Annotated in this window: 29 protein-coding genes; 15 read left to right on the top strand and 14 right to left on the bottom strand. The window is 35.5% G+C overall.

The annotated features are described in order from the left end of the window. Positions 1-215: 215 nt before the first annotated feature. From NK356_RS24180 to NK356_RS17850, 5 genes are all read right to left on the bottom strand, one after another. Positions 216-350: a hypothetical protein gene (locus tag NK356_RS24180; protein WP_262484685.1), complete on the bottom strand. Its 135-nt coding sequence runs from the start codon at positions 348-350 to the stop codon at positions 216-218. A gap of 233 nt (positions 351-583) precedes the next feature. Continuing rightward, positions 584-721 carry a hypothetical protein gene (locus tag NK356_RS17865; RefSeq protein WP_185103689.1) on the bottom strand — a complete coding sequence of 46 codons (138 nt, stop codon included), beginning with the start codon at positions 719-721 and terminating at the stop codon, positions 584-586. A gap of 157 nt (positions 722-878) precedes the next feature. Further along, positions 879-1,601: a hypothetical protein gene (locus tag NK356_RS17860; RefSeq protein WP_253317630.1), complete on the bottom strand. Its 723-nt coding sequence runs from the start codon at positions 1,599-1,601 to the stop codon at positions 879-881. A 55-nt stretch (positions 1,602-1,656) separates the two neighbouring features. Further along, positions 1,657-4,044 carry a M1 family metallopeptidase gene (locus NK356_RS17855; RefSeq protein WP_034696130.1) on the bottom strand — a complete coding sequence of 796 codons (2,388 nt, stop codon included), beginning with the start codon at positions 4,042-4,044 and terminating at the stop codon, positions 1,657-1,659. Between the two features lie 67 nt (positions 4,045-4,111). After that, positions 4,112-4,690, bottom strand: coding sequence for a HupE/UreJ family protein (locus NK356_RS17850; protein WP_034696129.1), 579 nt, complete (start codon positions 4,688-4,690; stop codon positions 4,112-4,114). 151 nt (positions 4,691-4,841) lie between these two features. Here NK356_RS17850 and NK356_RS17845 point away from each other — a divergent pair, with 151 nt between their 5' ends. The 3 genes from NK356_RS17845 (at position 4,842) to NK356_RS17835 (ending at position 10,933) form a co-directional block, all read left to right on the top strand. Beyond that, the gene (locus tag NK356_RS17845) at positions 4,842-8,057 is read left to right on the top strand and encodes a S8/S53 family peptidase (protein ID WP_253317629.1); all 3,216 of its coding nucleotides are present in this window, start codon (positions 4,842-4,844) and stop codon (positions 8,055-8,057) included. Positions 8,058-8,137: 80 nt separating this feature from the next. Further along, positions 8,138-8,653, top strand: a complete 516-nt coding sequence (locus NK356_RS17840; RefSeq protein WP_253317628.1) for a DUF6702 family protein — start codon at positions 8,138-8,140, stop codon at positions 8,651-8,653. Between the two features lie 594 nt (positions 8,654-9,247). Then, positions 9,248-10,933 (top strand): hypothetical protein, encoded by a 1,686-nt coding sequence (locus NK356_RS17835; protein WP_253317627.1) that lies wholly within the window; start codon positions 9,248-9,250, stop codon positions 10,931-10,933. Positions 10,934-11,067: 134 nt separating this feature from the next. On the opposite strand, the gene NK356_RS17830 is transcribed toward NK356_RS17835, so the two are convergent. Beyond that, entirely contained in the window at positions 11,068-11,661 is a 594-nt protein-coding gene (locus tag NK356_RS17830; protein ID WP_034696126.1) for an ACP phosphodiesterase, read from the bottom strand. 318 nt (positions 11,662-11,979) lie between these two features. Beyond that, the gene (gene radA, locus NK356_RS17825) at positions 11,980-13,329 is read right to left on the bottom strand and encodes a DNA repair protein RadA (protein ID WP_034696125.1); all 1,350 of its coding nucleotides are present in this window, start codon (positions 13,327-13,329) and stop codon (positions 11,980-11,982) included. Positions 13,330-13,468: 139 nt separating this feature from the next. On the opposite strand from radA, the gene NK356_RS17820 reads away from it, so the two are divergent. Continuing rightward, a complete protein-coding gene (locus NK356_RS17820) occupies positions 13,469-14,038 on the top strand; it encodes a YceI family protein (RefSeq protein WP_253317626.1) in 570 nt (189 codons plus the stop codon). A 347-nt stretch (positions 14,039-14,385) separates the two neighbouring features. On the opposite strand, the gene NK356_RS17815 is transcribed toward NK356_RS17820, so the two are convergent. The 6 genes from NK356_RS17815 to NK356_RS17790 all read right to left on the bottom strand — a co-directional run bounded on the left by NK356_RS17815 (position 14,386) and on the right by NK356_RS17790 (position 20,950). After that, positions 14,386-16,086: a bifunctional alpha/beta hydrolase/class I SAM-dependent methyltransferase gene (locus tag NK356_RS17815; protein WP_034696124.1), complete on the bottom strand. Its 1,701-nt coding sequence runs from the start codon at positions 16,084-16,086 to the stop codon at positions 14,386-14,388. Positions 16,087-16,089: 3 nt separating this feature from the next. Beyond that, on the bottom strand, positions 16,090-17,460 hold the full coding sequence (locus NK356_RS17810) for a phosphatase PAP2 family protein (RefSeq protein ID WP_253317625.1): 1,371 nt from the start codon (positions 17,458-17,460) through the stop codon (positions 16,090-16,092). Beyond that, positions 17,373-18,128 carry an SDR family oxidoreductase gene (locus tag NK356_RS17805; RefSeq protein ID WP_253317624.1) on the bottom strand — a complete coding sequence of 252 codons (756 nt, stop codon included), beginning with the start codon at positions 18,126-18,128 and terminating at the stop codon, positions 17,373-17,375. Before NK356_RS17805 ends, NK356_RS17810 begins: the two co-directional genes overlap by 88 nt. A 381-nt stretch (positions 18,129-18,509) precedes the next feature. Then, positions 18,510-19,550 carry a patatin-like phospholipase family protein gene (locus tag NK356_RS17800; protein WP_253317623.1) on the bottom strand — a complete coding sequence of 347 codons (1,041 nt, stop codon included), beginning with the start codon at positions 19,548-19,550 and terminating at the stop codon, positions 18,510-18,512. Between the two features lie 7 nt (positions 19,551-19,557). Continuing rightward, positions 19,558-20,358, bottom strand: a complete 801-nt coding sequence (locus tag NK356_RS17795) for a phosphatidate cytidylyltransferase (protein ID WP_253317622.1) — start codon at positions 20,356-20,358, stop codon at positions 19,558-19,560. Beyond that, complete coding sequence (locus tag NK356_RS17790; RefSeq protein ID WP_253317621.1) at positions 20,348-20,950, bottom strand: CDP-alcohol phosphatidyltransferase family protein; 603 nt, start codon at positions 20,948-20,950, stop codon at positions 20,348-20,350. The genes NK356_RS17795 and NK356_RS17790 overlap by 11 nt, the downstream gene beginning before the upstream one ends. Before the next feature lie 153 nt (positions 20,951-21,103). Between NK356_RS17790 and NK356_RS17785 the strand changes: the two genes are divergently transcribed. Next, positions 21,104-22,711: a CTP synthase gene (locus NK356_RS17785; protein ID WP_034696118.1), complete on the top strand. Its 1,608-nt coding sequence runs from the start codon at positions 21,104-21,106 to the stop codon at positions 22,709-22,711. 178 nt (positions 22,712-22,889) lie between these two features. Beyond that, positions 22,890-24,689, top strand: a complete 1,800-nt coding sequence (yidC, locus tag NK356_RS17780; protein WP_034696117.1) for a membrane protein insertase YidC — start codon at positions 22,890-22,892, stop codon at positions 24,687-24,689. Positions 24,690-24,819: 130 nt separating this feature from the next. Here the strand turns inward: yidC and NK356_RS17775 are convergent, their stop codons facing one another. Continuing rightward, entirely contained in the window at positions 24,820-25,404 is a 585-nt protein-coding gene (locus NK356_RS17775; RefSeq protein ID WP_034696116.1) for a ribonuclease HII, read from the bottom strand. 551 nt (positions 25,405-25,955) lie between these two features. Here NK356_RS17775 and NK356_RS17770 point away from each other — a divergent pair. From NK356_RS17770 to argS, 9 genes are all read left to right on the top strand, one after another. Beyond that, positions 25,956-28,961, top strand: coding sequence for a SusC/RagA family TonB-linked outer membrane protein (locus NK356_RS17770; RefSeq protein ID WP_253317620.1), 3,006 nt, complete (start codon positions 25,956-25,958; stop codon positions 28,959-28,961). A gap of 24 nt (positions 28,962-28,985) precedes the next feature. Next, positions 28,986-30,602 carry a SusD/RagB family nutrient-binding outer membrane lipoprotein gene (locus NK356_RS17765; protein WP_081906455.1) on the top strand — a complete coding sequence of 539 codons (1,617 nt, stop codon included), beginning with the start codon at positions 28,986-28,988 and terminating at the stop codon, positions 30,600-30,602. A gap of 405 nt (positions 30,603-31,007) precedes the next feature. Beyond that, positions 31,008-33,968, top strand: coding sequence for a SusC/RagA family TonB-linked outer membrane protein (locus NK356_RS17760; protein ID WP_253317619.1), 2,961 nt, complete (start codon positions 31,008-31,010; stop codon positions 33,966-33,968). Positions 33,969-33,972: 4 nt separating this feature from the next. Continuing rightward, positions 33,973-35,433, top strand: a complete 1,461-nt coding sequence (locus tag NK356_RS17755; RefSeq protein WP_034696113.1) for a SusD/RagB family nutrient-binding outer membrane lipoprotein — start codon at positions 33,973-33,975, stop codon at positions 35,431-35,433. A 59-nt stretch (positions 35,434-35,492) separates the two neighbouring features. Further along, positions 35,493-35,942: a lipocalin family protein gene (locus NK356_RS17750; protein ID WP_253317618.1), complete on the top strand. Its 450-nt coding sequence runs from the start codon at positions 35,493-35,495 to the stop codon at positions 35,940-35,942. A gap of 334 nt (positions 35,943-36,276) precedes the next feature. Continuing rightward, positions 36,277-39,270 (top strand): SusC/RagA family TonB-linked outer membrane protein, encoded by a 2,994-nt coding sequence (locus tag NK356_RS17745; RefSeq protein WP_253317617.1) that lies wholly within the window; start codon positions 36,277-36,279, stop codon positions 39,268-39,270. A gap of 7 nt (positions 39,271-39,277) precedes the next feature. Then, positions 39,278-40,831 carry a SusD/RagB family nutrient-binding outer membrane lipoprotein gene (locus tag NK356_RS17740; RefSeq protein ID WP_034696110.1) on the top strand — a complete coding sequence of 518 codons (1,554 nt, stop codon included), beginning with the start codon at positions 39,278-39,280 and terminating at the stop codon, positions 40,829-40,831. A gap of 83 nt (positions 40,832-40,914) precedes the next feature. Beyond that, positions 40,915-41,367, top strand: a complete 453-nt coding sequence (locus NK356_RS17735; protein WP_081906453.1) for a lipocalin family protein — start codon at positions 40,915-40,917, stop codon at positions 41,365-41,367. A gap of 124 nt (positions 41,368-41,491) precedes the next feature. Next, entirely contained in the window at positions 41,492-43,252 is a 1,761-nt protein-coding gene (gene argS, locus NK356_RS17730) for an arginine--tRNA ligase (protein ID WP_253317616.1), read from the top strand. Positions 43,253-43,335: the final 83 nt, after the last annotated feature.

Below are 43,335 nucleotides of genomic sequence, written 5' to 3'. Positions count from 1 at the left end.
GCGATGAGCTTCCTTTGGGGAGAACCTATAAAAAGAATGTAAAAGAACATTTAAGTTAAAAAGAGGTTGTTCCAAAGTGTCATTCTGAACGAAATAAAATGGAGTGAAGAATCTTATATGGTTATAAGTAAGATTCTTCCTTCGTCAGAATAACAAAAGTCAAATTATTTAACCTTTGGGACAGCCTCTTTTTTAATTGTTATCTAAGGATTGAACTATGGGCAATATTGTCCCGGTCCGATCCAAAGGATGCATTGTCCTTTGTAATTGTACTCACAGCAAAAGCGTCCTGCTGCTCCGCCATTGATAGATTTCTGAGCATCTCTGCTTAATAATTTAGCGTTTTTCATAGTTAATAATATTTTGTTTGTACGTTCCTGAGCATTTAAAGTCAATCAGGATTTTGACATTTGGTGTAAAAGAAGTGAATCAAAGATATTATTTTTCTTTATTGTGTGATATATTTTGTGGAGAATTTTTACAATAAAATTTTGATTATCAGATTATAAAGAATATGTGTAGTGGAAAAACAATTAAAGCCGGAAATTTCCGGCTTTATCAAAATTGTTATCAGATGACAGAACTAAGGACAGTTTTGCCCCGGCCCGATCCATAAAGTACATTTTCCGTTGTCGTCGCGTTCGCAGCATACAAGTCTGGCAGCAAGCCCGCCATGAATAGTTTTCTGAGCATCTCTGCTTAGTAGTTTTGCATTTTTCATAGTTAAAAATATTTTGATGGGTACGTCCTGAACATTTAAAGTCAATCAGGTTTTTGACATTTGGTGTTTATGGTGATTCAAATATAAAACTTTTTAAGTCAGGTTGTTATGTTTTTTGTAGACGAAAATGAGATATTGGTATCTGGATTTAAGTAATTTATGGAGCTGTTTCTAAATACATTTTTCTTCCTGCCATTTCTATATCCTGCTTTACAATTTTCCTTGTTACTGAATCAATATAATAGGTTACTGTGGTTGCTTTGTTGCTGATGTCATCATTGGTTTTTACTGTCCAAACCGGTTTTCCTTTATATTCTGTCTTTTGAGTATCCAGAATGTAAGCTTTCATTATCCCTTTTTTTTCAGATTTTGGATTGTAATCGAAAATAGAAATCTCAGCAGTGTAATTTTCTTTCAACGGAAGATATCTGATCAGCTGGGCATAGCTGCTGCTGTCAAAATAATGATCTGCAGGAATTTCAACCATATCTTTTTTCTGAGATTTCTTATCAAGATAATATCCGGTGACCTTATTTTTTTCAGACTTGAGAACCAAGTCTCTCATTGAATTGTAAGAAGAGTGGTAGACTGGGGTGAAATTGGCTGTTTTGACAAGAGTAGAATCCGTCCATTTAGCATCCGGAGCCTGTTTCATTTTTACCGTTGTTCTGATCAAAAGATCTGCTTTATTCAGTTTTTTGACTTCAGTAATAATGCTTCCTATTTCTATCTTTGTTCCCGCATTTTCAGCAAACCATACAGCTTCAGAAGTTTCATCCTGGATAAGTTTTGAGTTGATCCCGGAATTTTCAGGAGTAAGTAGCTTCTGGGAAAAAAAATTAGCACTACTTAGTATTAAAAGGAAAAGAATAGTTCTCATGATCTTTTTAATAATAAGTAGTGCTGTATTTGTAAAAGTTACAACCTTTTGATTTTTAACTCTTTCCTGCGGCTTGCATTGGGTTGACTTTTCCGGTTGAGCCTCCTCTTACAGAACCTCCTCCTTGTTTTTGTTTGAAAAGTTGGAATTTTGAAGTTTCACTTCCTGCTCCTGCATTACTCCAGAAATTATTGCTTGTATCAATATCAGCAGTTTCTCTCATTGGATCCAGCTGAATAGATTTTACTTTCTTATCAAAATAATAGGTCTTGGAAACTTTTTGTTCGTTCAGTCTCCAGATCTGTGCTGCAGATTTGTCATATACTTTTGATCCGTCTTCAAAAGTGAACTCAAGAATGATTGGCATTACCAGACCGCCTTTGTTCACAAAATCTATCTGATATCCTGTTATATTTTTGAATTTCTCTTTGTCCTTGGCATCTAAAGGAAGACCTGCTTCTGTTTTGATGGTGTATTGCTTATTATTATCAATCTTTTCCTGGCCTCTGTCATATCTGTAATAGAAATCCTGAAGATCTTTATCACCATCTACATAGAACTTGATATTCTTATCTTCTCTGTTTCTGATTTTTGAAAGGTCTTCAAAGCTATTTACCAACGGTTTTTCAACCTGATATTTTACTTCAGCAGCAGCTCTTGGATCACTCTCAAGATTAGGAACAGCAACCGTTACTTTATCAATAGCAATATCTACAGGATCTGTACCGTAGAACCAGCCTCTCCAGAACCAGTCAAGGTCTTCACCGCTGGCATCTTCCATTGTACGGAATAAATCTGCAGGTTCAGGATGCTTGAATGCCCATCTTTTGGCATATGTTTTAAATGCTTTGTCGAAAAGCTCTCTTCCCATGATTGTTTCACGAAGAATATTCAGTCCTGTAGCAGGTTTTGAATAAGCGTTCGGACCATACTGAACAATATTTTCAGAGTTACTCATGATAGGTTCCAGCTGATCTTTCGGGAGTTTCATATAATCTACGATTGTCCATGCCGGTCCTCTTTTGGATGGGAATTTATTATCCCATTTTTCTTCTGTAAGATATTCTGTAAAGGTATTCAACCCTTCATCCATCCATGCCCATTGTCTTTCATCAGAATTGATGATCATAGGGAAGAAGTTGTGGCCAACCTCGTGGATGATTACTCCGATCATTCCATTTTTTGTCCCTTCAGAATAGGTTCCGTCTTTCTCGGTTCTTCCGAAATTGAAACAAATCATCGGATATTCCATTCCGTTTGCTGCTTCTACAGACTGTGCCACAGGATATGGATAAGGAATGGTAAATTCCGAATAGGTTTTGATGGTATGGGCTACCGCTTTTGTAGAAAACTTTCTGTAAAGACCGTAAGACTCTTTTGGATAGAAACTCATAGCCATTACTTTATTGTTGTTTTCAGGAATCGTTACACGCATTCCGTCCCAGACAAACTTTCTGGAAGAAGTCCATGCAAAATCACGGACATCTTTCGCTTCGAAAACCCATGTTTTTCTTTGTTTTGAATGATTTTTCTCGGCTTTTTTAGCTTCGTCCAACGTTACAATTTCGATAGGCTCAGCTGCATTTTCTGCTTTTCTGTATCTTGATAACTGATCAGATGTCAATACCTGATCGTAATTTTTACATTCTCCTGTTCCGCCAACAATATGATCGGCAGGTACATTCATGGAAACCTTAAAGTCTCCGAAAACCAAAGCAAATTCACCTCTTCCGGTAAACTGATGATTCTGCCAACCCTGGAAGTCACTATAGACGCACATTCTTGGGTACCATTGCGCCATTGTATACAGATCATTGCCATCTTCAGGGAAGTTTTCAAAACCTCCACGGCCTCCCATTTTAATTCTGTCGGAGATATTATAGTTCCAGTCTACTTTGAAAACGAATTTCTCACCCTTTTTTAAAACTTTGGGAAGATCAATACGCATCATCGTTTTGTTGACTGTATACTTCAATGGATTACCTGAAGCATCTGTTACTTTTTCCAGACTTACGCCATAACCGTTATCTTTTACAGGAAGCTCTGTAGCTTTAAGCTGTTGATCGGTTGTTGAAGAACGAAGTACAGATGAAGTGTCATATCCTGCATTTCTGATGCTTGAGTGTTCGTTTTCATCAAGCTGCAGCCAGATATAGTCCAGCTCATCGGGCGAATTATTGTAGTAAGTCACCGTTTCTGAACCTTTCAGATTTCTTTTATCTTCATCCAGATAAGCGGTGATGTTATAATCGGCTCTGTTCTGCCAGTATCCGTGACCGGGAGCTCCTGAAGCCGTTCTGTAGATGTTGGGTGTTGGTAGAATAGTTCCTAGCTGCTCAAACTTGTTACCATGATTGCTGCCCGGGTTATTCTGAATATTTTGTGCGGTGAAACCTGTATATGCAAATACAGAAAGTGAAAGTATAACAACTTTTAGTTTCATAACCGAAATGATTTTTTAATGATCAAAGATAGTAATTACCTGTTGAATTGATGAGAATATTTAACTTTTAAAAAGGAATTCTTTCCAAAGTCATTTTTAAGGATAAAGCAAATACTCCGGAAGAAACAAAGAGTATCCAGTCTTTTTTATTCACTTTGAAAAGATTGAGTGAAAGAAACAGGATGATTAAAATTGCTGCAACAATGACAATCTGACCAAGTTCCAAACCAATATTAAACCCAAGGAGAGGTAAAGCAATACTTTGGCTTTTAGCAATCATTACTCTTGCTGTGTTGGCGAATCCCATTCCATGAACCAAACCGAAGATCAATGCAAGATAATAGTTGGCCCGCATCAAAGTCTGTTTCTGATTTTTCATGATAATATTATCCAGTGAAGTAAGAACAATGGTTAAAGGAATTAAAAACTCCACCCAGTCAGAAGGAACTCTGAAAACATCCAGAATGCTTAAAGCTAATGTAATAGAATGTCCGATTGTAAATGCAGTAACAAGAATCAGTATTTTTTTCCAGTCACTGTAAGAGTAGACAGCAATCAAAGCCAAAACAAAAAGCTGATGATCCAGGGCATCCAGAGAAATAATATGTTCCCATCCAAGGTTTAAATAAAAAAGAAAATCCTGCATTTTGATTAAAAAATTTTATATTTTGAATATATTGTTAAAATATTATTAATTTTATTATTTGATTTAATTTTTACGCTTAATCTTTATTAATATTTTATATTATTTATGTTTTAAATAAAAATTGTATAATTGTATTGCTTAAAAATGAAATATGGATATCAAAAAATTATTTTTTACAAATGTAAACATTTCACATGGAGGAGCGAAGCTTCTTAGAAATGCTACAGCAGCCTTTTTGGGATTGTACTCCTACGCTTTTTACGGACAGGTACAGAAACTGGATTCCCGGTTTGATATTTTATTGAAAAATAAAGAAAGTATTGCTAAGGGAAGAGCTGTAAAAGAACTGGAACGTCCTGATATGAAACTTGACCAGCACCTGGTAGTGACTTCAAAAGGAGCACAAACCATGTATTCATGTATTGTTTACACGAAGGAGCCTGAAAAACTAAAAGCAGACGGATTTATTGTACAAAGCCAGTTTCCCACTTTTTCCACAGCTTTAGCTTCTATTGAAGATATTGAAAGACTGACTCAGCTTCCGTATGTAACTTCTGTAATGGGACCGCAGTTTGATGAACTTCATAACGATGTGAGCCGTGCTCAGTCCGGAGCAAGTCTTTTGCAGGATGGTGTTTTCAATAACACAGCTTATAATGGAACAGGAGTTTTAGTAGGAATTTATGACACTGGAATAGACTGGAAACACCCGGATTTCAGAAAAGCTGATGATCAGACCAAAAGCAGAATTGTTTCTATTTGGGATCAGACATTAACTGCCCAAGCGGGAGAAGTTACCCCGACAGGGTTTTCTACTGGGGTGGAATATACAAAAGCACAGATTGATGATGAACTGGATGGCACACCCACTGGTTTTGTTCGTGAAAATGATACCAATGGTCATGGAACCCATGTTTCAGGTACTGCTGCTGGAAATGGCTCTGCTTTTACGGATAAAAGACATAAAGGATTCTCGTCTGATGCGGATATTGTTTTTGTAAAAGGAGGAAACGGATCTTTTCCTACAACAAATACCATTAATGCTTTGACCTACTTCAAAAATGTGGCGACAGCACTTAATAAACCTATTGTTGTCAATATGAGTATCGGAGGTCAGAGCAGTGCCCATGATGGAACTTCAAGCCATGAAGTAGCAGTTAATAATTTTACCACTTCAGCAGCGGGAAGAGTAGTTGTTATTTCAGCAGGTAATGATTACGGAGATAATCTTCACAGAAAAGTTGATATTGCCGCTAATGCTTCCCAGACTTATAATTTTACGGTAGCAAGCAATACTTCTGCAGCTACAGTATTTTCATTTATAATGTATGCCAATGATAATACTCCTGTTACGGCAAAGCTAACTACTCCCGATGGACAGCAGTATACTCAGAACATAAGTACAACTACAGCTCATAATATTTTGGGAGGTGGGCTTACAGCAACAATGTATAACTATTGGAGCAATGATAATAATAAAAGGTATGTTCAGCTGGTAATTACCAGAACTTCAGGAACCACCAATGTTCAGGGAAATTATACATTGGAAATTACCAATAACGGAACACAGCAAATCTCAACCCATGGCTGGCTGTATAGCCAGGGAGTACAAACCACGTTGCAAAACGGGGATAATGAATATATTGTAGGAAGCCCGGGGAATGCTTCTAATGCTATTACAGTAGCATCATATATGGGAAGACCAAGCTGGTATAGTACGGGAGCTTATTCTACCACAACCCCACAGGAATCTATCTCTTCATTCAGTTCACAGGGACCAAGAGTGGATGGGGTTCAAAAGCCGGATATCGCAGGTTCAGGCCAGAATGTGATTTCATCAAGATCCAGCAATTCTGCTCCGGCAGCAACAGATATTATTTCAGGCACCAATTATTACGTGAAAAACCAGGGAACAAGTATGTCTTCACCGGGAGTAGCTGGAGCAGTAGGGTTATTACTGCAGGCTAATCCTTCATTGACGGCAGCACAGGTGAAAGCCCGCCTTACAGCTAATGCAAGAATGGATGGTGCCACTGGTGTCGTTCCGAATATGAGATGGGGATATGGTAAATTGGATATCTATAAAGCTGTTACTGATGAAATAGGATGTGTAAAATCCAATTTTGAAACAGTAAGTTACGATGAGCCATACATTGTAGCCAATACAGAATTTAATTATTATTTTGATAATATGGCTCTTGCGGTAAGATATACGCCTACATTAACAGGGAAACTGGGAGGGTTCTCTTTTGTATCAGGGTCTTCAATTCCTTCAGATATCCCGGTGGATATTCAGATCAGAAAGGTGGATGCCAACGGAAATCCCGGAGATATTATTGCTACTAAAACCATTACTTCATGGCTTAATAATATTCAGAGATATACCTGGAATTATATCAATCTTTCAGATTTGAATGTACAGATGGTAACCGGAAAAGAATTTTATATTGTTGTTAATGGATTAGGGGGAAGAATTGCCATGAAAGCAGAGAATGCTGTACTGAATAGCAGATCTAAAACTTCTACTGATGGTACTACATGGACTTCCAGAACATTTGATCTTAAAATGAGAGCGGTAATCTATGAAAACGTTGCTGAAGTAAAGAATTTAGCAACTTCCAACCAAACAAAAGCGAATACGGTAACAAATGGTTATAACTATTTTACAAATGCGTGCCAGCTTATCTCAAGAATAGAAAAAGAAATGGGCAGTACTGTAACAGGAAATGTTACCTCAAAGGTATGGGTAGATAATGCACAGCCAAATTATGTTGCAAGAAGATATGAAATCAATTCAGATGCAAATACTACTACAGCTACCGGAAAAGTAACTTTATATTTCAAGCAGAGTGATTTCGATGCTTATAATCTGACCAATGGAGTGAAATTACCTACTTCACCTAACGATGTAGCCAATAAAGCGAATCTTCTTATTGAAAAATATACAGGAACAAGCACTACGGGTACAGTTGCTTCTTTTGGAGGAGCTGCCACGGTTATTACACCAGATGTTGCAGATATTATCTGGAATGGCACCTACCAATATTGGGAAGTCAGTTTCCAGACAACAGGTTTTGGGGGGTATTTTGTTAAAACAGGAACAACACTAGGAACAGCTGATGTAAAGATGAATTCAGAAGTGAATATCACTCCGAATCCTGCCAAAGATTTTGTTAACGTAGTATTGGGAAGACATTCTAAAGGAACGGTAACCATTTATGATGTTTCAGGAAAATTGATTAAAACAGTAAATGTGAATACTAATTCAGGTAAAATTGATATTTCCGAACTGATAAAAGGAACGTATCTGTTCACCATAATGCTCGAGGATAATACAAAAATTACAAAAAAAGTAATTAAGCAATAAATCTTCATCGATCAAATTCAATGAAAAGCAGCAGTTTCTATAACTGCTGCTTTTTTTATATTTGCTGTAAAATAAGATTCATGTCAGGTAAGTTTTTTTGGAGTTTTCTTTTATTATTAACAATAACTTTTCAGAGTTTTACAAAGAGTGAAGCTTTTCACCCATATCACGTAGGCTCTGTAGAAATTAATTATAATTCAAAATCCAGAAGATTTGAAGTGACAGGTAGATTTTTCCTGGATGATATGGAAAATGGTTTAGGAAAAAAATATGGAGGCGCTTTTCATTTTAATGATGAAAAATACAAAGCAAAATTGAACGATGCTCTGCAAAAATATTGTGCAGAATATTTTAAACTAAAAGCTGATAACAAATTTTTGAAGATAAACTATATCGGTTATGAAGAAGACCAGGAATCTGTAAATATTTTTATGGAATCAGAACCTGTAGCAGCCCCGAAAAAAGTGGAAACAGCCGTAAGTTTTCTGTATAATCTTTTTGATGATCAGATCAACATTGTCCATATTATTGTAAACGGACAAAGAAATAGTGAAAAACTTACCTATCCTAACCGCTATATGTTTAAAACCTTTTAATCATTTATATTTTATAATAAAACTTATGAAGCAGTAACTAAAGTTGCTGCTTTTTTTACGTAAAATAAAGTTGAAATAAGTCACTATATAACGACTAATATTTTTTGACTGATGATTTGATAAAATGTTAAATTTTAATTATTAACATATTTTTTAATTATATTTTCAATTATTTTGTTATTTTCATGAAATATTTATTCTTATTGTTTAAATTTTGATATTTTATTTAATATATTGATGTGTTTATTTTAATATTATTTTAATAATTTATTTATATTTTTTTTGAATTATAACAATTAAATCAATTATATTATGAAGTGAAATAAATTTATTATCTAGTGCTTTTTACCAACAACAATTTTATATAGTCAGAATTAATCTGATTATACTCACCACAACTTTGCTATGATTTCATATTTTTTTTATAAGATGAAACCTTTAAAATAGTACACGTTCTTCCAAAGAAAATGAATAAGTAGCCCAATTATTAAATAACTTAATATGAAAAGAAAGAACATTACACTGACACTACTTACAATCAGTAGTTTTGCTTTTGCTTAGGTAGGGATTAATATAGCTAATCCAACTGCAACGTTGGATATTACTGCAAAAAACCCAACGGGAACTTCTAATGCTGTAGACGGCCTTTTAGTAGCACGAGTAGACAGATTGAGAGCCCAAAGCATGACAGCAATTCCAACTTCTACAATGATCTATGTGAATAGTGTGGGAAATGGCTCACAAGGAGGAAATGCTGTAAATATTGATACTGTAGGGTATTATTATTATAATGGATCAGTATGGGTTAAGCTTCATAATCCAGGTAATGCCATTGATACTAATATTTATAATACCAATGGAACACTAACCGGAAACAGAACGGTAGCTCAGGGAAGCAATACATTGGCCTTTACTGCAAATGCCACAAATGCTTTTTCTGTTAATGGGAACAACTTTTCAGTAGATGCTCTTAACAGAAGAGTGGGAATAGGAACAGCAGCACCCACCAGTTTTTTATCCGTCTTAAATCCTATAGCAGGAAATGTTACAGATATTCTGTCCGCTGGAATTGATAACTGTGGAGCTCCATGTGGTCAGGCGACTCCAAGAAATATTACCTTATACAATAATAATGTCACTAATACCTTATTTGGAGGAATTGAATTTATTCCCTCCACAAGTTCTTCTGGTATTACGGGAGCATCTATTATAGGAACAGACAGAGATGCTACAAATAATTATGCAGGATTACAGGTTTTCACCAGAAATGCTACAGATTATGCTGCAAGAATGACGATAAAATCTTCAGGAAATGTGGGGATTGGAACAGTTGTTCCCGCTACAAAATTAGATGTTCAGTCTGCAGGAACCCCTGCCGTTCCGGTAGCAGCTATAAAAATTGTAGATGGAAATCAATCGAACGGATATGTCCTTACTTCTGATGCTGCAGGAGTAGGAACCTGGAAAGCAATTCCTGCAACAAGTTCTGTAAATATTTATAATTCAGATGGAACTTTAACCGGAAACCGTGCTGTAACACAAGGAAGTAATACGCTTGCTTTTACGGGAACAGCTGTAAATGCTTTTTCTGTAGATGGTACTACTTTATCAGTAGATGCTGCGAATGATAGAGTAGGATTAGGAACTGCAGCACCTACCAACAGACTACATGTTAATGGAACAGATCCTTTACGTTTACAGGGAACTACGGCCGGAAATACAACGACAGACCCACTGATGGTATTGGATGCTAACGGTGTTGTGAAAACCATTGGAACACTTGGAGCATTATCCATTCCAAACCCGGCGCTTTTCAGACTGGATACAGCGCAGAGTGATTTTCTTAATGGTGTAGCTGCAGGAAGCTCATCAACTGTTCCTATGACTGTTGTAAAAAATTCAATCTCCGGAATGAGTTATAATGCAGGAACCAGTACCATTACATTTCCTGCGGGAACTTATCAGATTACTTTTGTATATGAGGCACTTCATAACAATGATAACGGAACTACAGTAGAAGCTGACAAATGTAGAAACAGCTCGTATATTGTGGATTTTCCTACCGGAGCAGCCGGAACTCAGAGAATCCATAGTACAGCCTATCATAATTCAGGTATTTTATCCAACCATGGTGGGACTATTACTTATGCCACTACCGTTCCTGCGGGAAGAACCTGGCCTATTCGACTGGGAAGAGGGCAATCTGGAAACTGTTCAGGTACCGGGATGACTCTGGCGGCAACTTCAACTCAGCTTTTAGTATTCAGAATTGGAGATTAATATTATTAAAAAAACTTTAATAGAAAAGTGTTCCCAAAAGCTTTTCTACAAAGTATTCAGGCATAAAAAATTCTAATAACACAAATTTATAGAACACTTATCTTTTATTATAAGGTAAGTGTTTTTATTTTAAACTAATTATCCAGTTGTAAAAGAGCATTAATTCCCTTTACATGGGTTAAAAGATCAGGAAAAAAATCATCGTAACACTGCTGAAGATGGTCTTTGTTTTTCAAAAAAGCTTCAAAAACAGGAATATCCTTATCAAGGTACTTCGCTTTATTCAAAACATTCTGAATGCTGAATTTAATTCCCCAGTCTTCACGGTAATTATAAAGCCAGTCATCATGCTCCATTTTCACAAGCATCTTTTTGAAATTTTCAGGAAGCCATTGTTCATAGGCATTTAAAACACGATAAACTTTAAGGGAATGGGCTTTCCATTCCGGAAGAGAATTCAGAGAAAGATCCTTGGCTACAAAATGATCCATAGAGACATCTACAAACGCACCTGCATACAGCCTTACCAAAGGAGCGAATACCTTTTTGGCTTCATGAATGGCAGGATGAGAATCGGTGTAAGTATCAATAGCTCTGTGCAGAGTAATTCCGTCCTGAATATCTTTCGGGAAAGTAAAACGATCTCTGTTACGGATAAAGTCCTCGAGAAACTGCCCCACGATCTGACCGTCGGTAAAAGAAAGAAAAGAATGCGCCAGATAATTCATAAATTAAAGGTATGAATTAAATGTGAATGTTTGATAAGAGAGTGAATAATGAATAGTGAATAGTCAATCCGCTTTGCTTGTGAATTTTTATCCGCATTCTGATTGATGATTGACTTGTTCAGCAAATTGCCCATTCACAATGCTATCAATTGTCAATCCGCTTTGCTTATGAATTTTTATCCACGCCCAATTGACAATTGACTTGCGAAGCAAAATTGACCATTCATAATTTTACCATTAGTGAATCCACTTCGCTTGTGAATTTTTATCCACATTCTGATTGACTATTGACTTGTGCAGCAAAATTGACGATTCACATTAAAAAAGTCTCTCATGAAAATCTTCAATCTTACTCACTTCTTCAATCTTGATTCCAAATTTTCTTTTCGGGATTTTATTAAGATTGGAAACAAATATTTTCTCATAACCTAATTTTTCAGCCTCAGTAATTCGCTGTTCAATCTGGGCTACCGGACGAATTTCACCACTTAATCCGATTTCTCCGGCAAAGCAGTAATGTTCAGAAATCGCAATATCTTCATTAGAGGAAAGAACAGAAGCAATGACCGCTAAATCCAGTGCCGGATCGTCTGTTTTTATTCCTCCGGTAATATTCAGGAAAACGTCTTTTGCTCCCAATTGGAAACCTGCTCTTTTTTCCAGTACAGCCAAAAGCATATTCAGTCTTTTGGAGTCAAAACCGGTACAGCTTCTTTGAGGAGTTCCATAAACAGCTGTACTCACCAATGCCTGAATCTCCAGAAGCATAGGTCGGTTTCCTTCCAGAGTTACGGCAACGGAGTTTCCGGAAAGTTCTTCAAATTTTTTGGTGATCAGAATTTCAGAAGGGTTTTTAATCTCTTTCAATCCCTGAGAAATCATTTCATAGATTCCAATTTCTGAAGTAGAACCAAAACGATTTTTATTAGCCCTTAATAATCTGAAAAGGTGATTTCGGTCTCCATCAAAATTCAGAACAACATCCACCATATGCTCCAGAACTTTTGGTCCGGCAATTTGTCCGTCTTTGGTAATGTGTCCTACAAGGAAGACAGGAGTGTTATTTTCTTTGGCATATTTGATAATTTCATTAGAACATTCTCTGATTTGAGAAACAGTTCCCGGAGAACTTTCTATCAGTTGAGACTGCAGGGTCTGAATAGAATCAATGATCACGAAATCAGGTTCCAGTTTTTTTGCCTCATGAAGAATTTTTTCCAATGAAGTTTCAGTGAAAAGAAAACAGTTCGGATTTTGAATGTCTGTAAGTCTGTCCGCTCTCATTTTAATCTGAGAAGCACTTTCTTCCCCAGAAACATAGAAAACTTTTTTCTTCATTTTCAAAGCAAGCTGAAGCAAAAGGGTAGATTTTCCGATTCCCGGTTCGCCGCCAATCAAAGTTACAGAACCCAAAACAATTCCTCCTCCCAAAACACGGTTAAGTTCTTCAGAAGGTGTTTTTATTCTCGGCTCTTCGCTGGTTTCCACTTCAACAATATTGATGACATGTTGTTTGGTTTTTGAAAAAGGAGGAGTTTTATGAGACGGTTTCTCTACAACCTCTTCTACTAAAGTGTTCCATTCTCCACAGTTTTTACATTGTCCCAGCCATTGAGGATACTGGGTTCCGCAGTTTTGACAGAAATATGCTGTTTTCAGTTTTGCCATACTGCGAAGTTATAAAAAAGCATTTTTCTTTCAGAATCTAAATGAATTTAATATTAAAAACTAATCCATGTACGGTAGAAATATCTTTCATATCTTAGCTTCATTCAATTAAAATATATTAATGTAAAATATCATTACAATGAAAAAAGTATTTTTATCTTTCGTATTTACGCTTTTAAGTATTGTTGCTTTTGGACAGGGAACCTGGCAGGTAGACCAGATGCATTCATCGGTTAACTTTAATATCAAGCACATGGGGATTAGTTTTGTACAGGGAAGGTTTGATAAATTTGACGGAAAAGCAGCTACCAGTGGTGCTAATCTGGATAATGCAGATTTAAACTTTTCTATCAGTGTTCCTACTATTAATACCGGAGTAGACATGAGAGACAGACATCTTATCAGTGAAGAGTTTTTCGATGTTGCCAAATATCCTACTATTGAATTTAAGAGCTCTTCCGTTACAAAAGATAAAAACAACAACTATATTGTAAAAGGAAAACTAACCATGAAAGGAGTAGAGAAAGAAATCAGTGCTCCGGTTACATTGGGTGGGATTACAAAGAATAAAGACGGAAAAGAGATCATGGGAATTCAGACAAAATTTACAGTAAACCGTCTGGATTATGGAATCAAATATGATCCGTCAGGGGCTGGTATCGCGAAAGATGTTGAAGTAACAGCTTACTTTGAGCTTGTAAAACAATAATATTTCAAAATATAAAATATAAAAAGGTTTTCCACTTCAATGGAAAACCTTTTTTATGTGAAAACTATTTACACCTTACAAATCACAAAAGCTCACAAAAACTTTCAGTTGAATAGGCTTAAAAGAATTCCGTAGAAAAGTTCACAGAAGATGAAAATCAAAGATTTTCAAAAAGCTTAGGTGTGCTTATTATGCCTAACGGTTGTCTCTAAAAAAACTTAAGTGTTTAAATCTTTTGTGGCTGTTGTGGTTAAAAATAATCAATGTCAAAGTTTGATCCAATTTAGGAATAAAACAGATAAAAAATCTGCTTTATCAGCAAAACCTGCGAGAGCACTAAAATATTTTTAATTCGAAACATTCACCTTTCCTGAAGAAACTGTAAAAATTCCAAAATCATCAATCAGCATATTTTCTTTCCGAATAGTATTAAAAGCCATAACTCTGTCCAGCTCCTTTTGGGAACGCCTTCTCATGATCCAGTCTTTATGCTGGTGATTATTCAGAACATAGGCAATCATTTTTAATTGAGGATGCCATGGCTGCCCTGTATAAACAATGTAAGCGTTCTTTTCTGAAACAGAATTTATCCCCTGAATGGCTTTACTCGCCATTTCATTATCCCCGAAAAGCTCCAGAATTCCTGAAACAATGGTAATATTAGGTTCGAAATTCAGTTTTTGATAGGTTTGTGAATCAAAACAGTCAAGGTTTGTAAAGCGGATGTTCTGATAATTCTTTTCTTTAATGACCTTTTCTCCTATTTCAATATTAGACTTTACAAATTCGTTGATCACGATTTCAGCATCAGGATACTTTTCTTTGATATCAAATAAATAATTTCCTGTTCCGCCCGCAATATCGAGTATTTTAACAGATCTGCCCTGTTGTTTAAGAGCCTGTATATTTTTTTCTAAAAGTTGTAATAAATGTTGTTTTCTGATGCGGATTCCCTTCCAGCCAATAGCGTTGAGGTAATTCTTATCCATCATTTTTCCAAAACCCAATTTCCCTTTCGGCTGATTCTGGTAAACATAATCCAGTGAAGCCCCGGAATCGAAGCCGTATTTCAGTCCAATGGCCATTCCGTTGCTTATTTTCCCAATCTTTGACAGAGATAATTTCTGTATTTTAAAATTCAGGTTATTTCCCACATTATTTTGCAGATCTTCATATTCTTTTACAGAAAATTGGTCAGGAGAAAGAGAGGCTTGTTTTATAGGCCTGTTGAAGCATTTTTCCGCAAAATCTACAATTTTATCATAGACTTTTTCCTTTCCGGTATCGAATAAAATACCATGGAAAAAATCAGGAAGAACTTCATAATGTTTCAAATCTGTATCCAGCTTTTCATGGAATGCTTTCTGTTCCTTATTGAAAACCACATGATCTTTTTCTGCAGCGAGAATTAAAGTTGGGGTATCTAAAGCTTCAGCATCTTCTACCAGACGTTTTCCGGCTTTTGCCAGATCAATGAGCAGTTCAGCATCAATAGATCTTGAGATCAGTGGATCTGTATCATATGCTTTTTGCTGTTCAGGGTCATGAGTAAGCATTTTGGATTTCACATAGCTTTTAATAATGAGCCCTTTCTTAAGTTTTGTTCCTAATGTAATCATCTCATTAGCAAGAGGAACGATGAGGTTGATTTTAAAAGCAGGAGCCAGAAGTGCCATCCCTGCGATAGAAGGCGCAAAATCATGAGCCCAGGCAGAAGCAACCACACCGCCAATACTGTTGGCAACCACAAACATGTCTGAAGTTTTCACATCATACTGAGTGCTAACAAATTTTGAGAAAGCATCAAGATCTCTTACATAATCCATAAAAACAGATGAGGTTTGAGTTTTTGTATGACCGTGTCCTCTAAGGTCAAATGCAAAGATGTTATATTTTGAAAACTGGGGAGATTGTGCAATATCATTCAATCTTTCCGAATGCTCATGCCCGCGGTGGATCATGATGATACTTTTCTGATGAGGCTGGTAGTTCCATTCACGATAAAAAATTTCACTGTTGTCAAAACTTTTAAAATGTCCACTGTTCATAGATTAAATTTTTTTCAGAAAATCCTCCAGATAAGTAGGTATGACAGCATGCTTATTGTGGGTTTTCATAATGGTTATTGCTTCTGTAAGAGGTAAAGATAAAATATTTTTGATTACTAAAATCCCTATAACTGAACTTCTGGTGAATCCCATAGTGCAGTGGATCAGAATCTTTCCATCTGAAGGCAGATGTCTGTAATGTACTGTAATTTCAGAAACCAGTTTTTTTGTTTCCTTTGTATCAAATGTTCCAATGTCCAAAAAGGGAAAAGAATGATAAGTCGTTTTATCCTTAATGAGAGAGAGTTCTTCCATCTCCGCTGATACATCATAAGCAAGTGTTGTTTTATCGGGTTTAAAATCTTTCAGACTTTTATGATCTGGTCTGGATGAAATATATAATCTGGGAACAACTTCTACAGGAGTTTTGTTTTTCCGGAAAAACTGCCAAAATATCCGATACAATAACAGATAAGGGAAATAGAAAATCTTTTTAAACCATGGAATGTTTCCTGCTTTGTTTTTTAAAAAAGAAATATCATTTTTCTGATAATGATACCCGATCAAAAGAATCATAAAACCAGGCCAAAGCATAATCAGTCCTGCTTTCCCCAAGAATTGATTAATAAGAATTGCCATTAAAATAATAATCCATCCCGATAAAAAATAAATATTGGCTACATGAAAATTTCTGTACAGAAAATCATTTTTTCTATACGGAAATATCACAAAACAAAGATGGGCAAGAATACTTCCGGTGATGATATCAATGAAATGATGTTGATAAGTTGTTAAAGTAGAAATGCCCAATAGAATAAGCCAAAGCATTAAGAATGTTCTTCCACTTTTTACATTTCTGAAAACTGACCAGAAAATAAATGCATAGGCAATATGTAGCGACGGAGCTTGGTTAAAAGGAGAATCAAACACTTTTAAAAACTGAAAAGAATATCCCAAAACAGAACTGTCGACCTCAGGTTTGGACAGAGAGAATTTTAAAGGGAATAATAAAAAGCAAATTCCGGAAACAATGGTAATAAAGAGCATCCGCTGTGTCAAAACTTTAAGCTGCTCCTTATTCTGACAGAAGAAAAATACCAGACAGAAAAAAATTCCGCTTGTCATATAAGAAATAATACTCCATGAAATAAATGGAATATAATTTTCAAAATCAAAAACAAAAGACGGAACTTCAGGTAGCTTTGAAACATACCATGCAGCGAAATTATAGACCATCATAAATACAATGGCACAAAGCGTCAGGGCGTACAGCTTTTGTTGTATGGTCAGTCGTTTTTCATCCATTGGGCTTTTCTGAACATGATGATATTTAACAATGAAGAAGGAAGCAGAGATAAAGATTTCATCATCCATTTCATTTTTACAGGAAAAATAATGAGCTTCCTCTGTTTTTCAATCGCTTCCGAGATGACGGAGACTGCTGTTTCTACATCGGTAAGAAATGGTTTTTTGCTTAGATCATTCTGATTGAGTTGTCTTAATTTCTCAGTATCAATATATCCCGGCGCAATGGTAGTAACGGAAATTCCAAAAGGTTTCAATGCTCTTCGGTAAGCATCCGCAATCTGAATTACTGAACGTTTGGTTTTTGTATACAAACTGGAGTTTTGATATTCCAATATACCGGAAACAGATGCAATTACAGCAATACTTCCTTTTTTCTGGTTCTTCATTACCTTTCTGGCCACCTCGAAACAGTTTACCGTTCCCAGAATATTGGTTTGAAGCATTTCTTCAGCTTCTTCATATGAAATTCTTCCTGCTACATCTTCTGCGTAGCTACCGGCACAGTTAATGAAAATATCAAGTGTACTTTTATCCACAAGAAAAGACTGTAATGTGGATAATATAGCGTTTGAATCACAAACATCTGTCTGGAAAGCTTTTAAATCTTTAAAATTATTCTCTGGTATTTTAGTAAGATCTCTTCCGCAGATTCCTACACAATATCCTTTAGAAAGATAATGTCTGGCCAGTGCATAGCCAATACCTGAAGTTCCGCCTGCGATAAAAACGTTCATAAGTGTTTGGTGGTTTTCATTTTTTGTAAAAATAGATTTTAAAAGTGAAAATAAGGTGAATGTTTTTAACGATTGAAACATTAAGATTTTTTTTAGATGTTTAGAATATGAAGATGAGCTTTGCTTTAAGCTTAAAAATCAGGATGATTCATCTTAACTATACTTTATTTCTTAAACTTTCTTAATGGTTTTAATATTATTTATAAAACTAAGATATTCAATAGGCACGGGCTTTAGCCCGTTAAAATAAAAATAAAACATTTCCATTGGCTTTAGCCGAAACTTAAAAAGTGGTCTTAGAACCACCCCGTCAAAAATTCTTTGAATTTTCGCCATCCCTCTGCGGGAGGGGAATTTGCACGTCCTCAATTGGAGTATTTGTCATCTCTTTTTAATACTCTTCATCGTTTGATCAAACCCATACTGCCATTGTATTTCCATGTCTTTCACAAATTGCTGATAGTTTTTCGGGAATGAAAAACAGACCTCAAATTTTCTCCAGTCAATTCCTTTTTTCAAGTAATGTCCTTCCAGTTCTTGTTTTATATTCGTCGTATCAATCTGCAAGCCGGATAAAAGTTGGTTGGTTTCTGCAAGTCTTTCATTTCCGCTGAATCCAAGGACGGAACGCACAAGTGCTTCTTCCACAGCGTTGTAAAATTGTTTCTTTTCAGTAATAATTTCCTGTGCAAGATGTTGACTTATTTCTGCAGGTACAAGATCTATAGCGCCACCTGCAAAGTGTTTTCCCTGAAGAAATGCCGGTTCTACATAAAACATATCGGAAATAGAAACTCTGGTACTTTCAAGCAGGGAAAAGTTTGTGACAATTTTGAGAAATTCTTCAATAGCACTGTTTTTCAAACTTTCAGAGCTGCTGGTAATTTGTTCAGAATTAATCTTCTTTGCTGTTTCAGGATCTGTGAAGATTGTTTTTTGATATAATTTTCTTTCATTTCTTTTTTGTCCACATTCTTCGGGTGTAAAAAGAAGTTCAGAACCAATAATGATCGTGGGGATTTCTTTTGAAAACTGAACGTTTTTAATGGATGGAAAACATAGGGATAGGTCTTGAGGCATTTCAACAAGGTATCTGTTGAAAACATCTTCAATAAACGGTGCTTTTCTTTTATCAAATATCTTCTTCAGTGAAAAAAGTCCTATTTGCGAAAGCTTTTTCTGCTTTGTCAGTACAGTACCTGAAACAAACTGAAAATATTCTTCTGACTGCAGGTATTCTTTTCGGGAAAGATGATCGGGGAATGCATTGATGATGGTAGCAGTAAATGAACCACCACAGGAAGCAATCAGAAGATCCGGCTTGAGATCGAGCTCTTCCAGAGCCGCAAAAATCCCGAGATAAATCATCAGTCTCGTTCCACCTCCTGAAAAAATAACTGCTCTTTTAAATTTTTCATCCATTGCTTTACTATTTGATCAGAAGAGGAAATAACCAGAAGAATAGGGGAGCATTGAACACCAAGCTGTCCATTCTGTCGAGAAGGCCACCATGCCCAGGAAGAAGGTTTCCAGTATCTTTTACCCCGGTTTTCCTTTTTATATAAGACATAAAAATATCTCCCAAAAATCCTGAAATTCCAAGAACGATTCCTAAAATACTGTTAGTCAGAATACCAGTTTCAAGCAGAAAATATCCTAAAATATTACTCAAAATAACAGTAAGAAAGACACCTCCGATAAGGCCCTCCAAAGTTTTATTGGGACTTATTTGAGGTGTTATTTTATGTTTTCCGAAAAATTTTCCCATCAGATACTGAAATACATCGTTCAGTTCTGTCACAACAACAATAAATATAATGGCAGTCAATCCATCAGATCTTTCCCTTATCCACAACAAATGGGGGAAAGCGAAAAGACAGATCAATAAAGCAACTGAAATTCCGTACAATTGCTTTTTGGGAGCTCCCGACAAGATAAAACGACAGAAAATAAGTATTGATATAAGAAAACTATACAAAAGATAGGTTTCAATATTTAAAAAGTATAGGAAGAAAAACTGTAGAAAACCTATGAACAGTGAAGGGAAAACAGGCGATGCATGAATTTTAAACATCCTTGAAAATTCAAAAAAGCATTGATAGCTTATCCACGAAACAAAAACGGTCATGGCAACAGGATGTGAAATACCCAGCGCAAAAACAATAATGATGTAGATCCATGTTTTTACCCTTAAAGGAACATCTGCAAATTTATTTTCTTCAGGCTTCATGCAAAGATTTCTTAAGTCGGATATAAGTACTGATCAAAAGTAGAGCAATGATAATTCCAAAAATATATTGGGAAACCCCGGAAATATTAACTCCGATAAGCATTAATAAACCATACAGTCCAAGGATAAGAGCACGGTCACTTTTTCCCATAGGACCTTCATAACGTCTTTCTTTTCCCACAATTTTTCCCATTAATCCGGCAAATTCATTGATAATGCTCAGTATGATGAAGATGACAATAAGATATAAACTCTCGGGTTGAAATTTAAGAAGCGGGAAAAATATAATCATATCTGAAACAATATCACCTAGCTCATTCAAAACCTCTCCAAGTTTACTGGTCTGATTGAATTTCCTGGCCATCATTCCGTCCAAAGCGTTTAAAGCCATTCTTAGAAGTAGTCCGACAGGAAGACTTAGGAAGAACCATTTCGAGATATCCGCATTCCAGAATAATAGCCCAATAATTATCGATAAAAGGATAGAACTGATGGTAATCTGATTGGCTGTGATTTTATTTTTGTGGAAAAATAATAAGACAGGCGTGAGGAGCTGCTGGAATTTTGGTTTTAGTTTATAGACGGAAATCATGTTGGTTATAGCTTTGTTTCATTTGCTTATATCAAATATAGATAAAAAATTTTATCAGGATTTATAATTGTTTGAAGCGGGTTTTATCATTTTCAAAATGTAAAAGATTGCTTTGTATCTCTTTTTCCCATAACTTTGCACAAACCTAATCTAATGAGTAAAAAGAATACAAAGTACATCTTTGTGACAGGAGGTGTAACTTCATCTTTGGGAAAGGGAATCGTTTCTGCTTCTCTGGGACTTCTACTAAAATCACGCGGCTTTAATGTAACGATCCAAAAATTAGATCCTTATATCAATATCGACCCAGGAACTTTGAATCCTTATGAGCACGGAGAGTGTTATGTGACTGAAGATGGTGCAGAGACGGATCTGGATTTAGGCCACTACGAGCGTTACCTTGATGCTCCTACATCCCAAAACAACAACGTTACTACAGGAAAAATTTACCAGACTGTAATTGAAAAAGAAAGAAAAGGAGATTTCCTTGGAAAAACAGTTCAGGTAATTCCTCATATTACTAACGAAATCAAACGTAGAATTAAAATGCTTTCCAAGCAGAACTACGATATCATCATTACTGAGATCGGAGGAACTGTTGGAGATATTGAATCTTTACCTTATATTGAAACTGTTCGTCAATTAAAATGGGAGTTAGGAGAGAAAAATTCTATGGTGATTCACCTTACTTTATTGCCATATCTGGCTTCAAGTGGAGAATTAAAAACAAAACCATCCCAGCACTCCGTTCGTCAGTTGATGGAAAGCGGAATTATGGCAGATGTTTTAGTTTGTAGAACAGAACATAAAATTCCTAAAGATCAGAGAGCAAAATTAGCTCAGTTCTGTAATGTTCCTTTAGATAATGTTATCGAATGTAAAGATCTTGAAACGATCTATGAAGTTCCAATGTATCTTCAGAAGCAGAACTTTGATGATGTAGTACTGAAAGAACTTGATCTGAAAAGCGATAAAGACGCAGATCTTAAAGACTGGAAGAGTTTCCTTAAAAAATTCCAGAACCCTAAAAAAACTGTTGAAATTGCATTGGTAGGAAAATATGTTTCCCTTCAGGATTCTTATATTTCTATTGCTGAAGCATTCAAACATGCAGGTGCTGACCTTGAAACTGAAGTAAAAGTAAGATGGGTATACAGTGGAGATATTACGGAAGAAAATATCAAAGATACACTGAAAGGAGTGAATGGTATACTTGTAGCTCCTGGTTTCGGAGACAGAGGAATTGAAGGAAAAGTTCTTACTGCAAAATATGCAAGAGAAAATAAAATTCCAATGTTGGGAATCTGTTTAGGAATGCAGATTATGACAATTGAATTTGCAAGAAATGTTTTAGGACATACCAAAGCAAACTCTATGGAATTTGATACAGCTACTCCTGATCCTGTAATTTCTTTGATGGAAGAACAGAAAAATGTAGTAGATAAAGGAGGAACAATGCGTCTTGGAGCATGGAAGTGTACGTTGAAAAACGGATCTAAATTAAACGATATCTACGGAGCCAAAAATATTTCTGAAAGACACCGTCACCGTTATGAATTCAACAGTGATTATCTTCAGGAGTTTGAAAAAAATGGTTTCCTTGCTACAGGTACTAACCCTGAAACAGGTTTGGTAGAAGCACTGGAACTTCCTGATCACCCATTCTATGTGGGAGTTCAGTATCATCCTGAATATAAAAGTACTGTAGCGACACCGCATCCTTTATTCAGAGCGTTTATTAAAGCTTGCGAAAAGAAATAAGGTAAAATTTTATCATAAACGTCTACATATAAACTCAGGCTGAGAATAATCAGCCTGAGTTTATTATATAGTAACAACGTAAAGCATAGAGTTTTGATAAAAAAACAGTATTTTTGTCAGCTCAAATTACGTACACCAGTACGTACATTTTAAATTTAAAATTTTAATATAAAATAAAATGCAACAAAACAACGGAATCGATAAGAAGCAAATGATTAGTTTCGCGGTTTTATGCCTTGTTCTCTTCGGTTTTATGTTCTATTTCCAGAACAAACAAACGAAAGAAGCGGAGTTGAAAGCTCAGGAGCAAAAAACGGAACAGGCTAAAAATGCCGTAAAGCAAACTCAGGCAAACAATATCAATCCAAATGTAACTCCTAATGCAATCCAGACGGCAAGCCTTGGAAATAATGAATTGAAACTTGAATTTTCAAGCTTAGGAGGACAGGTTTCCAAAGTAGAGCTTTTAAAATATAAAGCCTACAATCACAAAACAGACAATGCAGATCAGCCACTTTATCTGATCACTAAAAATAACTCCAACTACGGTTTTCAGTTTAAAGATAAAACAGGGAAGATTGTTAATACTAAAGATTTAGTTTTCTCACCTACTGTTAATGGCAATGCAGTAACTTTAACTGCAGATTATAATGGTGCTGTAATTCAATTCATTTACACACTGCTTCCAAAATACACCCTTGATTTTAAAGTAAGAACTCAGGGACTTTCTAAAATTACTTCTGATAACAAAGCAGATTTCATTTGGGACTATAATGTAAGAAACCTGGAAAAAGGTAGAGCTCAGGAGCAGTCTCACTCTGAGTTTTCTTATGCTTTCAATAATTATAAAGACTATGATTATGATGGAAGAACCACAATGGAAGAGGAAAAAGAAACCCTTAACTGGATTGGTGTAAAACAGCAGTTTTTCTCTTCAGTAATCGAAGCTAAAAACGGATTCACTCAAAATAAAGGAAACCAGGAAAATGTTGAAGAAGGAGAATATTTGAAGAAATTCAACTATGAAGGTTTCGTTCAAATGACTGGAAGTGAGCTGAACCAGGATTTCACATGGTATTTTATGCCATTGGATTTACCATTGCTTAAATCTTATGATAAAAACTTTGATGAGATTCTTCCTTTAGGTTGGTCATTCATCGGAGCAATGAACCGTTATTTCTTCATGTGGTTATACAGCATTATCGCTGCATGGGGATTATCAGCAGGTTGGGTAATTTTTGTAATGACGATCATTGTGAAACTGATCCTTTCACCTATTATGTATAAGCAGCACAAGCTAAGTGCGATGATGAAGGTAATCCGTCCGGAAATTGATGAGGTGAATGCGAAGTTCAAGGATGCAGATCCGATGAAGAAACAGCAGGCTACAATGGAAGTTTACAGAAAGGCAGGAGTAAATCAGATGGCGGGATGTTTACCGGCATTGGTTCAGATTCCAATCTTCTATGCCTTATTCCGTTTCTTCCCGAACTTTATTGATCTTAGAGGACAAGGGTTCTGGTTTGCAAAGGATTTAACAGCTTATGATGATTTGATCAAGCTTCCATTTAAAGTTCCTTTCCTTGGAGATCACTTAAGTATTTTTGCTTTAGCTTGTACGGTTGTTATTTTGATCTATACTGTAATGACTTCAGGAAATATGCAGCAGCCTCAGCAGGAAGGAATGCCAAATATGAAGGTGTTAATGTATATCTTCCCGATTACATTCCTATTCTTCCTTAACACTTCGGCTTCTGGTCTTTCATGGTATTATTTTGTATCGAATGCAATTAACATCCTCATCATCCTTGTTATTAAGTATGTGATTCTGGATGAGAAAAAAATCCATGCTCAGATTCAGTCTAACAAGGAAAAGCCGAAAGCAGAAGGTAAATTCCAGAAGAGAATGAGAGAAATGATGGAGAAAGCTCAGGAGCAGCAAAAAACTCAGGAACAGCAAAGAAATAAGAAGAAGTAATTCTTCATTATAGCATAAAAAAGAGAAGTAATTTTAATAATTGCTTCTCTTTTTTTTGGTTATTTTATTTAGAAAGATTTTAAATTTCTAATGGATGTCTACGAATTTAATAATTGAAAATGAGCGCTTTTCAATCATATTTAAGTCTGAAAGATTGTCTGTGATGAGGTGTTGGGCCGTATTTTATAAGGGCTTCCTGATGTTTTTTTGTAGCGTAGCCAAAATTGGTATCCCATCCATATTCAGGGTGTTCCTCATGAAGCTGAATCATTAATTTATCCCTGTAGTTTTTAGCAAGAATAGACGCTGCAGCAATAGATAAAACTTTGGAATCCCCTTTGATAATACATTGATGCGGGATGTAGTTATAAGGATGAAATTTATTTCCGTCCACCAAAATAAGTTCAGGGGTTATTGTCAGTTGATCCAAAGCACGGTGCATCGCATGAATACTTGCATTAAGAATATTATGTTCGTCAATAAAGGAAGGAGGTAATTCTGCGATGGCATAGTTTTTCACATTGTCTTTGATATAACTATCCAGTTCCATACGTGTTTTGAACGTTAATTTTTTGGAATCATTAACCAGATTTTGTTTGAAATCATCATCTAAAATTACCGCTGCTGCCACCACCGGACCACTTAAACACCCTCTTCCTACTTCATCACATCCGGCCTCGATATAAAGTTTCGACCAGTTTTTTATTAGCTCCATATTTGTCTGAAATAACAGATGCAAAATTAAAAAAACAAATGTATTAATCAGTTTTTTTTGATGAATGATTTTGTCAAATATAATGTGGTATAATGTACTTGTTTTTTGGATAATCCTTAAATGTTTTAAATTTATAATTTTTGTTAAAAAGGATTGTTTTTTTTGATGATTATACTATTTTTTTGATTTTTGGCGTTTTTTTTATATTTTTTAACGAAGAGTAAAATCCATATAATTTGATGATATTTCATTGTTATTGTGTATTTTTTGAATATATATTGTAATTATTGATTCTATTTTGTTTTTTATATAGTTGTTTTGTTTATTTTATGTATAAATTATCAATTGAATTTTTTATTGAATTTTTTTGAATAATGTAGTCTGATTATTTTTTAATATTTGTTAAAATTTCTTTTTTTAATAAATATTAACATTTTATTTTCGATGTTTTTTGATAATAATTGAAATTTTTATATTTTTTTAAGAAAATGCTTTGTGTTTTTAAGAAAGTTTTACAAATTTGTAGCCTGTAAAAAATAATTGAATTTGATATGAAGAAATTAACTGCGAGTGTATTTGCGGTTGTACTATCATCCTCATTTGTGATGATGTCAGCCCAAAACACTAAGGATACTCTAAAAACCAAAAATATAGAGGAGATAGTTGTTACCGGAGCCTTAGGTATCAAAAGAAAGGCTGACGCGATAACAAATACACAGCAAGTTGTAACGACAAAAGAATTGAATCAGGCATCTGCGCCAACTGCTGTACAGGCGTTGACAGGTAAGGTTTCAGGTTTACAAATCAATTTAACAAACAATGGTGTAGATCCTAGTTATAGAGTTGTCTTAAGAGGAGCTAAATCTATCACTGGTAATAACCAGGCATTAATTGTAATTGATAATGTTATTTCATCTGCTGACATCTTACAGCAGATACCACCAGAAGCAATCGAAAACATTAACGTAATTAAAGGTTTACAGGGTGCTGCTCTTTACGGTCAGCAAGGGGTAAACGGGGTAATTATTGTTACTACTAAAAGAGGAACAAAATCTGAAAAACTTCAGATGACTTTCAATTCATCTATTGATATTTCTAATGTTTTCATGCTTCCAAAAGTTCAGCAGAAATACGGTAAAGGAGTTCAGGATGAAGGATGGAGTGATGTAAGCTACGGAGGTACAAACTATGTGCCATGGGAAAACATGTCTTGGGGAGCTGCTTATGACAATCCGGCTATTGGAGGAACTATGATGCCTTCAGGTCTTCCACAGGCTGATGGATCATTTATTTATGAAAAATATGCTCCAGTGAAAAACTTCATGAATAAATTCTTTTCAACAGGAGTATTAACTCAAAACGGAATTACAGCAACAGCAGGTGGATCAGATTCATATGTGTCTTTCTCTGCTAACAGAACTGAAAATAATTTCGTAGTTGAGGGTGATAAACTAAGACAAAACAGTTTTATTTTTAAAGCTGGAAAGAAAATAGGAAAATTAAAAATTGATGGTAACATCAACTACATTAACAGAATAATATCTACTACAAACTCATCTTTATATGATGATATTCTTCAGACTCCTACTAATAATAACATCAAACTTTATAGAAATAGTGGAATTGAAGGATATTATACAGGATATGCAGTAAACCCATACTGGACTATCGATCATGAAAGATATGACAGACGTAGTGATTACTTTAGTGCTATCCTTGGTTTAGATTATGAATTGAATAAGAACATTAACATTACGTATAACGGAAACGTTACAACAAGAGGGATGACTTATACAAGACATAATGATGGTGCTGTTTTCACGAAAACTTATAACCTTCCCGGAGCTTCCATTGATGGAATTACTTTCGGAGATTTAGGTAATGGTGATATAACATCTTGGTTCTATGAAAGTACTTCTAAAGAAAGAAATTATTATGGTGACTTAATGATTAACTTTAATTATGAGTTGACAGATAAAATCGGATTGAAGTTTAACATTGGTAATAACATTCAGGACAGAACCTATAATGTAACATCTGTAGGAGGGAATAATTTAGATATCCCAGGCTGGTATCATATTAAAAATGTACTTAATCCAGATCCTTTCTCCAGCGCTAATTTAGATAACTATCAGACAAACAGTAGAATTATTGCAGGATTTGCTAACTTGGATTTAAGCTATAATGATTATTTATTCTTAAACTCCACATTTAGAATTGAGCAGTCTTCAGTATTGTCAACAAGACCTTACAGTACAGGAAAAAGAACAAACCCTGTTTATCCATATTATTCAGTTGGTTTGTCTTTTGTACCAACAAAAGCATTTGAAGGTCTAAAAGGAGATATTCTTAACTATGCAAAAATTACAGGTTCATATACAAGAGTAGGTAATACAACTGCAGTAGATCCGTACAGAACAGATGAAATCGGAGTATTCCCAACAGGATTCCCTTTCAACGGATTGAGTTCTTATATTAACAATCAAACGCCTACATCAGTAGATATTAAGCCAGAATTTGTTAATACTTTAGATTTCGGAATGTCTTTAGGATTCTTAAAAGATAGAATCAGATTAGATGCTTCAGTTTATCAGTCTACAACAGATGACTTGATTACAGCAAGAACTGCATCAAGTGCTTCCGGATTAACAAGTATTCTTGATAACGTAGGTAAAATGAGACTGAGAGGTATTGAACTTGATTTAGGAATAACGCCAATTAAAACAAGCAATTTTACTTGGGATATGAAAGTATCTTACTCTTCATACAGATCTAAAGTATTAGAATTAGCTGATGGAGCTGATGAAGTATCTTTATTAAGCAGTTCTTCTGCAGCAGTAGGTATTTTTGCTGTAAAAGGATCTGACTTCCCGGTTATCAAAGGAAGCGCATTCCAGAGAGACGACCAAGGAAGAATCATTGTTGACTCTAAAGGAAATCCTTTAACAACAAGTAATCTTCAGGTTCTAGGAAGAGCGACCCCTGATTATATTCTTGGATTCTCTACAAACATTAAGTATAAAGGGTTCACTTTATCTGCAATGGGAGACTTTAGAAAAGGAGGTAAATTTGTATCCTTTACGAAAAATCTACTTGCATTTACGGGAGGTTTAGAGGAATCAGCTGAGTTTGACAGAACTCAAGGATATATTGTTCCTAACTCAGTACAGAATACAGGTACTGCAGCGAATCCGGTATATACTCCTAACAATACTCCAGTGGGAGGTGCAGGAACTTATACTAACGTTACCAACTATTTCTCAAGTAGCGCTTATAGAGCTGTTGGAGAAAACTTGGTAGTTGATGCTACAGCATTGAAGATTAGGGAAATTGCATTAAGTTATGATTTACCAAAATCAGTCTTAGGTTCAACTTTCTTGAATTCATTGACGATTGGTGTTTATTCAAGAAACCCATTCTTTAAGTACGCAGATAACAATAGAAACTATGCGGATCCGGAAACTGCAAGTACAACTGGAAATGCTGCCGGTTTTGCTTATACAACACAGTATCCATCAACTAGAAGCTTTGGGGTGAATCTTAAAGCATCTTTCTAAACTTTAATTAATTATTACTTGAAAATGAAAAAATTTAAATATACGATACTAGGTTTAATCGTTGCCTCTATGACGTTGACTTCATGTGATCATTATCTGGATATTAATGAAAATCCAAATAACATCCATGCAGAAGCTATTACTCCAACTTTATTATTCCCTGGTGCTGTTGCTCAGACTTATAGAACACAAGCTACATGGATGAACAGATTTGGAGGGCTTATGACAAATGCTTATGCAGGTAACTCTTATTCTTTTGGTGCTCCGTTTGGTAACGAATATACATTGAATGTAGATAGTTCTTTTTATCCACAAATCTGGGATGGATTATATAGAAACGTAAGTAATTTCGTTGCTATTGAAAAATATGATAACTCTACGCATAAATATGACAATTATGTAGCTGCTGCAAAAGTGATGAAAGCTTTTTATATGCAGACTATTGTAGATTTGTACGGTGACGCTCCTTATTCTCAGGCTTTTATGGGGCAGGCTAATGCAACTCCAAAATACGATAATGATGAGGAAATCTACAGATCATTAATTCTTGGTCTGAATGATGCGATCACCCTTATTGATAACAGTAATGCTGCTGCACTTGAGTTAGGAGCTACTGATATTGTTTTTCAGGGAACAATGGATAAATGGAGACGTCTGGCAAACACTGTGAAACTAAGAATGCTAGTGAGAATGTCCAAGGTAACTGGATCTATGGCTGCTTTTAGAGATCAGCAGCTTCAGACTTTGGCAGGAGAAGACTTTGTAAATAGTGATGTTTTAGTAAATCCGGGATACAGTGCTGCTAATGATGACCAGCAGAATCCGTTTTATGGATATTATGTAAGAAACAGTTCTAACTCTCAGTTGCAGAACAATACATTATTTACAGCATCCGAGCATATTGCTACTTGTCTTAATGGTAACCCTTATAGTATGACTGATAATGTTTATCAGAAATTTAACGGTATCAAAGATGGTAGAAGAGGAAGAATGTTCTCAATGGTTAATTATAATGGTCAGTCAGTTGTAAAAGGGGTTAGACAAGGTGCTACACCTGGACAGCCGGGAGCTCCGACAGATCTTACAACGGTTTCAAGATTTGGAAATGGTTGGATATTTGGAAATGGAAGTCCTAGCACAACTTCTCAGTTGACATCTGTTGGGTCTGCAAAATCAGGAGTTATAATGACTCAGTCAGAGAGTGAATTCCTTCAGGCTGAAGCAGCAGTGAGATATCCGGGTATTTTTGCAATTAACGGTCAGGAAAGCTTCGAAAAAGGTATTAAAGCATCTTTTGACTATCTTTATGCTGCTAATGCTGACTATATTGCATACAAAGCTGCAATTCAAACTAAAGTAGGTTTAGGATGGATTGGAACTAATGATAATAAGATTGAAGCTATCATGACTCAGAAATGGTTAGCTACTGCTGGAATTAACCCTACAGAATCTTTCATCGATTATAACAGAACTGGTTTCCCAGTTACCCCTATGGCAACAACTTCAGCGAAGCCTAACAAGCCATACAGATTGATGTATCCGTCATCTGAATACGTAGCTAACTCAGCAAACGTTCCTCAGATTTCAAATGCTCAATGTTTTACTAAGAACTCAACAACTCCTTTCTGGAATCAAAACTAATTCTTATAAAACAATTTTAATATATTTTACCGCCTTCGGGCGGTTTTTTTGTTTTTAAAATCAGAAAAATTTTCAAATTCAAAGATATGCCTAGCATAGTACTAGCTATGGGTATTTATGGATTTTATCTTTGTGTTTTTTTAATTTATTGATAGTCAGTTTGTTTAAAATAATAATTGAATTTGAAATATAGATTATATCAATTTAATTGATTGTTATTATTTCTTAAAAAAAATTAATATTTAAATGGTTTGTTTTTGTTAAATGTTTTGTTTTTAACTTATTTTAGTATGTATCTAGATGTTTTTGTTTTAAAATATTGAAATATGTATAATTTTTTTAACTTTTACTTTGTGGTATTAAGAAAGTTTTACAAATTTGTAAGGTCACAAAAATTAATTTGATATGAAGAAACTAACAGCAAGTCTTCTTGTTTTGGTATTGTCTTCTTCTATAGCTGTTGCCAATGCCCAGCAAAAGAATGATACTATTAAGACAAAAGAAATTGAGGGTGTGGTTGTAACCGCACTCGGGATTAAAAGAGAGAAAAAATCTCTTGGTTATGCTTCTGAAGAAGTGAAAGCTGCGGAATTAACCGGTGGAACTACCAATACCGGAAACGTTGCATCTCTTCTTTCAGGTAAGGTAGCCGGACTACAGGTAAATACAAACAACAACTTTGGCGGATCTGCAAACCTCTTGATCAGAGGTTATAAATCTTTAAATGGTGGATCTCCACTTATTGTAATTGATGGCTCACCTGTTAACAATACAACTGTCACAACAGGAGCTCCTTTCGATTATGGTAATTTCCTATCAGATATCAATCAGGAAGATATTGAATCCATTAACGTACTAAAAGGAGCAGCAGCTTCTGCTTTATATGGTGAAAGAGGTAGTGATGGAGTTATTCTTATTGTAACCAAAAGCGGTAGAGGAAACAATGATGGAAGCTGGGGAGTTACTCTAAGCTCCGGAATTACGGCTGGTTTTATTGATAAATCTACATTCCCAAAATATCAGACTAAATATGGAGCCGGATATGGTGGAGAATCCTGGAACGAAGATCCGGGGCCTGGAGGATATAATTATGCGAACTTTGGTGATGATGCATCTTATGGTCCTGCATTTAATCCTAATTCATTGGTTTACCAATGGGATTCATTTGATCCATCCTCTCCTAATTATGGTAAAGCAACACCTTGGGTAGCCGCTAAAAACGGACCTATCAAATTCTTTGAAACACCAGTCACATACGTTAATAGCCTTACCATTGAAAAAGGAAATAAAACATCAAATCTTTCCTTATCCTATTCCAATATGCTTTCCAATGGTCTGATGCCAAATTCAGAACTAAGAAAAAATACTATTTCTGCAAAATTCAGCCATGATTTTACAGATAAATTACACGCTTCAGTCTTTACTACATTAACATTGCAAGGTACAAGAGGACGTAATGAAACAGGTTATTCAGATAATATTGTTTCAGGTTTTAGACAATGGTGGCAAACCAACGTGGATGTAGCTGCTCTAAGAAATGCCTATCAGAATAATGGAAACAGTAATTTTAGCTGGAACAGAACTTCATCAGCAGACGGAACTCCTCAATATTGGAATAACCCTTATTTCCAAAGATATCAGAGTTATCAGTCAGATGACAGAACAAGGGTTTTTAGCTATGCACAATTAAAATATGATGTTTCCAAAAACTTCGGTATTACCGGAAAATTATCTTACGATGATTTGCAGATGGTTGTAGAAGAAAGATTGATGAACGGATCATTACCTCAGGTATTTGGAGCTTCAGGTCTTAACGTGGGCTCAGGATATGCAAGAACGAATGTTAAAAATTCAGAAATGAATTTTGATTTATTTGCTAACTATAAATTCGATATCACACCAGACTTGAATGTTAGTGGTATTGCCGGAGGAAACGTTAGAAGAAACTTAATCGACAATGTGTATATGAGTACGGAAGGAGGTTTATCTAAACCAGGGCTTTTTGCAATATCTAACTCTGTGAGAACAATTCTTCCTCCTGATGAAAATTATGCGAAATTCTTAACGTCAAGTTTATATGCAACAGCATCTGTTGGTTATAAGAACTTCTTATTTGTAGATGGTACTTTCCGTGTGGACCAATCTTCAAACTTACCAAAAGGAAATAACAGTTATTCATATCCATCAGTAACCGGGTCCCTTATCTTGTCAGAATTTGTAAAACAGCCATGGCTTAGCTTCTGGAAAGTAAGAGGAAACTATGCAGAAGTAGGTTCTTCAACAAATAACTACAGGCTTGCCAATACATTTAAAGCAAGAGGAGAAGGATTGTTTGATCAGCCTTATTTCCTTGCTAACCCTGATTTGAAACCTCAGAGATCCAAAGAAACTGAATTTGGTATGGAGGCTCAGTTCTTCAGAAATAGATTAGGATTTGATATTGCTATTTATAAGACCAAAACGATTGACCAGATTATTAATCTACCGGTATCTTCAGCTACAGGATATCGTACATTCTTAGTGAACGCTGGGCAGATTGATAATAAAGGTATCGAAGTTCAGTTGAATGGTACTCCATTTAAATCTGATAACTTTTCCTGGGATGTGAACGTAAACTGGTCTAAGAACGAAAATAAAGTGATTGCATTAAATGGTAATTCACAGAATTATCTAATGGCAACCTATCAGAATGGAGTTTCTTTGAATGCCCGTGTAGGAGAAGCTTTTGGAGCATTGGTAGGGTCAGATTATCAATATGATGCTAACGGTAACAAAATTGTAGATCCGGTTAGCGGAAATTATCTGAGAAATAATAACCAGGTTATCGGAAATATCACACCAGACTGGGTAGGAGGTATAAGAAACAGTTTCCGTTACAAAGAGTTCTCTTTAAGCTTCCTTATTGATGTAAAACAGGGAGGAGATGTATATTCTCCGGATATGGCCTATGGTATAGCAACTGGTTTGTATGAAGAGACAGCTTATTACAGAGAAAGCGGAGTGATCAATCCGGGAGTGAATCCAAACGGAAATGTTAATACTACGGTTGCAGGCGACCCAACTTCTGCGGGTAGTGTAGACGGATATGGTGTTATGCCAAATAAGAGATTCGTATATGATGCATCTTATGTAAAATTAAGAGAAGCCAGTATAGGATATTCTTTGCCAAAATCTATTTTAGCAAATACTTCTATTCGGGATGCAAAAATATCTATTGTAGGTAGAAACTTATGGATTATCCACAAGAATTTACCATACGCTGATCCGGAAGCAGGTACAGGTAACGGATTAGCTGCAAAAGGACAGTCTATTGGGGTACTTCCAACGACTCGTGATATTGGAATAGATATAACTTTAAAATTCTAAAAAAATGAAAAAAATATTTTTAATCATAGGCTTAGCTTCATTGTCATTAACTTTTACTTCTTGTGAAAGAGAAATTACTTCATTGAATGAAGATCCTAAGCACCCGACGGTAGTGCCTTCCGGAGTACTTTTTGCAAGTGCAGAACAGGTTTTACTTGATCAGATATTGAACGTCAATGTTAACCGTAATATTAGCCGATTTTTTACCCAGCAATGGTCAGAAACAACATATATTGATGAATCAAGATATGATATGGTTTCAAGACCTATTCCTAGAAATCATTACAATCGTATGATGGCCTCTTCTTCAGCTACAGTAAATTCTCCGGGAGTTCTTTCAGCATTGAGAGATGCCAGAAGATTTCTTGAAGATGAAGGAGTTGCTAGTGTGAAGAAGAATAATAATATTGCGATGATTGAATTGGTAAATGTTTATGCATGGGCCAATTTAGTAGATACCTATGGAGATATTCCTTATTTCGGAGCTCTTAAGGCCACCGCAGAAAATCCAGGAAATTCAGAAATCCCTTATGATGATGCAAAGACTATTTATCTTGATCTGATAAAAAGAATCGATGCTGCTCTTGCTATGATTAATACTTCAGATACAGGATATTCCAATGATCTTATCTATAAAGGAGATATGTCCAAATGGAAAAAAATGGCGAATTCTTTGAAGTTTAGATTAGCAGTTACTCTTGCTGATGTTGAACCAGCTCTGGCTAAAACGTATGCTGAAGCAGCATATACAGGCGGGTTATTCACAGAAAAACTGGATAACTTCGGATTGCAGACTTTCCCTTCGGGATTATTATCCAACCCTGTTTATCAGGATGTCATTCAATCCGGTAGAAATGACTTTTTACCGTCTGATGTCTTAATGAATTTTATGAATGGTAAAAGCGACCCAAGAAGAGCTATTTGGTTTACAACAGTAGAAGGTGCTTATATTGGAGGGAAATATGCCAAGCAAAACGTTTTCGGACAGTATTCTCATTTTACAAATGCTATTTCTGGGGAAAATGCTCAAGGTTTCTTGTTGGATTATACAGAAATTATGTTCTTAAGAGCTGAAGCTGCACAAAGAGGATTCAGTGTAGGAGGAGCTGCTGCCACTATATATTCTGATGCAATTAGAGCTTCCATGGCAGAATACGGTGTAAGTACTGTTAACGCTGAGGCATATGTTTCTGCTAATCCATATGATGCTGTCAACTGGAAAAAATCAATTGGAGAACAATCATGGGTAGCCATGTTTAATAAAGGTTTCCAGGCATGGAACTTTGCAAGAAGACTGGACTTCCCGGTATTCGTAAATCCTTCAAACTCCAGAGTAGAAGCAGTTCCAATCAGAATGCGTTATTCTGACCAAGAATATCTATTGAATGCTACGAACGTAAATGCCGCAGCAACAAAAATAGGAGGGGATAAAGTTTCAACGAAGATCTTCTGGGATAAGTTTTAATTTGAATAATAATCCGGCTGATCCTAATACCATTAGCCGGATGTAGAAAATACTTAATTATGAAATATTTTATTGGAATTCTTTTATTAATGGGATTTGTTTCATGTTCTAATGATGATGATGATCATCAAGCAGTAGCCAATGATGTAAGCATAAATGGAATCTGGAAGCCCTTTAAATATGAATTCAGAGGTAAAAATATTGTACTGAATGATTGTGAAGACAAAGGAGTCATAATGATTAATGCAGATTTCTCAGGAGCCTATGACAGATATGAGTCTGGAGTTTCGGGGAATTGTAATTTATCAGATTCTTTTGTAGGAAAATGGGCTTTTGATAGTTTATATAATACTCTTACAATTACTTATAACGATGCTGGAGTGACTAAAACTATGAAAAAACAAGTGCAGTCCTATTCAGATACAGAACTCAGAATTAATGATAACAGCAAAAATTTGGACAATACGCCCGGAAATGACGAGGCTGTCCTTGTTTTCGGAAAAGAATAAATAATTCTTGCTTGCATATAAAAACCGCCTTATGGCGGTTTTTTTTATTTATAAACTTTTTTTTAGAGTATATTGTGAATTAATATTGCTTTTTGGGTTTATATTTATCAGTTTTTCAGCGTGTTGTGAGTGTGTGGTCAATGTGTAGATATTTATGCATTAATTGAAATATTGATGTTATTTTTTTTTATTAAATACTTTGTTTTTGATGTATTTTATTAATTGATTTAGTTGTTTTTCATACTGATTATTGTATTTATTTCTGTTTTATTTGTATTTGTTTGTTAATTTATCAATAAAAATACAAATTTGCTGAGTAAAAATTAATTTTGATATGAAGAAACTAACAGCAAGTCTTCTTGTTTTAGTATTATCTTCTTCTATAGCGGTTGCGAACGCTCAACAAAAGAATGATACTATTAAAACAAAAGAAATTGAGGGTGTGGTTGTAACCGCACTCGGGATTAAAAGAGAGAAAAAATCTCTTGGTTATGCTTCCGAAGAAGTAAAGGCTGAGGCATTAACAGGTGGAACTACCAATACAGGGAACGTTGCAGGTTTACTTTCTGGTAAAGTTGCAGGTCTTCAGGTTAACACAAACAACAACTTTGGCGGATCATCAAACTTATTGATCAGAGGGTATAAATCTCTGTCAGGAGGATCTCCGCTTATTGTAGTTGATGGATCTCCAGTAAATAATGGAAGTGTCAAAGGAACTGCTTTTGATTATGGAAATTTCTTATCGGATATCAATCAGAATGATATTGAAAGTATAAATGTTTTAAAAGGAGCAGCTGCTTCTGCTTTATACGGAGAAAGAGGAAGTGATGGTGTAATTTTGATTGTTACTAAAAACGGACGTGGAAAACAAGACGGAAGTTGGGGAGTAACATTGAACTCAAACATCAATGTAGGTTTTATTGATAAATCTACTTTCCCTAAATATCAATCAAGATATGGAGCTGGTTATGGAGCTGTGTACGGAAATAATGGGAATGAATATTTTAACCATGATCCGAACACTGGAGAACTTCAGGTGCCATTTACCGAAGATGCTTCTTATGGAGCTGAGTTTAACCCTAACTTATTAGTTCGTCAATGGTATTCTTACGATCCAACTTCCCCTTATTATGGGATGGCAACACCTTGGGTAGCAGCTAAAAATGGGCCTATTAAATTCTTTGAAACTCCGGTAACGTATGTTAACTCCATTTCATTGGAGAAAGGAAATAAATCATCGAACATATCATTGTCATACTCAAATATGCTTTCTAATGGTTTATTGCCAAATTCAGATTTGAGAAAAAATAATTTAACTGCAAAGTTTAGCTATGATTTTACAGATAAACTACATGCTACTGTATTTTCAACTTTAACCATTCAGGATACAAAAGGACGAAACGAAACTGGATATTCTGATAATATTGTAACTGGATTCAGACAGTGGTGGCAGACGAACGTAGACATCTATGAATTAAGAGATGCCTATGCCAGATCGAATAACAGCAACAATACATGGAATAGAAATTCTGGCTCAGATGGAACACCTATTTATTGGAATAACCCATATTTCCAGAGATATAATAACTATCAAACTGACTCCAGAACAAGAACATTCAGCTATGCACAGTTAAAGTATGATGTTTCTAGAAACTTTGGAATTACAGGGAAGTTATCTTATGACAATATGCAAATGCTAATTGAAGAAAGATTGACTAACGGCTCATTACCTCAGTCTTTTGGAGCTTCAGGAAATAATGTAACTTCAGGATATTCCCGTCAGGATGTAAGAACTTCAGAAACCAACTTTGATTTATTTGCTAATTACAAATTCGATATCCTGGAAGACTTAAATGTTAGTGGTATCGTAGGAGGGAATGTAAGAAGAAACCTAAGTGATGCAGTGTATGCAAGTACAGAAGGTGGTCTTGCAACTCCGGGATTGTATGCAATTTCTAACTCTGCAAATCCAATCATCCCGCCGGATGAAAACTACGCAAAATGGCTTACATCCAGTTTATATGCTACGGCTTCTTTCGGATATAAAAATTTATTATTTGTAGACGGAACGTATAGAGTAGACAGAAGTTCAAACCTTCCAAAAGCTAATAATACCTATGATTACTATTCAGCAACAGGATCTTTAATTCTTTCAGAATTATGGAAGCAAAACTGGTTAAGCTTCTGGAAAGTAAGAGCCAATTATGCAGAAGTAGGTTCCTCAACTGTGAATTATCAACTAAATAATACCTATAGAGTAAGAGGAGGATTTGGAGGTACGGGATTGGTTAATCAATCATATTTCTTAGCAAATCCAGATCTTAAACCACAGAGATCAAAAGAAGTGGAATTTGGTATGGAAGCTCAATTCTTAAAAAACAGAATAGGATTTGATATAGCTGTTTATAAAACGCGTACTCTTGATCAAATTATCAATCTTCCGGTTTCCTCAGCGACTGGGTATAGAACATTCCTAGTAAATGCAGGACAGATTAATAATAAAGGTATTGAAGTTCAGTTAAATGGTACGCCGATTAAAAATTCTAACTTTAGTTGGGATATTGATGTAAATTGGTCTAAAAACGAAAATGAAGTAATTTCTCTATATGGTGATTCCCAAAACTATTTATTGGCACAATATCAGGGAGGTGTTTCATTAAATGCAAGAGTTGGTGAAGCATTTGGAGCTTTGGTTGGTTCAGATTATGTTTACGATGCCAATGGAGAGCGTGTTGTGTCCCCTACTAACGGGAGATATTTAAGAAATCCAAATCAGGTAATCGGAAATATTACCCCAGATTGGATTGGAGGTATCAGGAATAGCTTTACTTATAAAGGAATTTCTGTGAGTTTCTTAATTGATATCAAACATGGTGGGGATGTATTCTCTACAGATATGTATTATGGTCTTGCTACAGGTTTGTATGAAGAGACTGCTGTAGGAGATTATAGAACAGCTGGGGTTATTAATCCAGGTGTAAATCCTAACGGACAAGTAAATACAACTCCTACAAGTGCTCCTGGTAGTTTTGGTAACGTGGATGGATACAGAAGAATGCCAAACAGCAGATTTGTATATGATGCTTCTTATGTTAAGTTAAGAGAAGCTAGTATTGGTTACAGCCTTCCAAAATCAATTCTTGCCAATACTTCTATACAGGAAGCAAAAATTTCTTTAGTTGGAAGAAACCTTTGGATCATTCACAAAAACTTACCTTATGCAGATCCTGAAGCAGGAACTGGAAACGGGTTAGCTTCAAAAGGAAACTCTATTGGGGTACTTCCTACAACACGTGACATAGGTATCAATGTAACATTAAAATTCTAAACAAAACATGAAAAAGATAATTTTAATATTAAGTCTAATTTCTTTAACTGTGGCTACCACTTCTTGTGAACGTGATATCACATCTTTGAATGAAGACCCAAAACACCCATCAATTGTTCCTTCAGGGTTATTGGTGGCAAGTGCAGAACAGGCGTTAATATCGCAGATGCTAACCCCTAACGTTAATAATAATATCTCAAGATTCTTTACTCAGCAATGGGCACAAACTACCTATGTTGATGAATCAAACTATGATATGGTAACAAGACCTATCCCAAGAAGCCATTATAATGTAATGATGGCTTCAAGATCTGCTACAGTGCATTCTGCGGGGGTTCTGTCTGCTCTTAGAGATGCTAAACAATTTCTTCAAAATGAGGGTGGAAGTGCCGTGAAGAAAAAAAATAATATAGCTATTATTGAATTGATCAGTGTATACACATGGGCAAATCTTGTTGATACATATGGGGATGTCCCTTATTTTGGAACTTTAAAAGCTGTTCCAGGGAGTCCGGGAGCTTCTGAAATTCCTTATGATGATGCAAAAACAATTTATCTGGATCTGATAAAAAGAATTGATGCCGCTGTTGCAATGATTAGTACCGCAGAGTCCGGATATGCTGATGACTTATTCTATAAAGGAAATATGTCTAAGTGGAAAAAAATGGGTAACTCTTTAAAATTCAAATTAGCAGTAACTCTTTCCGATGCTGATCCGGCATTTGCAAAAAATACTGCTGAGGCAGCTTATGCAGCTGGTTTATTCGAAAGTAAAGATGATAATTTTGGTTTAGCGGCTTTTCCATCAGGATTATTTGCTAATCCTGTATATCAGGAAGATGTACAGTCTGGTAGAAATGATCTTGTTCCTTCAGAAGTGTTGATAAACTATATGAATTCTACTTCGGATCCTAGAAGAGCAAGATGGTTTGTAAAAGCAGATAGAGTATTCGACAAAATTACTGGAAAGTACAAGCCTAATACAGGTGCATATAAAGGAGGAGTTTATGGAAAAGGAAATTCATTTGTGAATTACTCACATATGACCTCTCCAAAAATAGATATTAACGGAGTTCCTGATATGGGAGACGATAATGATTATATGCTTTTCACAGAGAACGCTCAAGGATATTTGCTGGATTACTCAGAAATCTCATTCTTAAGAGCTGAAGCAGCAGCACGCGGTTTTAGTGTTGGTGGAACAGGAGCGGGTCTATATGGAGAAGCTATCACTGCTTCTATGACAGAATATGGTATTGCCCCTGCATCTGCAGCTACATTCATTGCAGCAAATCCATATGATGCTTCAAACTGGAGAAAATCTATAGGTTTCCAGGCTTGGGTTGCCATGTTTAATAAAGGATTCCAGGCATGGAATTTTGCAAGAAGATTAAATTACCCTGTGTTTGAAAATCCTGAAGATTCTACAGTAGAATCTGTGCCGGTAAGAATGAAGTATTCTGATCAGGAATATTTGCTTAACAAAGCTAATGTTGAGAAAGCTGCTTCAAAAATTGGAGGAGATAAAGTATCAACTAAAGTTTTCTGGGACGTAAACTAATGTAATGATCCTTTGAAATCAATAATAATGGTATTCCTGTAGCAATGCAGGAATATCTTATTTAAAAAATTATACAATACAATATGAAGTTTTTGATTGGGCTTATTGCCATAATGGGAATTGTTTCTTGCAGCAGTGGCGATGACAGGAGTAATTCTAAAACAGAAGAGGTGAGTGTTAATGGTACATGGAAACCTTCCCGATATGAGTTTAAAGGGAAAAGCTATCCTGTATCCACTTGTGAAAAAAAAGGACAGATACTTATTAATACTGACTTTTCGGGTGTATATGAAAGATATGAAGCAGGTGCTGGAGCCGGGGAGTGTATAAAACCTGAATCCTATTTAGGGAAATGGGCTTATGATAGGATGTATGGTAAACTAACGCTTACTTATACGGAAGCAGGAGTGAGTAAAACATCACAGAAAACTGTCGAAGATTTCTCTGATACTGAACTGAAAATTGTTGATGGTTCTAAAAATGTAGATGGAATCCCAGGTAATGATGATGCTGTATTAGTTTATTTAAAAGAATAAAAATACTTTAAGAAACCGCCTTCGGGCGGTTTTTTTATTTCCGTATATTTGTAACTCAGATTTTGAATTGAAACAGACTGTAAAAATGTTTCAGCGATAAGCATTAAAAAGAGAATTTAGAAACATGAATATTAAAGATATCATAGAACAGAAACTTTCGGAGGTCATTTTAAATGTATATCAGTTAAAAGACATCAAACTGGAAGTTCAGGAAAATAAAACGGAATTTGAGGGCGATTTTACCATTGTTACTTTTCCGTTGGTAAAACAATTGAAGAAAAATCCTGAGAGCATCGGGGTTGAATTAGGAGAAGCTTTAACAGAGCAGACAGAGCTTTTTGAAAGCTTTAACGTAGTAAAAGGTTTCCTTAATGTGAAGGTGAAAAACCAATTGTTTGTGGATAACTTTAGATCTGTAAGCGAAAACTTCTCTGTTGTAGAAAAGAAAAATGCTACAGTAATGGTAGAATATTCTTCACCGAATACTAATAAGCCATTGCACTTGGGACATATCAGAAATAATTTATTAGGATTCTCAGTTGCCCAGATTTTAAAAGAAGCCGGATATGATGTAATCAAAACTCAGATCATCAACGACAGAGGAATTCATATCTGTAAATCTATGCTGGCTTGGGAGAAATTCGGAAACGGAGCAACTCCTGAAACGACCAATACCAAAGGAGACAAATTTGTTGGAAACTACTATGTAGAATTTGACAAAAACTATAAAAAAGAAATTGCAGAACTTGTAGAGCAGGGTGTAGGAGAGGAGCAGGCTAAAAAAGATGCTCCGGTAATGAAAGAAGCTCAGAAAATGCTTTTGGATTGGGAAAATGGAGACAAAACAGTAAGAGCGCTTTGGGAAGAAATGAACTCATGGGTTTATAAAGGTTTCAACGAAACGTATAAAAGACTGGGAGTAGATTTTGACCAGGTTCAATATGAAAGCAATACGTATATTTTAGGAAAAGATCTTATCCAGGCTGGTTTGGACAAAGGTGTTCTGTATCAGAAAGAAGATGGTTCTGTTTGGTGCGACCTTACAGATGAAGGGCTTGATCAGAAACTGTTGTTACGTTCAGACGGTACCTCAGTCTACATGACTCAGGATCTTGGAACGGCAGTGGAGCGTTTTAAGCAGAATAATATTCAGAAACTGATCTATACCGTAGGAAACGAACAGGATTATCACTTCCAGGTTTTATTTAAAATCCTGAAAAAATTAGGATACGAATGGGCTGATCAGTTGTTCCACCTTTCTTACGGAATGGTAGAACTTCCTGAAGGTAAAATGAAATCCCGTGAAGGAACAGTAGTAGATGCAGACGACCTGATGCAGGAAATGTATGAAACAGCAAAATCTAAAGCTCAGGAATTAGGAAAACTGGAAAGCCTTTCAGAAGAAGATAAAGAAGCATCTTATGAAACGGTAGGATTAGGTGCATTGAAATATTTCATGCTTAAAGTTGATCCTAAGAAAAAAATGCTTTTCAACCCTGCAGAAAGTATTGATTTTAACGGAAATACAGGTCCGTTTATTCAATATACCTATGCACGTATTCAGTCGTTATTGTCTAAAGCAGGTGCTTTACAGTCCGAAACTGCTGATATTGAATTGAATCAATCTGAAAAAGAATTGATTATGCAACTGACCAACTTTAAAACTGTAGTGGCTAAATCAGCGGAAACCTTAAGTCCGGCTTTGGTTGCCAACTATGTTTATGATCTTGTGAAAGCATACAACTCTTTCTATCAGAATAATCCTATTCTGAATCAGGAAGATGAAAATGTAAAACAATTCCGTTTGAATATCTCGGATATCACAGCAAAAACGATCAAAAAGTCGTTAGAACTGCTGGGAATCGGAACCGTAAACAGAATGTAAAAATAGAAAGAAGCCGTCTCATTTTCCTTGAGGCGGTTTTTGTTTATAAACTACCCATATTATTTTTTTAGGATGATTTTTTT

It is taken from the genome of Chryseobacterium sp. S0630, assembly GCF_024158915.1.
Lineage (GTDB): Bacteria > Bacteroidota > Bacteroidia > Flavobacteriales > Weeksellaceae > Chryseobacterium.
Note: the sequence above shows the minus strand (reverse complement) of the source record. Positions and strands in the feature narration are given on the sequence as shown.

Bases quoted from the DNA above. Each gene is read 5' to 3' on its own strand.
- NK356_RS17820 (WP_253317626.1), top strand. From the start codon at position 13,469: ATGAAAAAAGTATTTTTATCTTTCGTATTTACGCTTTTAAGTATTGTT.
- NK356_RS17795 (WP_253317622.1), bottom strand. From the start codon at position 20,358: ATGAAGCCTGAAGAAAATAAATTTGCAGATGTTCCTTTAAGGGTAAAA.
- NK356_RS17770 (WP_253317620.1), top strand. From the start codon at position 25,956: ATGAAGAAATTAACTGCGAGTGTATTTGCGGTTGTACTATCATCCTCA.
- NK356_RS17855 (WP_034696130.1), bottom strand. From the start codon at position 4,044: ATGAAACTAAAAGTTGTTATACTTTCACTTTCTGTATTTGCATATACA.
- NK356_RS17815 (WP_034696124.1), bottom strand. From the start codon at position 16,086: ATGAACAGTGGACATTTTAAAAGTTTTGACAACAGTGAAATTTTTTAT.
- radA (WP_034696125.1), bottom strand. From the start codon at position 13,329: ATGGCAAAACTGAAAACAGCATATTTCTGTCAAAACTGCGGAACCCAG.
- NK356_RS17775 (WP_034696116.1), bottom strand. From the start codon at position 25,404: ATGGAGCTAATAAAAAACTGGTCGAAACTTTATATCGAGGCCGGATGT.
- NK356_RS17805 (WP_253317624.1), bottom strand. From the start codon at position 18,128: ATGAACGTTTTTATCGCAGGCGGAACTTCAGGTATTGGCTATGCACTG.
- NK356_RS17840 (WP_253317628.1), top strand. From the start codon at position 8,138: ATGTCAGGTAAGTTTTTTTGGAGTTTTCTTTTATTATTAACAATAACT.
- NK356_RS17865 (WP_185103689.1), bottom strand. From the start codon at position 721: ATGAAAAATGCAAAACTACTAAGCAGAGATGCTCAGAAAACTATTCAT.
- NK356_RS17760 (WP_253317619.1), top strand. From the start codon at position 31,008: ATGAAGAAACTAACAGCAAGTCTTCTTGTTTTGGTATTGTCTTCTTCT.
- argS (WP_253317616.1), top strand. From the start codon at position 41,492: ATGAATATTAAAGATATCATAGAACAGAAACTTTCGGAGGTCATTTTA.
- yidC (WP_034696117.1), top strand. From the start codon at position 22,890: ATGCAACAAAACAACGGAATCGATAAGAAGCAAATGATTAGTTTCGCG.
- NK356_RS24180 (WP_262484685.1), bottom strand. From the start codon at position 350: ATGAAAAACGCTAAATTATTAAGCAGAGATGCTCAGAAATCTATCAAT.
- NK356_RS17850 (WP_034696129.1), bottom strand. From the start codon at position 4,690: ATGCAGGATTTTCTTTTTTATTTAAACCTTGGATGGGAACATATTATT.
- NK356_RS17755 (WP_034696113.1), top strand. From the start codon at position 33,973: ATGAAAAAAATATTTTTAATCATAGGCTTAGCTTCATTGTCATTAACT.
- NK356_RS17735 (WP_081906453.1), top strand. From the start codon at position 40,915: ATGAAGTTTTTGATTGGGCTTATTGCCATAATGGGAATTGTTTCTTGC.
- NK356_RS17750 (WP_253317618.1), top strand. From the start codon at position 35,493: ATGAAATATTTTATTGGAATTCTTTTATTAATGGGATTTGTTTCATGT.
- NK356_RS17810 (WP_253317625.1), bottom strand. From the start codon at position 17,460: ATGGATGATGAAATCTTTATCTCTGCTTCCTTCTTCATTGTTAAATAT.
- NK356_RS17800 (WP_253317623.1), bottom strand. From the start codon at position 19,550: ATGGATGAAAAATTTAAAAGAGCAGTTATTTTTTCAGGAGGTGGAACG.
- NK356_RS17765 (WP_081906455.1), top strand. From the start codon at position 28,986: ATGAAAAAATTTAAATATACGATACTAGGTTTAATCGTTGCCTCTATG.
- NK356_RS17860 (WP_253317630.1), bottom strand. From the start codon at position 1,601: ATGAGAACTATTCTTTTCCTTTTAATACTAAGTAGTGCTAATTTTTTT.
- NK356_RS17845 (WP_253317629.1), top strand. From the start codon at position 4,842: ATGGATATCAAAAAATTATTTTTTACAAATGTAAACATTTCACATGGA.
- NK356_RS17745 (WP_253317617.1), top strand. From the start codon at position 36,277: ATGAAGAAACTAACAGCAAGTCTTCTTGTTTTAGTATTATCTTCTTCT.
- NK356_RS17740 (WP_034696110.1), top strand. From the start codon at position 39,278: ATGAAAAAGATAATTTTAATATTAAGTCTAATTTCTTTAACTGTGGCT.
- NK356_RS17785 (WP_034696118.1), top strand. From the start codon at position 21,104: ATGAGTAAAAAGAATACAAAGTACATCTTTGTGACAGGAGGTGTAACT.
- NK356_RS17830 (WP_034696126.1), bottom strand. From the start codon at position 11,661: ATGAATTATCTGGCGCATTCTTTTCTTTCTTTTACCGACGGTCAGATC.
- NK356_RS17790 (WP_253317621.1), bottom strand. From the start codon at position 20,950: ATGATTTCCGTCTATAAACTAAAACCAAAATTCCAGCAGCTCCTCACG.